This window comes from Clostridium sp. SY8519 (assembly GCF_000270305.1).
Classification (GTDB): Bacteria; Bacillota; Clostridia; order Lachnospirales; family Lachnospiraceae; genus SY8519.
In genome coordinates, this window is sequence record NC_015737.1 from 908,187 (window position 1) to 965,857 (window position 57,671).

General features: G+C 52.1%; 50 protein-coding genes (2 of these 50 cut by a window edge). 13 read left to right on the forward strand and 37 right to left on the reverse strand.

The window, feature by feature from the left end:
* From CXIVA_RS13295 to CXIVA_RS04295, 6 genes are all read right to left on the reverse strand, one after another.
* Window positions 1-1,272 carry the start of an ATPase gene (locus tag CXIVA_RS13295; protein WP_013976794.1) on the reverse strand. The gene continues 1,881 nt to the left of window position 1, outside the view, so only the first 1,272 of its 3,153 coding nucleotides appear in the window; the start codon lies at window positions 1,270-1,272; its stop codon lies beyond the left edge, outside the window.
* Between the two features lie 59 nt (window positions 1,273-1,331).
* Window positions 1,332-2,780, reverse strand: a complete 1,449-nt coding sequence (locus CXIVA_RS04275; RefSeq protein WP_013976795.1) for an AI-2E family transporter — start codon at window positions 2,778-2,780, stop codon at window positions 1,332-1,334.
* A gap of 343 nt (window positions 2,781-3,123) precedes the next feature.
* The gene (locus CXIVA_RS04280; RefSeq protein WP_013976796.1) at window positions 3,124-5,406 is read right to left on the reverse strand and encodes a hydratase; all 2,283 of its coding nucleotides are present in this window, start codon (window positions 5,404-5,406) and stop codon (window positions 3,124-3,126) included.
* An 85-nt stretch (window positions 5,407-5,491) separates the two neighbouring features.
* Window positions 5,492-7,222, reverse strand: a complete 1,731-nt coding sequence (locus tag CXIVA_RS14195; RefSeq protein ID WP_013976797.1) for a hypothetical protein — start codon at window positions 7,220-7,222, stop codon at window positions 5,492-5,494.
* 18 nt (window positions 7,223-7,240) lie between these two features.
* Window positions 7,241-7,486 (reverse strand): TM1266 family iron-only hydrogenase system putative regulator, encoded by a 246-nt coding sequence (locus tag CXIVA_RS04290; protein WP_013976798.1) that lies wholly within the window; start codon window positions 7,484-7,486, stop codon window positions 7,241-7,243.
* A 151-nt stretch (window positions 7,487-7,637) separates the two neighbouring features.
* Window positions 7,638-8,822: a MalY/PatB family protein gene (locus tag CXIVA_RS04295; RefSeq protein WP_013976799.1), complete on the reverse strand. Its 1,185-nt coding sequence runs from the start codon at window positions 8,820-8,822 to the stop codon at window positions 7,638-7,640.
* Window positions 8,823-8,966: 144 nt separating this feature from the next.
* Here CXIVA_RS04295 and CXIVA_RS04300 point away from each other — a divergent pair, with 144 nt between their 5' ends.
* Window positions 8,967-10,256, forward strand: a complete 1,290-nt coding sequence (locus CXIVA_RS04300; protein WP_013976800.1) for a 2-hydroxyacyl-CoA dehydratase family protein — start codon at window positions 8,967-8,969, stop codon at window positions 10,254-10,256.
* The gene (locus tag CXIVA_RS04305; RefSeq protein ID WP_013976801.1) at window positions 10,253-11,938 is read left to right on the forward strand and encodes an acyl-CoA dehydratase activase; all 1,686 of its coding nucleotides are present in this window, start codon (window positions 10,253-10,255) and stop codon (window positions 11,936-11,938) included. The genes CXIVA_RS04300 and CXIVA_RS04305 overlap by 4 nt, the downstream gene beginning before the upstream one ends.
* A 52-nt stretch (window positions 11,939-11,990) precedes the next feature.
* Here the strand turns inward: CXIVA_RS04305 and CXIVA_RS04310 are convergent, their stop codons facing one another.
* The 5 genes from CXIVA_RS04310 to CXIVA_RS04330 all read right to left on the reverse strand — a co-directional run bounded on the left by CXIVA_RS04310 (window position 11,991) and on the right by CXIVA_RS04330 (window position 16,296).
* Complete coding sequence (locus tag CXIVA_RS04310) at window positions 11,991-12,479, reverse strand: dCMP deaminase family protein (protein WP_013976802.1); 489 nt, start codon at window positions 12,477-12,479, stop codon at window positions 11,991-11,993.
* Window positions 12,472-12,987, reverse strand: coding sequence for a phosphotyrosine protein phosphatase (locus CXIVA_RS04315; RefSeq protein WP_013976803.1), 516 nt, complete (start codon window positions 12,985-12,987; stop codon window positions 12,472-12,474). Before CXIVA_RS04315 ends, CXIVA_RS04310 begins: the two co-directional genes overlap by 8 nt.
* Window positions 12,988-13,059: 72 nt before the next feature.
* The gene (locus tag CXIVA_RS04320) at window positions 13,060-14,118 is read right to left on the reverse strand and encodes an L-threonylcarbamoyladenylate synthase (protein ID WP_013976804.1); all 1,059 of its coding nucleotides are present in this window, start codon (window positions 14,116-14,118) and stop codon (window positions 13,060-13,062) included.
* Window positions 14,119-14,165: 47 nt separating this feature from the next.
* The gene (locus tag CXIVA_RS04325; protein ID WP_013976805.1) at window positions 14,166-15,890 is read right to left on the reverse strand and encodes a glycosyl hydrolase family 18 protein; all 1,725 of its coding nucleotides are present in this window, start codon (window positions 15,888-15,890) and stop codon (window positions 14,166-14,168) included.
* A gap of 187 nt (window positions 15,891-16,077) precedes the next feature.
* Entirely contained in the window at window positions 16,078-16,296 is a 219-nt protein-coding gene (locus tag CXIVA_RS04330; RefSeq protein ID WP_013976806.1) for a hypothetical protein, read from the reverse strand.
* A 1,001-nt stretch (window positions 16,297-17,297) separates the two neighbouring features.
* Here CXIVA_RS04330 and CXIVA_RS04335 point away from each other — a divergent pair.
* A complete protein-coding gene (locus CXIVA_RS04335) occupies window positions 17,298-18,068 on the forward strand; it encodes an adaptor protein MecA (protein ID WP_013976807.1) in 771 nt (256 codons plus the stop codon).
* Between the two features lie 425 nt (window positions 18,069-18,493).
* A complete protein-coding gene (locus tag CXIVA_RS04340; protein ID WP_347475624.1) occupies window positions 18,494-20,251 on the forward strand; it encodes an IS1182 family transposase in 1,758 nt (585 codons plus the stop codon).
* 214 nt (window positions 20,252-20,465) lie between these two features.
* On the opposite strand, the gene CXIVA_RS04345 is transcribed toward CXIVA_RS04340, so the two are convergent.
* From CXIVA_RS04345 to CXIVA_RS04355, 3 genes are all read right to left on the reverse strand, one after another.
* The gene (locus CXIVA_RS04345; protein ID WP_013976809.1) at window positions 20,466-20,687 is read right to left on the reverse strand and encodes a DUF1858 domain-containing protein; all 222 of its coding nucleotides are present in this window, start codon (window positions 20,685-20,687) and stop codon (window positions 20,466-20,468) included.
* Between the two features lie 229 nt (window positions 20,688-20,916).
* Complete coding sequence (locus tag CXIVA_RS04350; protein WP_013976810.1) at window positions 20,917-21,381, reverse strand: acyl-CoA thioesterase; 465 nt, start codon at window positions 21,379-21,381, stop codon at window positions 20,917-20,919.
* Between the two features lie 63 nt (window positions 21,382-21,444).
* Complete coding sequence (locus CXIVA_RS04355) at window positions 21,445-22,866, reverse strand: hypothetical protein (RefSeq protein WP_013976811.1); 1,422 nt, start codon at window positions 22,864-22,866, stop codon at window positions 21,445-21,447.
* 416 nt (window positions 22,867-23,282) lie between these two features.
* Between CXIVA_RS04355 and CXIVA_RS04360 the strand changes: the two genes are divergently transcribed.
* Window positions 23,283-23,453, forward strand: coding sequence for a 4Fe-4S binding protein (locus CXIVA_RS04360; RefSeq protein WP_013976813.1), 171 nt, complete (start codon window positions 23,283-23,285; stop codon window positions 23,451-23,453).
* Window positions 23,454-23,610: 157 nt separating this feature from the next.
* On the opposite strand, the gene CXIVA_RS04365 is transcribed toward CXIVA_RS04360, so the two are convergent.
* The 8 genes from CXIVA_RS04365 to CXIVA_RS04405 form a co-directional block, all read right to left on the reverse strand.
* Complete coding sequence (locus CXIVA_RS04365; RefSeq protein WP_013976814.1) at window positions 23,611-24,432, reverse strand: hypothetical protein; 822 nt, start codon at window positions 24,430-24,432, stop codon at window positions 23,611-23,613.
* Window positions 24,426-25,127 carry an ABC transporter ATP-binding protein gene (locus CXIVA_RS04370; RefSeq protein WP_013976815.1) on the reverse strand — a complete coding sequence of 234 codons (702 nt, stop codon included), beginning with the start codon at window positions 25,125-25,127 and terminating at the stop codon, window positions 24,426-24,428. Before CXIVA_RS04370 ends, CXIVA_RS04365 begins: the two co-directional genes overlap by 7 nt.
* Before the next feature lies 1 nt (window position 25,128).
* Window positions 25,129-25,512, reverse strand: coding sequence for a GntR family transcriptional regulator (locus tag CXIVA_RS04375; protein ID WP_013976816.1), 384 nt, complete (start codon window positions 25,510-25,512; stop codon window positions 25,129-25,131).
* Window positions 25,513-25,738: 226 nt separating this feature from the next.
* Window positions 25,739-27,079 (reverse strand): sodium:proton antiporter, encoded by a 1,341-nt coding sequence (locus CXIVA_RS04380; RefSeq protein WP_013976817.1) that lies wholly within the window; start codon window positions 27,077-27,079, stop codon window positions 25,739-25,741.
* Between the two features lie 44 nt (window positions 27,080-27,123).
* Complete coding sequence (locus tag CXIVA_RS04385) at window positions 27,124-27,732, reverse strand: cytidylate kinase-like family protein (RefSeq protein WP_013976818.1); 609 nt, start codon at window positions 27,730-27,732, stop codon at window positions 27,124-27,126.
* A 299-nt stretch (window positions 27,733-28,031) separates the two neighbouring features.
* A complete protein-coding gene (locus tag CXIVA_RS04395; protein WP_013976819.1) occupies window positions 28,032-29,576 on the reverse strand; it encodes an alanine/glycine:cation symporter family protein in 1,545 nt (514 codons plus the stop codon).
* A 130-nt stretch (window positions 29,577-29,706) separates the two neighbouring features.
* Window positions 29,707-30,621, reverse strand: coding sequence for an Ig-like domain-containing protein (locus CXIVA_RS13305; protein WP_013976820.1), 915 nt, complete (start codon window positions 30,619-30,621; stop codon window positions 29,707-29,709).
* A gap of 220 nt (window positions 30,622-30,841) precedes the next feature.
* On the reverse strand, window positions 30,842-31,450 hold the full coding sequence (locus CXIVA_RS04405) for a 50S ribosomal protein L25 (RefSeq protein WP_013976821.1): 609 nt from the start codon (window positions 31,448-31,450) through the stop codon (window positions 30,842-30,844).
* Between the two features lie 411 nt (window positions 31,451-31,861).
* Here CXIVA_RS04405 and CXIVA_RS04410 point away from each other — a divergent pair, with 411 nt between their 5' ends.
* Window positions 31,862-32,350 carry a hypothetical protein gene (locus CXIVA_RS04410; RefSeq protein WP_013976822.1) on the forward strand — a complete coding sequence of 163 codons (489 nt, stop codon included), beginning with the start codon at window positions 31,862-31,864 and terminating at the stop codon, window positions 32,348-32,350.
* 162 nt (window positions 32,351-32,512) lie between these two features.
* Here the strand turns inward: CXIVA_RS04410 and CXIVA_RS04415 are convergent, their stop codons facing one another.
* A complete protein-coding gene (locus tag CXIVA_RS04415; RefSeq protein ID WP_013976823.1) occupies window positions 32,513-33,199 on the reverse strand; it encodes an NAD(P)H-dependent oxidoreductase in 687 nt (228 codons plus the stop codon).
* A gap of 130 nt (window positions 33,200-33,329) precedes the next feature.
* Here CXIVA_RS04415 and CXIVA_RS13310 point away from each other — a divergent pair, with 130 nt between their 5' ends.
* From CXIVA_RS13310 to CXIVA_RS04435, 4 genes are all read left to right on the forward strand, one after another.
* Window positions 33,330-33,914, forward strand: coding sequence for a TetR/AcrR family transcriptional regulator (locus CXIVA_RS13310; protein ID WP_013976824.1), 585 nt, complete (start codon window positions 33,330-33,332; stop codon window positions 33,912-33,914).
* A gap of 78 nt (window positions 33,915-33,992) precedes the next feature.
* The gene (locus CXIVA_RS04425) at window positions 33,993-35,672 is read left to right on the forward strand and encodes a helix-turn-helix domain-containing protein (protein ID WP_013976825.1); all 1,680 of its coding nucleotides are present in this window, start codon (window positions 33,993-33,995) and stop codon (window positions 35,670-35,672) included.
* Between the two features lie 88 nt (window positions 35,673-35,760).
* Window positions 35,761-37,326: an FAD-dependent oxidoreductase gene (locus CXIVA_RS04430; protein WP_013976826.1), complete on the forward strand. Its 1,566-nt coding sequence runs from the start codon at window positions 35,761-35,763 to the stop codon at window positions 37,324-37,326.
* The gene (locus CXIVA_RS04435) at window positions 37,323-37,514 is read left to right on the forward strand and encodes a ferredoxin (RefSeq protein ID WP_013976827.1); all 192 of its coding nucleotides are present in this window, start codon (window positions 37,323-37,325) and stop codon (window positions 37,512-37,514) included. The genes CXIVA_RS04430 and CXIVA_RS04435 overlap by 4 nt, the downstream gene beginning before the upstream one ends.
* A 146-nt stretch (window positions 37,515-37,660) precedes the next feature.
* Here the strand turns inward: CXIVA_RS04435 and glmS are convergent, their stop codons facing one another.
* From glmS to CXIVA_RS04495, 11 genes are all read right to left on the reverse strand, one after another.
* Complete coding sequence (glmS, locus tag CXIVA_RS04440) at window positions 37,661-39,577, reverse strand: glutamine--fructose-6-phosphate transaminase (isomerizing) (RefSeq protein WP_013976828.1); 1,917 nt, start codon at window positions 39,575-39,577, stop codon at window positions 37,661-37,663.
* 344 nt (window positions 39,578-39,921) lie between these two features.
* Window positions 39,922-40,530 carry a biotin transporter BioY gene (locus tag CXIVA_RS04445; protein WP_013976829.1) on the reverse strand — a complete coding sequence of 203 codons (609 nt, stop codon included), beginning with the start codon at window positions 40,528-40,530 and terminating at the stop codon, window positions 39,922-39,924.
* A gap of 146 nt (window positions 40,531-40,676) precedes the next feature.
* Window positions 40,677-41,252, reverse strand: coding sequence for a DUF6465 family protein (locus CXIVA_RS04450; RefSeq protein ID WP_013976830.1), 576 nt, complete (start codon window positions 41,250-41,252; stop codon window positions 40,677-40,679).
* Between the two features lie 202 nt (window positions 41,253-41,454).
* A complete protein-coding gene (locus CXIVA_RS13315; RefSeq protein ID WP_013976831.1) occupies window positions 41,455-42,963 on the reverse strand; it encodes a 3-phosphoshikimate 1-carboxyvinyltransferase in 1,509 nt (502 codons plus the stop codon).
* 59 nt (window positions 42,964-43,022) lie between these two features.
* Window positions 43,023-45,521, reverse strand: coding sequence for a transglycosylase domain-containing protein (locus tag CXIVA_RS04460; protein ID WP_013976832.1), 2,499 nt, complete (start codon window positions 45,519-45,521; stop codon window positions 43,023-43,025).
* A gap of 253 nt (window positions 45,522-45,774) precedes the next feature.
* Window positions 45,775-46,269 carry a CarD family transcriptional regulator gene (locus CXIVA_RS04465; RefSeq protein ID WP_013976833.1) on the reverse strand — a complete coding sequence of 165 codons (495 nt, stop codon included), beginning with the start codon at window positions 46,267-46,269 and terminating at the stop codon, window positions 45,775-45,777.
* Between the two features lie 263 nt (window positions 46,270-46,532).
* On the reverse strand, window positions 46,533-47,252 hold the full coding sequence (locus CXIVA_RS04470) for a septum site-determining protein MinC (RefSeq protein WP_013976834.1): 720 nt from the start codon (window positions 47,250-47,252) through the stop codon (window positions 46,533-46,535).
* A 14-nt stretch (window positions 47,253-47,266) separates the two neighbouring features.
* Complete coding sequence (locus CXIVA_RS13320) at window positions 47,267-47,938, reverse strand: 4'-phosphopantetheinyl transferase superfamily protein (RefSeq protein ID WP_013976835.1); 672 nt, start codon at window positions 47,936-47,938, stop codon at window positions 47,267-47,269.
* 55 nt (window positions 47,939-47,993) lie between these two features.
* Window positions 47,994-49,178, reverse strand: a complete 1,185-nt coding sequence (locus tag CXIVA_RS04480) for a pyridoxal phosphate-dependent aminotransferase (protein WP_013976836.1) — start codon at window positions 49,176-49,178, stop codon at window positions 47,994-47,996.
* 336 nt (window positions 49,179-49,514) lie between these two features.
* The gene (locus CXIVA_RS04490; RefSeq protein ID WP_013976837.1) at window positions 49,515-49,709 is read right to left on the reverse strand and encodes a hypothetical protein; all 195 of its coding nucleotides are present in this window, start codon (window positions 49,707-49,709) and stop codon (window positions 49,515-49,517) included.
* A 184-nt stretch (window positions 49,710-49,893) separates the two neighbouring features.
* Entirely contained in the window at window positions 49,894-51,156 is a 1,263-nt protein-coding gene (locus tag CXIVA_RS04495; RefSeq protein WP_013976838.1) for a C40 family peptidase, read from the reverse strand.
* 444 nt (window positions 51,157-51,600) lie between these two features.
* On the opposite strand from CXIVA_RS04495, the gene CXIVA_RS04500 reads away from it, so the two are divergent.
* Window positions 51,601-52,332 carry a lysophospholipid acyltransferase family protein gene (locus tag CXIVA_RS04500; protein ID WP_013976839.1) on the forward strand — a complete coding sequence of 244 codons (732 nt, stop codon included), beginning with the start codon at window positions 51,601-51,603 and terminating at the stop codon, window positions 52,330-52,332.
* A gap of 122 nt (window positions 52,333-52,454) precedes the next feature.
* Here the strand turns inward: CXIVA_RS04500 and murF are convergent, their stop codons facing one another.
* The 3 genes from murF to CXIVA_RS04515 form a co-directional block, all read right to left on the reverse strand.
* On the reverse strand, window positions 52,455-54,125 hold the full coding sequence (gene murF, locus CXIVA_RS04505) for a UDP-N-acetylmuramoyl-tripeptide--D-alanyl-D-alanine ligase (RefSeq protein ID WP_041728410.1): 1,671 nt from the start codon (window positions 54,123-54,125) through the stop codon (window positions 52,455-52,457).
* An 84-nt stretch (window positions 54,126-54,209) separates the two neighbouring features.
* Complete coding sequence (locus CXIVA_RS04510; RefSeq protein WP_013976841.1) at window positions 54,210-55,256, reverse strand: D-alanine--D-alanine ligase; 1,047 nt, start codon at window positions 55,254-55,256, stop codon at window positions 54,210-54,212.
* 38 nt (window positions 55,257-55,294) lie between these two features.
* Entirely contained in the window at window positions 55,295-56,251 is a 957-nt protein-coding gene (locus CXIVA_RS04515) for a helix-turn-helix domain-containing protein (protein WP_013976842.1), read from the reverse strand.
* 327 nt (window positions 56,252-56,578) lie between these two features.
* Between CXIVA_RS04515 and CXIVA_RS04520 the strand changes: the two genes are divergently transcribed.
* The gene (locus CXIVA_RS04520) at window positions 56,579-56,986 is read left to right on the forward strand and encodes a CidA/LrgA family protein (RefSeq protein ID WP_013976843.1); all 408 of its coding nucleotides are present in this window, start codon (window positions 56,579-56,581) and stop codon (window positions 56,984-56,986) included.
* 1 nt (window position 56,987) lies between these two features.
* A protein-coding gene (locus tag CXIVA_RS04525) for an LrgB family protein (RefSeq protein ID WP_013976844.1) crosses the window boundary here: on the forward strand, window positions 56,988-57,671 show its 5' portion. 9 nt of this gene lie beyond the right edge of the window; 684 of the gene's 693 nt are visible here — the first part of the coding sequence; it begins with the start codon at window positions 56,988-56,990; the stop codon falls past the right edge of the window.

The following is a 57,671-nucleotide window of genomic DNA, read 5'->3' on the forward strand; positions in this document are numbered from 1 at the left end:
CGCTTCTTTCGCGGCTCTGCGCTCTGCCTCTTCTGCTTCCCGCTGTTTTGCCAGGGCGGCGGCTCTCTCCTCTTCCAGCGCAGCCTCACGGGCATCCTGTTCCCCGATTACATCCGCTTTTTCCGGTACGATATCCGCCTGCAGATGGGGGATAATCTCCTTCAGACGGTCCATGATTTCTCCGGCTTCCTTCAGCGCCTGCGTCTTGGACTGGTCAAATTCTGCTTTTCTTGCTGCCGCGATGGCCTCCTCCGCTTTGGCCCTTGTGGTCTCCCACGCCGCCATCACATCGTCGACATTTTTGGCTTCTGCGGCCTGTTCCGCTCCTTTTTCCCGGATCTGCGAGTCATTTTTCTTAAGCGTTTCACTGACCGACGCAGTGATCTCCCCGGCAACGCCGGGTGCCGCGCCTTTCAGGTTTTCGTCCATTCCCGGAACATCTGACACCATACGGCGGATGGCCTCCATGGTGCTGTCCAGCACGCCTTTCTCCCGGGCGGACTGCAGCTGGCTGATGCTCTCCTGCAGTTCGTTCCGCAGCGTATTGGCGTCAAATTTACCGGCATAGGGATCCTCTGCCGGCGCCGGTGCTTCCTCCGCTGCCGGCTGCTCTGCCTGTTCCGGTTCTGCCTGTTCCCCTTCCTTCTTTTCTTTTTCTTCTTTCAGAATCTGCTGATATCTGGCCTCCTGCTCTTCACTCAGGGGACGGAAGCAGCGTTTTAACTCCAGTGCCTTTCTGACATATTCGCCGTCACCGAACCACAGGATCAGCTCATCACAGGCCTCCACGCAGTTCTCCGCCTGTCCCGCCTGATAATACAGATACGCCAGCTCATAGCCCCATTCTTCGGTATATTCCTTTTTCTTCAGGTCTTCCAGGATGGCGATGCGCATCTCAATCGGCTCACCCTTCATGCAGCTGATCTGATAAGCCAGCGCATAGCGCATCCGGTCCCGGGGCGCGTTTTCACAGAATGCGTGGAAATAGTCCTCTGCTTCCTCCACATTGCCGGAGGCAATTGCGATTCTGGTCAGACGGTACAGCGCATTTCTGCCGGCCGGCGCGCGGTCATAAGCCAGCTGGTAAATCTCCTTGGCATCTTCCAGGCGATCCAGCTTTTCATACATATGCCCGATCATCCCCAGGGTATTGATATTGCGGACTTTGTGCCAGTTGATGCCGTCCGCGATGGCCGCCGCCGACACGTAGTCCATCTGATCAATCAGTTCCTTTACCTGGTCGAGTTTTAAATTGTATTCATACTTATCCACTGTCTTCACCTCATACTGTCTCTGTCTGCCAAAATCTGCTGTATCTGCTGCCTGCCGGTCTAGGGCCGGTCCTTCTTCTCTTCCTGTTTCAGCTGTTCTTCCTGCTCCGGCTGCTGCTCTTCCTGCTCCGGACACTGCACCTGCTTCTGCTGCCGTTTTTCGGCTTTTTTCCCCCAGCGCATGCTGGACATCCCCGCCGCCAGATGGAAGGCGGTTTCATCCACATCATCCCCGTGCGGTACCACCTGCCTGCTTTTCGGATTGATATGGTCCAGCGTCTGGTAGCTCCGGGTATCTTCCGGCAGATGCTGGGACCGCAGCAGGCGCTCCACGATCCGTTTGATCACATAATAAATCACCGCGAACATCGGGACTCCAAGGAAAAATCCAGGGATGCCCCACAGGCCGCCGAACAGCACAATGGAAAAAATGATCCAGAAAGGATTCAGCCCCAGCGTATCTCCCAGTACTTTCGGTTTCAGGATATTCCCGTCAAACTGCTGGAGCACTACAATAAAGGCCAGGAAAATCAACGCCTTCCAGGGATCTACCATAACAATCAGGATAGCGCTGGGAATCGCGCCGAAATACGGCCCGAATACCGGGATCAGATTGGTCACTCCTACAAAAAGGGCGATCATCGCCGCATACGGCATCTGAAGGATCAGCATGCCGAGGAAGCACAGGATCCCGATGATTAAAGAGTCCAGGATGTCCCCGATAAAGAATCCGCCGAACACATCGTCTGTCTTGCGCAGCACTTCCATGACATAATTGCCGATCCGCGGGCGGCAGACCGCGTAGATAAGCTTCTTGGTCTCTGCCTTGAAGGTCTCCTTTTTCATCAGGATATAAATCGCCACGATCAGCCCCATCAGCGTATTGAAAGCAGTCCGCACGATTGTGTAAATGCTGCTGGTGATCTTTTCGATCAGGTTGCTGTTGGACAGCACTTTCTCCTGCAGCCATTTGCGCAGGTAACCGGTGGCCTGGTCATAGATATTCTGAATCTGCAATGCCAGCTCCGGCCTGCTCTTTTCCAGCTGTTCCATCCATTTGGTGGCGGAGGATACATTTGCATTGAAATTTCCTACAAAATCAGCGATTCCGCTGACAATCTGCGGGACAAGAATGATCACCAGGGCCGCGATGATCCCCAGGAAAATCAGCATCGCCATGGCCACCGCACCGGCGCGGATGCGCTTCCTTGTCCTGGCGTTGATCTCTTTGCCCCTGCTCTGTGCCCGGGCCAGAAATCTGCGGTCAAAAAACATCATAATCGGATTGATCAGATAGGCAATCACAAAACCGATAATCACGGACTGCAGCGCGGTTATGACGCTTTTCAGCCCCGATCCTGTGCCCTTGTATCGAAAAATCAGGAAAAAAACGATGATACTGACAATGATAACCAGCAGAACCACAAGGGCTGCCGGCAGATAGGCCCGCAGGCTGCTCTTTCTGTTCGATTTTTCTCTGTTGTTGCCGTGGTTCTTCTCTGGGTTCATAACTCACCGTCTGCTCCCGTCCGGCACTGCTGCGCCGGCGCGAACGGGATTCTTTCTGTTCACTTCAGCGGTTCCGAACAGGCGGTTCCGTCCGGTATCCCACTATTGGTATACTCTGCATAAGTATACCATACTTCCCGGTGGAGAAAAACCACCCGGATCTCCATAATCCATGAACTTTATGTTAAAAATCCCGCGGCTGTTTTTCTATACAGTCCGCCCCTTAATAATAAAAACTGCCGCATTCCGTCGGCGTTCCCGCCGGTTTCTCTAGGGAACCGACGGTTCTTGCCTGTCAGAATACAGCAGTTTTTCTGTTCAGACCGGATGGTCTCCGGATGGCTTATCCTCTGTAGTAGTTGATCAGGCACCCTTTCAGAATGATGGTGCGTTCATCATCCGTCAGGCTGCCCATATGCAGGGTAAACGGCGAAAGCCGGCCGTCCTTCACCACATATGCCGGAATATCCGATGCCTTATCCTGGATTGCCTGGCGGATGCCCGGCACAAACAGATAATCTCCGTTGGCAAAGGGCAGATCCCCTTCGTCAATCAGGAACGGAAGCATGCCCCAGTTGATCAGGTTGGAGCGGTAGCGCTTGGTGGCATATTCGTTGGCGATGTTGGCCCATCCGCCAAGCACCTTCTGGCAGGAGGCTGCCTGCTCCCGGGCAGAGCCGTCTCCCGGTTTTACCGCAAAAATCGTGCTGCCGATTCCTGTGTTTTCCTCCCGGATTTCCGGATATTCTTTCTGAATGCATTCCACCACTGCCTTCAGTTCCGGCAGTGCCTGATAAGGCTCTGCGCCTTCTTCCCGGGCTTTCTCTGCCTTCTGCACTTCTTTCGCCCTGCCTACGTAAGCCGGATCTTTTCTGGAGAGGGTAAACTCTGCCAGTCCCAGCGGGTTGGAGCGATAGGAAGACGTCTCGCCGGAGGGAATCAGTTCGTCGGTGGTGGTCACCGGATCGTGAATTTCGGATACTACCTTCAGGATCAGGTTGTCCGTCAGCGCCACCATCTCCGGCCAGTCTTTGATATTCGGGCCGAATTTCACCTCTACGCTCTTGTCTGCCACGCCCTTGCTGTCAAAGACACGGTTCGCGTAAATGGTGCTGTCAAAATGATACTTCGGGCCGGTGTACTGCACATCCAGTTCATCCGCGCCGGTCAGGAAGCCCTTGTTGGCCGCGGTGGCCGCGATGGAACGGGCATCCATCAGGGCTACGGAAGCGATCTGACCGCTCTGCAGCTTAGAGCCTTCCCGGTTCGGGAAGTTTCTGGTGGAGTGACGGATGGAGAATCCGTTGTTGCTCGGTGTATCTCCCGCACCGAAGCAGGGGCCGCAGAAGGCGGTTTTCAGCACGGCGCCGGTATCCATGAGTTTTGCGGCTGCGCCGTTGCGGATCAGTTCCATGTAAATCGGCATACTTGCCGGGTATACACTCAGTGTAAACTCGTCAAAGCCGATGCTTCTGCCTTCCAGGATATCCGCCGCTGCGCAGATGTTTTCAAATCCGCCGCCGGCACATCCCGCGATAATTCCCTGATCGACATATAATCTGCCGTCTCTGACTTTATCTTTTAAGGTGTAGTCCACAGCGCCGTCCAGGCTGACCTGGGCGCGTTTTTCCACATCCTCCAGGATATCCATGAGGTTGTCCTTCACTTCCGCGATGGTATACGCATTGCTGGGATGGAAGGGCATCGCGATCATCGGACGGATCTCTGACAGATCCACTTCCACACAGCCGTCGTAATATGCGGTTTCGCCCGGATTCAGTTCTTTGTAGTCTTCTGTCCGGCCGTGAGTCTCATAGAATTCCCGGATTGTGTCATCGGTGCGCCAGATGGAGGACAGGCAGGTGGTTTCTGTGGTCATAACATCCACACCGATCCGGAAGTCCGCGCTCAGCGCGCTTACGCCCGGGCCGACAAATTCCATGACTTTGTTGTTTACGTAGCCGTTTTTAAATACTGCCTTGATAATGGCCAGCGCCACATCCTGCGGGCCTACGCCGGCAATCGGGGCGCCCTTCAGATAGATGGCGACCACTTCCGGACGCTTGATGTCATAGGTCTTGTTCAGCAGCTGCTTTACCAGCTCCGGACCGCCCTCGCCCATGGCCATTGTGCCCAGCGCGCCGTAACGGGTATGGGAATCGGATCCCAGAATCATCCGGCCGCCGCCTGCCAGCATCTCGCGGGCAAACTGATGGATGACTGCCTGATGAGGCGGTACATAGACGCCGCCGTACCGCTTTGCGCAGGAAAGGCCGAACATATGGTCATCTTCGTTGATGGTTCCGCCTACCGCGCAGAGACTGTTGTGGCAGTTGGTAAGAATATAGGGAATCGGGAATTTCTCCAGACCTGACGCCCGGGCCGTCTGAATGATTCCGACAAATGTGATATCGTGGGAGGTCAGCTTGTCAAATTTGATCTTCAGCTGATCCATATTTCCGGAAGTATTGTGGGCTTTCAGAATTCCGTAAGCCATGGTCGCTTCCGCTGCACTGGCTTTATCCGCTTTTCTTCCTGCCGCGGCAAGCTGCGCCTGGGCATCCGGCCCATCCTCTACCAGTCTGGTTCCATCCAGCAGGTATACGCCGTTGTCATAGAGTTTCATAGATCTTATCCTCCTTCGTCCGCCCTGTACGGGCTTTTACAGTTCTATCTGTTCCTCTGTACTGGAAATTTCTCCGCTCTGCGTGTCAGATGTCCTCGTCATCTTCATCGTCCAGCAGATCCTTGCCCAGAAGAAAATCTTTGAATTTCCCGCCAAAGCCGCCTCTGGCCGGTTTTTCTTTTTCCTTTTCCCCGTCATCAAAATCGTAAAATTCATCGTAGACATCGTTCTGGTGTCTGCGGCCGGATCTGTGTGCATATTCACGGGGTTTCGGATCTTCGTCGATCAGTTCCTCCCGTTCCACGCCGGCTGTATGCAGCGGTTCCTGTGTTTCCGCGGCTGCGCCGCTTTCCGCTGTATTGTAATGTTTCATCTCATCCCGCAGCACCGCCTGCAGCAGTTCTTCCTCATTCGGAAGCTCCTGCCCGTTGTCGATGACATCTTCCAGGGGCCGTCCGGAGTTATCGATTCCTCCCACCGGCTTGATGACTTTCATTTCCCGGGTTTCTCCCTGGTCTCTCCGGGATCCGTCTGCCGTTCTCCGGTAATCCGCCAGATTAATTTCTCTGGTTCCGCCTTTTTTCTCCTCTGCGCGGGCTTTTGCCTCAGCTTCTGCCTTTGCTTTGGCTTCCGCCGCCTGACGGGCTTCCTCTGCGCGGGCTTTTGCCTCGGCTTCCGCCTTTGCTTTCGCTTCCGCCGCCTGACGGGCTTCCTCTTCCGCGCGGGCTTTTGCCTCAGCTTCCGCCTTTGCTTTCGCTTCCGCCGCCTGACGGGCTTCCTCTTCCGCGCGGGCTTTTGCCTCAGCTTCCGCCTTTGCTTTCGCTTCCGCCGCCTGACGGGCTTCTTCCTCCGCGCGGGCTTTTGCCTCAGCTTCTGCCTTTGCTTTCGCTTTCGCCGCCTGACGGGCTTCTTCCTCCGCGCGGGCCTTCGCCTCAGCGTCCGCTTCTTTCTCCTGTTTCTCTTTCCATTTGAAATATGCCGCGTCCGTATTTACCCGGATATCCGGCTTCGCAGGCGGAGACAGGAATCCGCCTTCGGAAGATTCCAGCCCTTCCGGCCGAACGCGCTCGTTTCTTCTTTTCGGTGCCGCAAACACGCCGGACAGTCCGATGGGTCTGTGTTCAGATGCGCCGGCCGGCTCATCCAGATTCAGCAGGCCTTCCAGTCCCGGCGCACTTCGATCTGTCTTTTCCAGATCTTCTGCCTCAAATCTTCCGCGGGCATCCGTAATCGGGACTTTTGCCTCCCGGTTCTGGGCGCCGGTCAGTCCGCGGTAAAACGCGCGGCCCACTTCCTTTTCCTCTTCCAGATCCCGTTTTTTCATTTCATGCTCATGATTAATATCTTCCAGCACCTGCAGATATTTTCTGGTATCCGCCAGGTCCGTCAGCTGGGATCTCAGCTCGGTCTCATTATTCTGCAGCTGCTGCCGCTGGCTGAACAGATCCTTTTTGAACTGACGCATCAGATCATTCATGGAATCGTGCATATCATCCATAATATCCCGGATTCCGTTGATGGACTCACTGGTGAACAGAAGAGATGCCGCATACACATCTTCGGCCCGTTTCTCCGCATTGCTGACAATCTGTTCTCCCTGCCGGCGGGCTGCCCGTTCGGTTTCCCCGGCGGTCTGCTGGGTCTGCTCATAGTAATCCAGCACCTCATACAGGCCGTAATTCAGCCGTTCCAGAAGCTCCATAAACTGCTTCTGATCCACTTTCACCATGCCGGGCTCGTTTTCAATTTTCTGACATTTAGTAAAAAAGATATGGATATCTTTCAGGACTCGTTCTACCTGATCCTTTGGGCTCATATCGAAATTCTCCTCTTCTCAGACTTTTGCATACAAGGTCTTGGCAGAAACCCCCGGAAGCATCCCCAGCTTTCCGGCCAGAGCGCTGACTACTTTCTGCGGCGCGTCCACCATAATACTGATCAGGGATACCTGCTTTTTCTGATACGGAACACCCATGCGGCCGATGATATATTCCGCGTAATCATGCAGCAGCTGATTCAATGCTTCCGTACTGTCCGGATCTTCCACGACTACGGCGATGATTGCTACTCTTGTATCCAAACTCATTCCTCCTGTATATTCACACTGCCGGAGCCGTCTCCGTCCGCGTCTTCCGCCGTGTGTTCACGGCACGCCCTGCACCCGGGCATGCCATCACGCGTTACAGTATACCATATCCGCCGGATTTTTGATTGTCTTTTTTGTGAATGATTTATCTTCCAAATACCCCGGACAGCCGGCGCATGGCCTCTTCCACTGTTTTTCGCGGGCAGGCCAGATTCAGCCGCACACATCCGGATCCGCCCCGGCCGAACCACTGACCCAGATCGCCTGCTACTTTCGCCTTTTCCACCACGCTGCGGCAGATCTCTTCTTCTGATAATCCGGTTCCGCTGAAATCCAGCCAGAGGAAATACGTGCCTTCGGTCACGGATGCCTGCACACCCGGAAGATTCTCTCTGACGTATGTCTCCGCATACTTCAGGTTGGCGCTGATGTATGCCGTCAGCTGGTCCACATAAGCATCCCCCCGGCGAAAGGCCGCTTCCATAGCAGCCGGTCCGAACACGTTCGGTCCGAAGAAACCGCCGGCAGACAGCCGCTGCTGGAATTTCCGGCGGATCTCCGCGTCCGGGATAATAATTGCGGAAGTCTTAAGCCCCGCCAGATTAAAGGTCTTGCTGGCCGAAATGCAGCAGATTATCCCCTCTTCCGTCACGGTACCGGCAGACGTGTGCTTCCGGCCATCCATAATCAGATCCGAATGGATCTCATCCGACACCAGAATCACCTGATTGCGGCGGCAGATTTCTGCCATGCGTTCCAGCTCTTCCCTGGTCCAGACCCGGCCCACCGGATTGTGGGGACTGCAGAGGATAAACAGCTTTGTGTCCGCTTCGGCAGCCTTCTCTTCCAGATCATCAAAATCAATTTCATAGCGGCCCTGCGCCGTGCGGATCAGCGGATTTTCCACCACTTTCCTCTGATTGCGGAGAATGCAGTTCTCCCGGAACGGATAATAGACCGGCGGCTGGATCAAAACGCCGTCCCCTTCCCGGGTCAGTGCCTGTACCGCAGTGCAGATCGCGTCCACCACGCCGGGCGTCAGTACAATCCACTCCCTGCGGATCTTCCATCCGTGGCGCCGTTCCATCCATTCCCGCACCGCGTCCAGCACATGGGTTCCCGGCGCTGCCGGATAACCGAATACGGATGCTTCTGCTTTTGCGCGGATGACGGCTGTTATTTCCTCCGGAACCGGAAAATCCATATCTGCCACCCACATCGGCAGGGCTCCTTCTGCGTCCAGGCCCGGGAAAAACCGTTCAAACCCGTCCCACTTCAGGGATTCTGTATGTTTTCTTGGGATCACGGTGTCAAAATCATAGGTTTTCATGGCATCTCCTTTTTCTTTCCTTCCTGATCTTCCTAATAATATAACACAATCTTGCATTCCCGCCAGTTCTCCCGTTATAATTACAGCAATGTCCGCACTACCAGGACCAGGAGCCGCCGCCCGCGGCAAGAAAGGAAATACAGCATGGACGCCATTCAGACCTATGGAAACCTTATAAAAAAAGCGGCACCCAATCATCCGGCCGCGGCCTTCCGCATGATCAAGACCGGACTCGCCCTGGAGCACTTCCGCACCAGAAAGCTGGCAGACCGGCGCCTCCCGGAAGCCTTTCGGTTTCTCAACTCCTATGCGGTGGCCGATATTCTCGACGCTTTAAGGCATCCCGAGCGTACCGTATGGGCCAATATTTTCTCTCCGGTGGAAATCCTGCAGTGTTTCGGTGTACACGCCCTGTCCATTGAAGCCCTGTCCTCATTTCTCTCCGGATTTACCATTGAAGACTATTTTATGAATTACGCGGAGGAAGAGGGGATCGCCGGCACACTCTGCTCTTACCACAAAAATTTCATCGGTGCGGTGGATTCCGGAGTGATTCCGCCCGCCTCCTTCGCGGTCACCACTTCCACCATCTGCGACGGCAACATCAATACGTTCCGGCACCTGGCGCAGAAACACCAGATCCCTTCTTTTCTCATTGATGTCCCCATGACCGACTCGTCGGAGGCCCACGCCTATGTGACCGCCCAGCTCAAAGAGCTGATCGCCCGGCTGGAAGCCCATTTTCATAAACCTTTTCGCTTCGAAGCGCTGCAGGCCGTTCTGGACCGGGAAAACCGTTCCCGCAGATACTACGAAGAATTTCTTCGATACGCGGCGCACAAGTCCTACCCGTCGACCCTCACCCTGCAGATGTATATGCTGTTTGCCACACATACAAATATCGGAGAAAAGGCCATTCTCCGCTTTTTCCATATGATGCGGAACGAAATCCGGGAAGCCCCGGAATTTCACGGGACAAAAATCCTCTGGGTTCACCTGCTCCCTTATTATCAGGAAACCCTGAAACAGTACTTCAACCTGTCGGAGGATTATCAGATCCAGACCATGGAAATGAACTTTGACTACCGCAAACAGCTGGATATTGAGCACCCGCTGGACGCCTTGGCGGATAAGATGATCAACAATGTCTATACCCGCTCTTATGAACGCAAGGCACAGCTGGTCTGCGACCTGGCCCGCACCCTGCATTCCGACGGCGTCATCAATTTCTGCCACTGGGGCTGCAAGCAGTCCTCCGGCGGCGTCATGCTGCTGAAGGAAAAAATGCGGGAAATGGACCTTCCCTTCCTGATTCTGGACGGCGACGGAATGGCCAGAATCAACAGCCACGACGGTCAGATCCGCACACGGCTGGAAGCGTTTCTGGAACTTCTGGATACCCATAAAAAAGAAGAAAGGATACAGACCTCATGATCGGATATTTGTGTAAATACGCTCCGGTGGAAATCCTGGAGGCTTTCGGCGAAACCGTACAGCTGTTAGAACCCCATGTCACCGATTTTTCCCAGGCAGACAGCATTATGCATGCCAATATCTGTTCCTTCACCAAAGCCGCCCTGGAAGAATTCAGCAAAGGGGCCTATGACGGCCTGCTGCTGACCTCCTGCTGTGACAGCGGGCGCCGTCTCTATGATGTTCTGAAGGAACAGCATCCGGACCGTTTTATTTACTGTCTGGATCTGCCGCACAAAATCAACGAATTCACGGTTTCCCTGTATGAAGAGGAATTCCGGAAGCTGATCCGCGCCTACGAAGCATATTCCGGCAGACACTTTTCCACAGACCGTCTGCGTGCTATCTGCAGCCGCAAACGGGAAGCCGCCTTGCTGCGGACTGCGCCCCAGGCAGCCCCGGATCTGAAAGTGGCTCTGGTGGGCGCGCGGCCCGGCTCCGATATCAAGAACCTCCTCGCCAATCACAACGTGGAGCTGGTCGCGGACCTGACCTGCACCGGAACCATCCGCTCCTATAAAACCGGCGAAGCCAATCCCCTGAATGACTACAGCTTTCAGCTGTTAAACCAGCTGCCCTGCATGCGCATGGCCCATGGCACCAACCGGGAGCGTTTTCTGGAGACTCTGGCCGACCGGATCGACGGCATGATTTACCATACCATCCAGTTCTGTGATATCTACGCCTACGAATATTCCCGTTTGAAGGAACTGGGGGATCTCCCGATCCTGAAACTGGAAACCGATGCCACCACACAGAGCAGCGGGCAGATTCTGACCCGTCTGGAAGCATTTTTAGAAGCGCTTCGCGCGCAGAAAGGCTCCCGCAGACCGGCGGGACGCATTCACACCATCAGAAAGGGACAGCCTATGTATGTAATGGGAATTGACAGCGGGTCTACTTCTACCAACGCTGTCATAATCAATGAACAAAAACAGATCCTCGCCTCCGCGGTACGCCGTACCGGGGCCAAAAGCGGGGAAAGCGCCGACATGATTCTGGAAGAAGTCCTGAAGCAGGCCGGAATTTCCAGCGATCAGCTTGCCTCCGTCGTATCCACCGGATACGGACGCGTCAGCATCCCCTTTGCGGACCGCAGCGTCACCGAAATCAGCTGCCACGGCAGGGGAGCCCGTTTTCTGAATCCTTCCGTTCATACCATACTGGATATCGGCGGCCAGGACTCCAAGGCCATCCGCCTGAATGAGCAGGGCGATGTGGCGGATTTTGTAATGAATGATAAATGCGCCGCCGGCACCGGACGGTTTCTGGAGATGATGGCCCGTACGCTGGAACTGGATATCAATGACCTGGGGCCGGTTTCCCTGAACTGGAAGGAAGAAATACAGATCAGCAGCATGTGTTCTGTGTTTGCGGAATCCGAGGTGATTTCCCTGATCGCCCAAAACAAGGATACGGCGGATATCGCCCACGGCATTCATGAAGCCATCGTCGGACGGGCGCTGTCCCTGATGAAGCGTGTCGGCCTGGAACCGGGCTTCATGATGACCGGCGGTGTAGCCAGAAATCCCGGCGTCGTCAAAGTGCTGGAACAGCAGCTTGGCGCCCCTGTTTTCCTGTGTGCTGAGCCGGAAATTGTAGGTGCCCTGGGCGCCGCGCTCTACGCCCTGGAAAAAGACTGAAAATCCGGCTGCCCGGGCATCTGTATAAGCCCGGGCAGCCGGATCTGCTGTTCTAAAGATGAATTTCGATTTTTCGGCCGGTATGCTCATAGCGGTAGAAGGACACGCCTGCCGCTTTCAGCATCCGTTTGGAAGCAATGACGGACGCGGTCTGCTCATACTTGTCTTCTGCGTAAATCACCGTCTTGATTCCGCACTGGATGATGGCCTTTGCGCACTCGTTGCAGGGAAACAGGGAAACATAGAGCTTCGCCCCCTCCAGGCTTCCGCCTCTGTAGTTTAAAATGGCGTTCAGCTCGCTGTGGGTGGAATAGAGATATTTGATATCCAGCGGTTCGTCCGCTTCTCTGGCCCAGGGAAACACATCATCGGAACACCCCAGGGGAAAACCGTTGTATCCCATGGACAGGATCTTGTTGTCCTGGCTCACAATGCAGGCGCCTACCTGTGTGTTGGGATCCTTGGACCGCATGGCCGACAGCTTCGCCACTCCCATGAAATACTCATCCCAGGTAATATAATCGGTTCGTTTGTCACTCATCCTCTGCTCCGTTCTGCTCCGCTGCCTCCTGCGGCACTGCTTCCACTTCCCGGAAGAAATCCCCTTCATTCAGGACTTCTGCCAGCTTGGTCACTGTCTTCTCAATGGCTTCATAGCAAAGCCCGTAGGTCACAATTTCCTGTCCGCAGGGGTCAAAAATCTCCAGTTCATCACCGGTGATGTCCGTCAGGACATAAAGATTTTTCGCTTTTGGAAATTTCGTTTCGATTGTCTCCCGGATCGCTGTTTCAAAGGTAATCACCAGCGTATCATCACCGAAATCCTCTTCTGTCAGCGCCTTGGAGGTAAAATTCCCCATCTGGATGCCGTTGCTGATCAGCACGGCTTCTGCCTTCTGATTCATCGGCTCCGGGAAGAGCACCGATACGCCACGGGACAATATCTCCGGCCGATGCCATAAGGGCTTCTGTTTCAGCAGCTCGGCCGCCATCACTTCCCGGCAGTTGCCTGCCCGCCCTACAAATACGATTCTGTCAAATTCCCTCATAATAATCTGTAAAAACCTTTCTCCTCTGTAGCCGTCAGCACAAGCAGCAGTCCCAGCCTGCCCGGTGCCGGCTTATACATGGATCACCTGATGGCCGGCAGCCTTCAGCATCCGGTTCATAATCGCCGCGCCGATTCCATCTTCAGGAAAACTCTCCGAGTAGATACAGTCCACGTCTGCCTGATCAAATTCCCGCAGAATCCCATAAAGATTATGGGCAATCGTCTCTTCTTTCTGCCGCTGGCCAATGCTTTTGATCACTGCCTGGTCCAGCGTTCCGTACCGTTCTCTGGTTTCATCCGTGCAGAGAATGCCGCAGCGTTCTCCCTTTCGGAGGCTTTCCTCCGCCAGACCGCGGATCTTTTCGGCCGCGCGGTCCACCGGACCGCTGACCAGAACCATTCGGGCCTTCGGGGCGTAATGCCGGTATTTCATGCCCGGCGCCTTTGGCCGTACGCTGCTGTCCGGACTGATAAATCCCGGGTCATTCCACACCGTTCCGATCACCTGCTCCAGCATCTCTTTGGTAATGTAGCCCGGGCGCAGGATCATGGGCACTTCTTCACTCAGATCCACAATAGTGGATTCCAGGCCGATGCCTACTGCTCCGCCATCCAGGATCAGCGGGATCCTGCCCTGCAGATCTTCATACACATGTCTGGCCAGTGTCGGGCTGGGCCGCCCGGACGTGTTGGCGCTGGGAGCCGCGATATAACCGCCGCTCTCCCGGATTAACGCCGCCGCCACCGGATGGGAGGGCATCCGCACCGCCACCGTATCCATGCCGCCGGTCGTCTCACGGGGTACACATTCGCTTTTGCGGAAAATCATTGTCAACGGCCCCGGCCAGAAGGCTTCCGCCAGCAAAGCGGCCTCTCGCGGCAGATCCGCTGTAATCTTTTTCAGCGCGTCATACGCGCAGATATGAACGATCAGCGGATTGTCTGAGGGTCTTCCCTTGGCGGCATAGATCCTGCGGGCGCCTTCCGGCAGAAGCGCATCTGCCCCCAGTCCGTATACCGTCTCTGTGGGAAATGCCACCAGTTCCCCCCGGCGGATCAGAGCCGCCGCTTCTTTTATAATTTCCGGATCCGGATGATCCCGATCAACTGTTCTGATTACTGTTTCCATGTTCTTACTTCCTGTTTCTCTGCAGACGGACGCTATCCGGCAGCCAGTCAGGATGCTGTATACTTGCTGATGACACTCCACACATCACTGGTCTCGTAGCCGGATTTCCAGAAGGCCGCTCCGGCCAGTTTTTTCGTCTGCATGACTTTCAGCTTTGTCTGCAGGGACCGGGCATCTTCCAGCCAGATCTGATAAGTGCTTCCGTCTTTTTGATAAGTTGCATAATTCTGGGAAGTCCTGTCATCCCATTCCGCGCTGACTCCCACAGATTTTAACAGCTTCCGGGCGCCTTCCATCCCATAGGTCGTACAGGAAGGTGTACCGGATCCCTTCGTCTCCCAGAGTCTGGTATAAAACGGCAGTCCCAGAACCAGCTGATCCGCCGGCACATCTTTTAACATTGCGGTCACGCTGTCTTCCACATAACTCAGGGAAGATACACTGCCGGCCTCTGATCCTTTGAAATGCTCATCATAAGCCATGAGTATCACAAAATCGGCAAATTTCGCCTCTTCACTCCGATAGTACACACCGGTATATGCAGAGGGCGGATAATTGTCCACCGACAGCACCAGTCCGTTGTTGGAGCATTTTACGGATAATTCCCGGATAAATTCAATAAAGCCGTAGCCTACGGAGTTTTTCAGCGCTTCAAAATCCACGTTGATTCCGTCGATATTGGCGGCAATTGCCTGGGCCACCAGATTGTTGATCAGCTGATCCCTGCTGCTGGTGGTGTTCAGCACCTTTGCCGTGTCTACGCTGCTGTTTTCCAGATTGCTGACCAGGGCCCACACCTGCACATTTTGCTTATGGCAGGCCGCAGCATACGAAGCGCTGGCGTAAGACTGGATGCCGCCTTTGCTGTCATTCAGATAAAACCAGGTCGGCGAAACCACATTGATTCCCGGAGATTTCTTCAGTACGTCGTCGATTCTGCTGTTTGCGGATGTGTTCGTCACCTGATGCCATACCAGATTCACCGGATCGGTTCTGGTGATATGCGCGTGCTCCGCTGCTTTGAATTTACTGGTAAAGGTCTCGGTGGTCTCGCTGCCCAGCATACGGTTCTGGATATATCCCACGGCACCGTCTTCTGTGCAGACCGCGGACCAGTTCTCATAGGTCTCCTGTACGGTAACTTTCGTACCGCGCTCCACCTCCGCGACAACCCCGCTCTTGTATCCGCCCTTGGCCCGGATCTGGGTTTTCCGCTTGACGGTCCGGTACTTCACCTTGCCCCACTGGTCGGACAGGACCACGCGGTTGGGCTTTTTAAAGTAGCTGATACGGATATTCGTATATTTCTTTACAAATGACAGAGAAAGGTACGCGGTATCATCCCGGATTTCCACGATCTTGTATTTCGCGTTCTTCTGCGCTTTGTTGACCGTATAGGTCTTCGTATCCGCCGCCGCGCTGATGATATCGTTTCCATCGACATAGCGGAGCACCTTCTCAGTCGGGTCCCAGAAAAACCGGGCGTTGATCCCGCTCTGCACCTCACTGATCGGCACATATCCTTCGTCGCCTTCCAGGTATCCGTTTGTTCCGGCCTGTGTTCCGTTCTTTACAATGTACATTTCATCAGAAGTCTGCAGGCCGTAATAATCGTTCAGATTGACTTTTTCTTTGGATGGTGAATATCTCCTGGCATAGATGAATATGCCGGCCGCCACCAGGATCACAGCCAGGATCACAACCGGCAGGAGGATCCGCATCGGATTTCTTCTATGTGTGCGGGCGCCCCGATATCTTGGTCTTTTGCTCATAGTACATTTCTCCCTGTTATGCATACATAGTAATTCCTGTATAGTATACCCTATCCCTGCGGTCAACGCAAATTTCCGGAAAAATCTGCTGGTATCCTTTCAGTAAAAGTTCTGAAATAAAACGAATAAAACTGCCCCGGGCACATCACCCGGGGCAGAACACTAAGGGACCTTTTTGTTTCATGGCTTAGAGGCAGTCTCCGGCAATCCGGTTGATCCGGATCGCTTTCAGACTCCCACGGTTGTTGAAAATGTAATCGCGCATAAAGGAATCATCTTCATGCACGTGGATCGCATCACAGACTGCCAGGAAATCCGCCGGTTTCCCATCCAGGAAAATCCCGATCCCCTGCCGGTCGTAATACTGAAGTTCTGCAAAGACCAGTTCCTTCTTATTTGTATTCATGGCACCAGCCCCTGTCTGTCTTTTCCTTTCCCATATGCTTTCATTCTCCTCATTTTCCTCTGATCACCCGGGGCCGTACCCGGCCCGCGGGTCCCTTCCACGTTACACGATTCTTCCGGTTGCTCCCCCAGCATTCAGCAGACAGCGCGCCGCTGATACCGGTAAGTTGTGTGAAAATACGTCAATTAAGTCCGTTTCCGGGGATCCGCCCTGTACAGAGGGATCCTGTGATATATTTCAAATGCAGAAATTGCCGGTTTCTGCTGTTCTGCGCGGAATGTAACCTGCATCTTTCTTCCCTTCTGTTATCCCTTTTCCTTTCTTAAAAATATAGTTTTCAGTTTCCTATCATTATGAAAATGATAAATAAAAATCCCGCAGCAAAACGCTGATTCACCTGCCTCTCTTTCCCCGCCTGCATCGGCAGAACCGGAAGTACAAAACGCGCTGCAGCCGGCAAGGGTTTCTCAGAGCCTCATGCACATACAAATACTTCCAAAAATCATACAAATCCAATACCGGGAAAATAAGAGATTCGGCCATCGGCTGTATCAGCCGGGAACTTCAGATTGTTCCGCCGTATGCTGCGCCCAGAAAGCGCGGAACCGCGCAGGGCAGGAACTCTGCAGCATTGCTCTTTCGATCCATCTGCATGACTGCTCTTATTTTGTTTTAACACATGTACAAACACAGCGCAATTGTCGCAATTTACAAAAATAATTCCTCTGTTTTAGATACCTATACCTAAAGTTTTAGCAGGAAACACTGTTTTCCGCTCTCTTTTCCCTCTAAATCCGGGATTTATCCACTTGGGAACCCCTCCGGAAAATCTGGTCATTTTCCACAGTCTCCGGTTTTATGATCCGGCGCATCCCCACGCTTCCCGCTCTGCTTTCCGTAATAAAAATTTCATAATTCCAACGCCCTCCGGAAAAGCCGAAACCCTTGACGAACAGGCGGATTGCGGATATACTTGTTAACCTATAAAGGAGAAAAATACTATGAAAATTGAACGATTAAATGATCGTCAGATCCGCTGCACCCTGACGAAGCAGGATCTGGATTCCCGCTCCATCAAGCTCAGCGAACTGGCCTACGGCTCCAAAAAAACAAAACAGCTCTTTCGCGATATGATGCAGATGGCGGCCGATGACCTTAATTTTCACGTTGACGATATTCCACTGATGATCGAGGCTATCCCCCTTCCCAAGGAATCCATCGCGCTGATCATCTCCAAAGTGGACTCCCCCGATGAGCTTGACACCCGTTTTTCCAGCTTCACACAGAACATGAACCTGGACGAAGATGATCCTGACTTTGCCAGCGGTGAAGACGCCGATCTGGAGGATGATACAGACAGCTTCATGGATCTGATCAATCAGATCCGCGAAAAACATGCCAAGAATCAGACGCAGGAGGACGGCAGCGCCGACAACAAGCCATCCGCCGGCCAAAACGGCCGCGGCTCCCAGCCTTCCCGTAAGGTCCGGATCTATTCCTTTTCCGATCTTGACCTGGCGATCCGGCTGGCCCATTCCCTGCAGCATTTCTATACCGGCGAAAACACCCTGTACAAAGATCCCACCGGCGGCACCTACCGCCTGGCTCTCCATCAGGGCAGCCACAGCGATTCGGACTTTGACCGGATCTGCCATGCCGCGGCGGAATACCTCCACCCGGAGAAAAATGCCGCCGGACTGGAATCCTATTTCCGGGAGCATTTCCGCATGATTCTGCCGGAAAACGCGCTGCAGCTCCTTGCGGAGGTCTGAACCTGGAGTATGTCGGAATCGATCGGACGACTAAGCCGGAGAGAAGTCCGGACCGGAAGTCCTCCTTCCGGCGCCTGAGAACGCGTACACAAAACAAATATTTCTAAAAAAGGGGCTGTCGGGAAATAGACGGCTAAAAACGGGATCCGTCCAGACTCGAAATGAGTTTGGTCGGATCCTTTTCTGTTCATATGATCTGGCTCATAAACCTTGCGTGCCGAATGTATGACATCACCAGAGGATGGATCCCGCAAGGCTGATATCCCAAGTTCTCCCCGAACTGATCATATTGACTCTGGCAAACAGCCACCGCGAAAGCGACTGTCAGGGCTGGCGTCCGCAGATAGGACTGACATCTTTGAAATAAAAGAAAAAAGATGGCCGTTTCTGACCACCTTTCTCCCGTTACATTGTATAATGTAACTATGCTAAAAAAACATCATTATTATAACGATTTTTTCGAAAAAGGGCAACTGAAGATTAACTTCAGCTTATATCAGATCGGCATACCCGCCGACGACCCCGTCTATACCCTTAAAAAAGTGATGGAGGATCTTGATTATTCCGGTCTGCTCGGCCGTTATTCTGCCAAGGGAAGAACCGGGTATAATCCGATCATGATGTTTGCTGTCGTCACCTACGCGAACATGCGGGGCATACGTTCCGTGGACCGGATCGTTGAACTCTGTGAACGGGATGTCGCTTTCATCTGGCTGACAAAAGGCGAGAAGCCGAAACGTGATGCCTTTTACGACTTCATCGGAAAGAAGCTGACGGGTGATATCCTGGATGATCTGCATTATCAGTTCATCCTGCGCCTGCATAAGGAAGGCCTGATCAGCCTGGATACCCTGTTCCTGGACGGGACAAAGCTGGAGGCGAATGCCAACCGGTATACGTTCGTCTGGAGGGGGAGTATCAATTACCATCTGGCCGGCCTGCTCGATACGATTGATATGCTCTATGCAAGGTACAATACGCTGCTGGATCAGGAAGGATATAAGGAAAAGTACGGATTAGACAATGTAAAGATGTTTGCCATCGAAGGGATGGGCAAAGTCCGTGAAGTCATTGAAAAGAACAGGAAGAGAAAGCTCACAAAACACAAAAAGCTTCCCAACAATACACGGATCCGGATCAGCAACTGCTCCCCGCTGGAGATGCTGACGCTCCAGAAGAACTTAAAGCAGATCGCAGACGGTGAGGACATCATCTTCGCCAATGGAAAAGGGAAACGCAGGACGGAGCTCCAGAAGCTATACGAGGAACTGGAAAACTGCGGAAGGCGTTTGATGAAATACAAGGAATGCTTTGAGATCATGGGTGATGACAGGAACAGCTATTCCAAGACAGACCTGGAAGCAACATTCATGCGGATGAAAGAAGACCACATGCTCAACGGCCAGTTAAAGCCGGCATATAATGTACAGATCGCAGTGGAAAACTACTTCATTATCCACAGTTATGTCAGTAACGACCGGACAGACTATGATACTTTGATCCCGGTGGCGGAAAAACACAAAGCAGCCTTTGGGAGATATCCAGAAGAGTTCACTGCGGACAGCGGATACTGCAGCGAAAAGAACCTCCTGTATCTGAAAGAAAACGGGATCACCAGCTACATCAAGCTGCAGGAACACGAGAAGATGAAAACACGCGCATATAAAAACGACATCGGCAGGCATTACAACATGGAGAAATGCGCAGATGATGAGGGGGGTTACTACCGCTGCCATGACGGCCGCAGCCTCCGGCATATCCGGACAGAGAGACATAAACGGGACGGTTATACACAAACCATGGAAGTGTACGGATGTGCGGACTGCAGCGGATGCGCGCATAAAGGAAGATGCCTGTATAAATATGATGCCGGTCGGGATGCTGACAAAAACAAGATGATGAAGATCAATGAGTCCTGGGAGGAGCTGAAAGCAGAGAGCCACAGGAACATCCAGAGTGAGCACGGCATCTATAACCGTCAGGTCCGATCGATCCAGACGGAAGGCCATTTTGGCGACATCAAGGAAAACGAGGGGTTCCGCCGGTTCAACTACCGATCATCCAAAAAAGTGTATAAGGAATTCATGCTGTTTGTGATCGGACGGAACATCAATAAATACCATAGGTTCCAGACAGGGCAGCTGAAGGAATTCGAGCCAAAAACAGAGAGTTCTGCAGCGTAAAAGAAAAGCCCCCGCAAAAAGAAGGATTATGGGGATAGTCTGCGCCAAAATCCGGATGATATCAAAGAAAGAGGATCCCTGCTATAATGCAGCTTCTTAAGAAGTGCTGAATATATCAGGGATCCTGTCTGTTTCAGTGATAAGGGGCTGAAATCGGTATTATCCGATAACCCCTTTTTCCGGTGTCCCGGTATGTATGCAATTCCGTTACAATTTAAGCCTCTTTTGCAGCATCCTGTGCAATCACTTCATTAATACGTGCTACCAGCTCATCCGGATTGATTCCGTGAACTGCTGCTGCTTCCTCGATGGTCTCCATCTGGGATGCCGGACATCCCAGGCAGTGCATACCGATCTCCATCAGTACCGGTGCTACGCCTGCATCAATTCTTAACAGATCGCCGATCATGGTTTCCTTTGTAATCTGCTGTGCCATGTGAGTTCTCCTTTCGTTTTCAAATCGGCCAGGTACCCTGGCATGTATTTCTCGTTCCGGTCAGCCAAATGACCCGTCCCGAAACTATTCTTCGTGAGTCAGCGTTAAGTATAATACCTGTTTCAGAAAAAAGCAAGCATTTATTTCCCTGTATTTTTCTATGATATCCGGGGTATGCAAACGCCTGCCACAGGCGGCTTTGCATATTCTGTATAAATTTTCTATGATTTTACCGGTCTAATCTGTCTGCTCTCGCCGCGGCTCCCCGCAGTTCCTCTGCGTGTTCCGTAAACCGCCTGTATATTTCCGGATACTTCCGTTTCACCCGAATGGGACGAAGCTCCCGGTTCAGAAAACAGTGGCTGGTAGATCCCGTCGCGTGAACCACCGCCCCGTCTTCACTGGTAATCACATACCGGACCCCGAACTTCAGTCCGTCAAACCACTCGACACTCATCTCGATTTTTACGGTTACTCCATAGGGTACAGCAGCTTTATAACTGCACTGCACATCAAGCACCGGAAACATAATTCCCAGCTCTTCCAGTCTGTCATACGGCATTCCCGCCTGATTCAGATAATCCACCCGGGCTTCTTCAAACCAGCGGATATAGTTTGAGTGATGCACAATACGCATCCCGTCTGTCTCATAATACTGAACTACATGAAAATAAGGTTTCATTCCCTTGCGCATAGCTGTTTCTCTTTTCTGCTCTGTAACTTTCTTCGTAATCTTCTTTGTAACACGCGCTTACCTTCACTGTCTGATCTGCACGGCCAGCCGGTCCGCATTTTTGTACAGGGACGGATTGGCATTTCCCTTGTCGCAGTATATCCGGAACGGCGTCATTCCCTGCACCGGACAGAAATGGCACTCCGGGTCATCCCAGTCAGAGGTATCTTTTTTTATTCTGCCGGTATCGGTCCGCTGATCCATCTCATAGGCCAGCAGGAACCGTTTGCTGATCAGCAGATCCCCGTCTTCCGCCTGTTTCTGCTTAAACAGATCCGCCGTGCGGATATTCACTGACACAAAACCGTTTTCCAGGGGAGCCAGACTGCCGATTTCCGGCAGAAGCCGAAGCAGATCCTGCAGAAGCCAGCCCCGGGCGATAATCCGCTGGTTGCCTGCATTGTGATTGAAAAACAGGTACTGTTCTTCCCGTTCCAGATCCCCGTAGCGCTGTTTTAATTCTGCCAGTGTGTATCCGTAGACTTTTTCCGGCGCTTCCGGATCTCCGATGACAATGGAAAAGTCATAGGGTTCCCGGCTTACGGGCACCCGTATCTCCCGGGAATCCTCCGAAACACGTGCTTCCCCAAACAGGAAGCCCGCCAGCTCTTCCAGCAATACTCCGTTTTGGTAAAATCCCAGTGTTTTCCCTGTTTCGTCCGCAAAAAACAGCCAGGCCGGCTCCTGTTCCCGCAGCCGGATTCTGCTTCCGTCTCTGCTGATAGCCTGAATCCCGGCGCTGCCCTTCCGCCGGCTCAGCTTTCGGTCCCAGTAGCCCTCCGTCAGCGGAACCGCAAAGGTGGGGATCTTTTTTCCGTCTTCCGCCGACAGTTCCGCGGGAAATACTTCAAATCCGCGCCCATCTTCGGCAGGTGCGAAAATCTCTTCCATTCCCAGATACTGATCATGCTCCAGACCGGTGCCCTTTGCGTAAAACGCCCGGTCTCTGCTGCCTGCCACTGCTGCCCAGGTGCCTTTTGCAAAGAAGTCTTTGTTTTTATCCGTAATTCCCCGCTGTCCAAACATCAGGGTCGGCCAGGGATACTGCCCGGCATGGCTGCTGTTCTTATAAAAAGACAGCATGCCTTCCACTTCCCGGGCGCCGTCGGCACTCCCCTCCGGCATCTGCGGAAAATAATAGCGCGTCTCATACATTTCCGACACCAGTGTCTCATAGCCGTCCACTGACAGAAAACGCACGTCCTCCGGCTTCTCCACTCCCGCCCTGGCAAACAGGCGGTTCAGGAAAATTCCGTGTCCTTCTTCAAATCCTTGGCTGGTGCTGCGTTCGTGTTCATCCAGTATAGAATACCGCGCGCTGCCCTGCCCGTCAAACGCAAGAAACTGCTGTACCGAAAACAGCACATTCTTCTCCGCCGCGCTGCCGCACAGAAAAAGTCCGATTTTCTCAGCCTGTTCTGCGATTTCTATAGATTTTATCTTCATACCGTCCTCCGTTTCCGCTGCTCCCTTTGCCGCAGCGCCGTCGCCCATATGCTCTGTGTCTCCCACAGCCCCGTGCTGTATTTCCCGGCTGCTCCGGAAGTCTTGTTCCGCATGTTTTTCGGCTGTCCCGGAAGCCCTGACCCGCGTGCCTCCCGAACATACTCCAATCTGTGTACGTTATTATAGTACCACAGATCGGCCACCGAACGTTATCCAAAAGCCTCGGCGACTTATCCTGTTTTTCTATTCCGATCTGTCTGTATAAATTTTCCTCAGAAACAGGAAAAAATTTGTCCGAAAAAAGTACAGTTAGTCAAATCTCACTTTCTTGCAATTACCTTTCGTTTGTATTATTATCATGATAAAGCTTTTTTGGAGAGCTTATATAGCTGATATTATTAAGGAGGTACACAACCATGGCAAGAGTTATTTCTGATGCTTGCATCAGCTGCGGCGCATGCGCAGGCACATGTCCGGTAGACGCAATTTCCGAAGGCGACAGCCAGTACGTAATTGACGCGGACGCTTGTATCGATTGCGGTGCTTGCGAGGACGGATGTCCGGTAGGCGCAATTGCAGCTGAGTAATACACTCATCTCGAGCAATGTACACATAAGAGAGCACGGCAGTTCTGCCGTGCTCTTTTTGTCTGCCTTTTTTTCTGTATGCAGAAAGCCGGCCCTGCGCCCGCTTTTTCTGCCGCGCAGAACCGGCAATCCGCCGCATCCGCCTAATTGTCCGTCCTCAGGCCAGATTCAGGCGGTTATTCATAATCCAGTTGGTTCCAACAAAACATCCGACGGCGCATGCTGCGTCCAGGATAATCTGCTTGATCAGCAGAGCCTGGAATACCGACATTCCGGAATCGGGATAGCCAGCCACAAAAAACATCGTTGCGAAGGAATTGATATTCAGGAGCCCGCTGATGATATTGACAGCAATCGTAATCCCGATAAATGCTGCCACCGCAACCAGAATCTTGTGCTTGTTGTTCAGGTTGCCAATGGCGAGGCTGACATAAAACAAAAGAATCGTATACACCATAGATACCAGAAGGGTGATAAGCAGCAGGACAATGATTGTTTTATACTCGCCAAGGTCCGAAATATGCACCCCTATGGCCTGCATAATCTCTTTGGCGCTTCCGCTGCTCAGCATCATCAGCCCCAGGGAAAGAATCGATACTCCCAGGGCGATCAGCTCAAAAATAAATCCCACAAGCAGCTTGCTGACAATCAGCATCCAGGAAGGAACCGGCAGCGTATGCATCAGGTATCCTTCCCCGCCCAGCATATTCCGGTAAAACCGGATAATAATCATTACAACGGTAATAATAAACATCGCAAGCAGCAGAAGTGTATACACTGCCAGCAGAATTCCCATACCAACGCTGCTGGATACCAGATCCCCGCTGGCGCCCATGTAAGACGGACTGTTGGAGACGGCGGAGGCCGCCCCGTGGATACTCAGTCCGAGTATCACCGCAACCGCCAGGACCGCCAGATAAATGAACCAGAGGAAACGTCCCATAGACCTCATATCATAACGAATTAATTTTCTTAACATCTGAATACCTCCCTGAAATACTCATCCACAGACTTTCCTTCTGTCTCACGGATCTCATCCACTCCTCTGTGGCAGACACACCGGCCCCGGTTTAAAAACACGGCTTCATCCAGCACACGCTCCACATCCGCGATCAGGTGCGTGGATATCACCACCAGGGCATTCTCGGAATAATTTTTCAAAATTGTCTCCAGAATATAGTCTCTGGCCGCCGGATCCACACCGCCGATGGGTTCATCCAGCAGATAGATCTTCGCCTTGCGGCTCATGGCCAGCACCAGCTGGACTTTCTCTTTATTGCCCTTTGACAGGGTTTTCAGTCTGGCCGTGCCTTCAATCCCCAGCTGGCTCAGCATATCTGCCGCCTTATCCCGGTCAAAATCCTGAAAAAAGTCCTCATACATGTCCAGGAGCCCCCGCACATTCATCCAGTCCGGCAGATATTCCGCGTCCGGCAGATAGGATACAAATTCCTTGGTCTCTGCTCCCGGTACCAGTCCATCCAGCAGAATTTCCCCGCCGGTGGGCCGGATCAGTCCGTTGGCCATCTTCAGCATGGTGGTCTTGCCGCTGCCGTTCGGTCCCAGAAGGCCCACGATCCGTCCTTCTTCCAGCGCCAGATTCACCTGATCCAGCGCATGATTCGGCTGACCGTAATTCTTGGTCAGGTTTTTACATTCAAACAATGTACTCATATCATTTTCCTCCCTGGCCCTGCGCTTCCGGCTGATTATCCCGGATCAGCGCCAGTACCTCTTCTTTTTCCAGTCCCAGTTCATACATCTGTCGCATAAAGTGCTCTACTGCTTCTCTTGCGGTCATGATCTTCCGACTCCTTATCTGCTCCTCATCATCTGTCACAAAACGCCCGCTGGTCCGCATGGAATATACCAGCCCGGTACGCTCCAGTTCTGTCAGCGCCCGCTGCATCGTATTTGGATTCACTCCGGCTTCATTTGCCAGGTCCCGCACAGATCCCAGGCGGCTGCCCGGCGCATATACGCCAGTTATGATCCTTCGTTCGATCTCATCAATCAGCTGCCTGTAGATGGAGCGCTGATCATCGAGTTTCCATGTCATCTCGCTGCCTCCTTTACTTCCTGCCTGCGATACGGTCTTCTGCTTTACAGCGTATCACAGCACGCCGCATGTTCTGCTTCTGTATCACTGTATTATTGTATTACCTACTTAATACACTGGTACATTAACACAAAGGCAGCGGTTTGACAAGCCTTTCCCGAAAAAAAATACAGGTGAACGCGTTTCAAGCATTTCACCTGTATGTTTATTCTCTTATTTCTGTGCGTTAAATCAGGAAAATCAGGGTATCGATCACAAATACCGGGATCAGATAGCGCAGAGACCAGAGCATGTATCCGAAAAAAGACGGCATCCGGATCCCTTCATCCTCCGCAATCGCCTTGACCATAAAGTTCGGCGCGTTGCCGATATAAGTATTTGCCCCCATAAATACTGCGCCGGCGGATATGGCAAACAGCATTTTCTGTGACACGATCCCGACCGAAGTCGCCACGCCGGACGTGGCGCCCAGTGTTCCTGCTGTGGTAAGGAATACCAGATAGGTGGGCGTGTTGTCCAGGAAAGAGGACATGGCTCCCGTGGTCCAGAAAATCTGCCAGGCATGCCGGATCGGAAGAGAGCTTCCCTTGGCTTCCAGAATCAGCAGCGCCGGCACCATAGTGATAAAGATACCGATAAAAAGAACTGCCACTTCCTGGATCGGCCCCCAGCTGAAGTTATTTTCTCTGCGGATTTCCGGACGGGTTGTCCGGAAGGACAGCAGCGCCGCAAACAGGATAATCACCACTTCCACCAGATCCGCGTATGCCAGCTCCACCTCCCCGAAAATCGGGATTCCGCCGCTGAATGCCGGAATATTCGGCAGCATTCCGCTCAGAATCACGGCCAGGACAATGATGCCCATAAAAATAAAATTGTGGGCGCCCAACAGGCGGACACTGACATTTTCATCAATTTCTTCCGGATGCAGACCCTCTTTCAGATCTTTGGAATAGGCGCGGACATCCAGAATATAATAAATCGTAAGAAGAATCGCCACATTCAGAAGCAGAATCACAATCATATGAAAGCTCCAGAAAAAGGGCACTTTCCGCATAAATCCCATGAGCATCGGGGGGTCTCCCACCGGTGTCAGTACGCCTCCCATATTGGAAACCAGGAAGATAAAAAATACGATGGTATGTACTTTTCTTTTTCTCCACTGATTCGCCTTAATCACCGGACGAATCATCAGCATGCTGGCGCCGGTGGTTCCCACCCAGCCTGCCAGCACAGTGCCGATCAGCAGGAAGATCAGGTTCACCCGGGGAGAACCCGCAAGGTTGCTCTTCAGGGTAATATTGCTGCTGACACAGAACAATCCGAACAGCAGGACAATAAAGGTCAGATAATCCCCTGCCACTACTTCCGCGAGCCGCTCCATCATCGTATGGAATCCGAATCTGACCGCAAAAGGGATCAGAAATAACGCGGACCACAGGATGACCATATATTTTTTATTTTTTTCCCACCATACGGGCTTTACCAGCGGAAAAACCGCTATACTCAGCAGCATCCCGAGAAACGGGATGCAGAATAACAAAGATATTTGATTTCCAAGTTCCATAACTGTTATTTCTTTCTGTACGTCACTTTAGTTGTCGGTATCAGTTATCGGTCCCCATACTCCCATTCATACATATGGCAGATGATTTCAATGCAGGCCTCCTCGGTCAGGCTGCTAGAGTCCAGACAGATATCATAATTTTCCTTCTGTCCCCACTTCACGCCGGTATGGTACAGATAGCTGGCCGCTCTGCGCTGATCTTTTTCAGAGACCCGCTTGTCAATCGGCACTTTGGTTTCTCCGTATTTCCTCAGGATCCGGGCCTTGCGCCACTCCAGATCCGCGAATACAAAGACCTTCAGCACATCGTCCCGGTCTTTCAGTATCTGGTCCCCGCATCTGCCCACCAGCAGAAACGGCCCTTCCTGTGTCAGTTCGTGCACCGCTTCACACTGCGCGCGGTAAATATAGTCATTGATGGTATTGCCACTCTGGTCTCTGCCGCTGAGCAGAAAGGACAGCTTTGTCCGCCCCGGTGCCTCCGCCTTATCCATCATGCGGATAAATTCCTCGTCATAGCGGGAATGCCGGGCAATCCGTTCAATAATCTCTTCGTCATAAAATGGAATATTCAGACGTTTTGCCGCTTCCATGCCTATGGTGTGTCCCCCGCTTCCGAATTCACGCCCCAGCGTAATAATTCTTTTTTTCATTCTGTTTACCCCTTCCCCTACTGTCAAAACATATGTAATACAATTCATTATATACTATAATCCGCTTTTTGTGGGTGTTTTTCCGTAAAGAGAAGGATTCTGTCTTTTATTTTCCGCCAATTCCAGGCGGTTCCGTTCCCTGTGACTGAAAAAACGGTCCGGAGCAGTTTCCGCTCCGGACCGTCTGTTGCCATCTGTGGTTCTCTGGTTCTGCCGCATCCGCCGAAACGGCAGTCATTCTGCGCAGATCTGCATCCGCGGACCTGCCGGTTTTCTTTTGTCATTTCTATGCGGGAAGCCTAGAGATTCGTCTCCTCACCGGCAGCCTCTGTCTCTGCAGGAAGCACCGGGTTTTCTTCTCTGCGGGAAAATCTGCTTCTGGCTTCCTCGCGCCGCCGGCGGCGCAGATCGGCCGGACTCTCCAGGGGATCATCCACCACTTTTCCGCCGCCGCTCAGGGCACCGCGGCTGGAATTCTGTACCGTAGGTGTGGGGTCTTGTGACAGATCGTTGATATGGCTGCCTTTATATTTTTTCGTTTCGTAAGCTACTATACCGCTTAAGCCCAGTACAGCAATAATGTTCGGAATTGCCATCAGGCCGTTCAGCAGATCGGCGATATTCCAGATCAGATCCAGTCCCACCAGAGATCCAATAAACACGCCGGCAATCCACAGGATTTTGTATACTTTAATAACTTTTTCCCCGAACAGGAATACTGCGCTCCGCTCCCCGTAATAGTACCAGCCGAGAATCGTGGAAAAAGCGAACGTAATCAGTCCCACCAGAAGAATCGGCAGTCCCACATACGGAATCATGGAAAACGCCTTGCTGGTCAGCGCGCTGCCGTTGCCGCTCAGGGCATCGATGGAGGGATATTTAATGATGCAGGATACCAGCACCAGCCCGGTAATCAGGCAGATCACCACCGTGTCCCAGAAGGTACCCGTCATAGACACCATGGCCTGGCGTTTCGGGTTTCTGGTCTGGGCTGCGGAGGCTACCAGCGGGGCGGAACCCATACCGGATTCATTGGAAAACAGTCCACGGGCAAATCCGTACCTGCAGGTCACGGTAATGGCACTGCCCACAAACCCGGCGCCTGCTGACCGCGGCTGAAAGGCGGCGCGGACGATCGTTGCCACGGCCTGTCCCAGCACGTCATAGTTCATCACAAGAATAATGATGCAGCCTGCCACATATAAAAATGCCATCAATGGCACCAGTTTCTCCGCCACTTTGGTGATGGATTTGATTCCGCCCAGAATCACCAGGGTCACAATAACGCTTAAAACCACTGCCACGGCCAGCGGCGGTACGTTGAAATTCTCCTTAAAATTCGATGCCACCGCATTCGCCTGAACCGTACAGCCGATTCCAAAGGCACAGACTGACGCCAGAAAGGCGAATATGATTCCGAGCCAGCGCATCTTAAGCCCACGGTCCAGCGCGTACATGGCACCGCCGATCATGGTTCCGTCTTCACTTTTCACCCGGTATTTCACTGCGATCAGTGTTTCCGCGTATTTCGTGGCGATTCCGAACAGACCGGTCAGCCACATCCACAGTACCGCGCCGGGACCGCCCATGGCAATCGCGGTGCCGACCCCGATAATATTGCCGGTGCCTATGGTAGAGGACAGGGCGGTGGTCAGCGCGCCAAACTGTGAAACATCTCCCTCGGAATCTTCATCCCGGGTCACAGACATCTTAATCGCCTGAAAAATATTCTTCTGGATGCAGCCGGTGCGGATGGTCATAAAGATATGCGTGCCAAACAGCATCACGATCATGGGCCATCCCCACAGCAGATTATTTACAGTACTGATTGCAGTATTCAGCATAAACGGCTCCTTTGTTTTCTTTTCAATACACAGAGGCTATTATAGCACCCGAAAAGAATTTCGCAAGGTTTCCCATGCATGTATGCAATCTGATACCATGTATTTTCCACTCTGTCCCCTGTCTGTTCCCTTATCGGTATTTGGACAGCAGTTTTATGTTTGCCCGCTCGATTGCGTTGAAATCGCTGTCGGAACAGGTACGGTACGGTGTGTACCAGGAGTATCTCCTGAAATAATTGGTCCAGCCGCCGTTTTTGAACTTATGGCCTTCTCTGGCGTAAATCTCATTAATTGCCTTCTGTGCCTGGCTGCTGGTCAGTCCTGCTACGTCCGCTTCACTCAGATAGCTTTCTGAGGAATAGGGGAATACGAAATCAGATGGATAACGGTCCGCGATCTCTGAAGGCGACAGATAGATCACTGTGGTCTTGGATGCCTGGCTGGAAGAACTGCCGGATGCGGATGATTTGCTGGCAGATCCTTTGACCGTAACGGTGCAGGACGCGGATTTGCCATTGGGGGAAGATGCTGTGATATTGGCTGTTCCCTTTCCCTTGGCGGTAATCAGTCCGCTGGAATTCACCAGCGCCACTTCCTCGTCGGAAGAGGTCCAGGTCAGGTCTTTTGCGCCGGCATTTTCCGGATACACCGAAGCTTTCAACTGTTCGGTCTTTCCTTTTTTCAGTGTGACGCTGGCTTTGTTCATCGTCACATTTTCCACTTCCACCGCTTCTACCTTGATCTCACAGGTGGCAGTTGTCCCGTTGGCCGCAGTCGCAGTAACCGTAGCGTCTCCGGCTTTTATAGCTGTCACTTTTCCGTCTTTTACCTGTGCGACTCCGTCATTGCTGGAGCTCCATTCAATCTGCATATCGTTGGGATTGCCATCGGTTACCACACTCAGTTTCGTGTCACTGCCAGCCTCCATGGTATATTCGGTCTTGTTTAACGTAAACTTATCGGTCTTGCCGCATCCGCCCAGACATATGCCTGCGGTAAGAACCGCTGCTGCCGCAATGGTGACTGTAAGATATTTTCTCTTCATTTTCCTGTCCCCTCTGTATCCAAGTTGATAAAACAATACTGAAATATTATTATAGTTAGAATTATACCCCAGATTTCTGTTTTTGGATACTAAAAATGAAACAAACCCCGCGCATCTGTCACCCCTTCTGCCGCGGGATCCCAAGAAAAATCCGCACGGCTCCTTCTCCCGGGAAGGATGCCGTGCGGCGTCTGTCTCTTTTTATGGTATTGTACGGTCTTTACGCTTCGTCTGTGCCTGCTGCGGCAGCTTCCGCTGCTTCAATCATAGCCTCATCCTCTGCGCTCATATGCTGATGATCCAGCACATGGAGCACGCTGGAATCCAGCGGTGTCACAATATCTACCTTGTCATTCTTGGCAATGTCCAGATCTGCTACAGCCAGATGGGTGCCAATCGGATATTTGGATACATCGATCTCGATTTTGTCCACCAGATCTGCCGGATATGCCTTGTAGTCAATCTTGCTCAGGGCATGGGTCAGGAAGCCTTTTGCCTTATCTTCATTAATGAAGAAGATCTCTGCGGTTGCGTGAATCTTCTCATCTGCAATCAGCTGCTGGAAGGTCATATCGATGTAGCGATGATTCAGGGCGTCATAATCCACGCCTTTGATAATGGTCTTATATTCTGTGCCGTCCACATTGATGATGGCTCTGCTGCCGATGCTGTGCTTTTTCATAAACTGTGCCGCTTTGTTCTGTGGAATGGCGATCGAAATCGACTCCGGAATCTCTCTGCCGCTGATGGATCCGGTCAGGTAACCTTCCCGTCTCAGCTTTTTCGCCTTGATGTTCATGTCTCTTGTCTTTGCCTGTAATGTTTCCATGCTATACCTCTTTCTGCGGGAATTTCCCGGCTTGAATATCGTACGTCCTTATGCCTGGGGCGCTGGAAGGAAACATCGTATGCATCCTCGGCAATCATCCCGCTAAAGATGAATTGTTCTGAGGGATGCTGTGGAAAACCAAGGAGCCTGCGGTGCCGGCAGATTTATTCTGTCTAAATTGTTGAATTGTTCACAGTCCTTACGGACTACCCTTACATTTTAACGCGGGGCACAGTTTATGATTCAACAATTTTTCCTGCATTTTCTTTTTTCTTTTTGGTTATTTTGCACTTTTATGTCTGAAAATATTCATTGTAATAAAATCTTATCAGTTTTTTAACTTTATTTTCTTATTTTTCCTGTGATTTTCTATTATAATAGATACAGATAGTAAGAAGGGTGGTGAATCATATGTCAGGAAACAATCTTTCCCATGTTCAGAATCACAGCCGCAAGGCGAAAGGCAAAGGTATTTTCTTCTGGAATCCGGATTGCCAGACCATCGACCAGAGAACCATGATTGACGCAGCTGTCCTCGTACTCATCGCTGTATTATTCTGGTTCGTTACCGAGAGTCTTCTCGTGACATCCCTGATCACTGCAGCTGTAGCCGCTGTCTGGATCATCCATTTCGCAGTTAACTACCGCAGATGGAACCGCCGCGCACAGCTCCTGGCAGACGGAGCGCCGACCATCGGCCGCCTGTCCAGATTCCTGGCTTCCGGTCTCCTGATCGGTTATATTCCGGGCTATCTGGCCGGCCAGTATCTGCTGCGTACGGCTTCCGGTTCCTTTGCCCTGGTAGTTATCATCACGGCAGCATCCGCAGCCACCGGTCTGTTAATCGGCAGCGGCATCTATTATTTCCGCAAACGCAGGCTGGAATCCGCCGATTCCTGATCCTGATCTGTGCAGATATCTGCATTGTTCCGGCAGAAGAATCGGATCCGGCCATTTCATCCTTTGCAATTTTCTGGCAGGTTGTCCCCCCTTCCTGCCGGTCAGACCCTCGGGTCTGTTCTGCAGAGAGTCCGTCAGTGGATGGCGGACTCTCTTTTTGTTTTATTTCCAGGGTTTTCCCCCATCCAGCCAGCCCTGCTCCTTCCAGTAACTGTCGTCTGCCGGCGTAAATCCACGGCGGTGCAGGCTGCGCATGACCCGGAACATGATCCTCTGGCGGATTCCCGGACGCCCGGGCTTGCAGCGGGCCACCCTGCGGGCCAGGCGGTCGGTTTTCCTTTCAATCGTCTCCCACTGTTCTGCCGTCAGGTGTTCCGGCTTCAGTACCCGTACACGCAGTCCCAGCCGGTGAATCACCGGTATCCCCCAAAAACGCAGACTGTCTGCCATATCTCTGTTGGCCGACCGGCAGCCGGCTCCTGCCGCTGTGCTGATACAGATGCCCTGCTTATGGAACATCTCCGGCCTGGGGCGGTGAACCATCCACTGATAGCCGTAGTGATCCAGGAACACCTTCATCGGCCCGGATGCGTGATATACGTATACCGGACTGGCCAGAATAATCAGATCCGCCTCCTCCATGGCCCGGGTGATTGGGCGCAGTTCCCCGTAATGCGGGCATTTCTGCTCACTTTCCATAAAACACCGGCCGCACCCCACACAAAACCGGTTAAAATCTCCAGGAAGGAAAAATTCAGTCACTGGTCCGCCGATTTTTTCTGCTGTTTTCCTGGCAATCTGTGCCGTAGTGCCCCTGTGATTCTGCCCATGTATGATCATAATCTTCATTCCGGCTGTCTCCTCTTCCCATTTCCTGTGTCCATCATAGCGGAAATACATCCAATATACAACTTGACTCCGGTTCTGCTATAATAGGATTGTTCAGAAAACATCCATCACTGCTGCCGGGAGGATAGTTATGGATCTGCGTGTCATAAAAACAAAAGAACTGATCCGCCGCGTCTTTGTCCAGCTTCTGCGGGAACGGGAATTCCCTCAGATCACCGTCAAGGAGCTCTGCAGCAGAGCCCGGATCAACCGTTCCACCTTTTACCATCACTATGAAGATATTTATGCCCTCAGAGACGAGCTGATTGACTCTGTCATTGACGAATATACCGCGCATATGGAGACGGACTTTCTCGATATCCATACGTTTCTGTCCGAGGACTATCCCCGTCTGCTGACCGCCAACCTGGTATACATGTACAACCACAGAGAACTGTATGAACTTCTGTGGCATCAGAAGCTTCTGGGACGCAATGTTTTCGAGGAAATGCTGGCTGCCGGCGCCTCCTTTCTGACAGACTGCATCTTAGAAAGCGACCAGGTCACTCCGGCAAAAAAGAAGCGCGCCGGATGGTATGCCAATCTGCTGGTCAATAACCTGATGACCAGTACTCGTTGGTGGCTCCATCAGAATCCGCCGATTCCCGCGGAACAGATGGCGGAGATGATCACTTCCAATATGCACAGCGGCACGGTAACCCAGTTATTTATCTGACTGTTTCTACCAAAATCTCTTACTTTCTGATGCTCCGCATATGTTCTGTTTCATTACATTTTTCTGGAGGAAACCGCCATGGAACTCACATTGAATCTGATCCTTTATCTTCTGCGCAGCTTTCAGCCGGCTGTCATTCAGCGCGCGCCCTTCACTCCCTGTATTACCGGAATCAAATGTTTGATACCCGATGATCAGAATCTGTCTCCCCGCGTACTCTACCTTGCGAATCTGTCAGACCTGTATACGCCCCCGCAGTCTGCCGATTCACCGGCCTGCTCCGCGCCTTCCGCAAAAGCGCTGATTATTCTGTTGGTTCCGCCCGCAGCTCCCGCTTCCGGTTTCAGCGATAACCTGACAGACGCCCTGGATCCTTCCTATCGTTCCTGCACCCTTCTTACCGTCCGGAAACCAGCCTCTGCAGCGCTTCTGCTCAACACACTGCTGGAATCCTTTCACCGGATTACCGCCTGGGACAAACAAATGCATGTCGGCGCCTTGGAAGGAGAACCTCCACAGTCCCTGCTGAACATGAGTGAAGATCTCTTGCGCTGCCCCGTCATGTTATTTGATCCCGGGTTCCGTGTGCTGGCTTACAGCCGGAAATATTCCACCAACAATCCCGGCTTTCAGGCTGCGGTTAAGTCCGGATACACCTCCCCGGACACCATGGCCCTGACCAGAGAGCTCCATATCCTGTCACGCCTGGAAAAGGTGGAACAGGGAAAATCTCTGATTGCGCCGGCCGTAGAGGACCCGAACACCAATAATATCTATCACTGTCTCTTTGACGGCAGCCGGCTGCTGTGCTATATCTGCATTTTCTGCGGTTCTCAGGTTCCGTCTTCCGGCTACCAGGATCTTCTGCAGATTTTTTTCACCAACATGACCTACTGCCTGCAGCGAAATTACAGCAGCGAACGCTATGGCCAGATGCTGTACGAAACCATCCTGCTCCGCCTGATGCATCCGGAAACAGTCACCGGGGAATGGCTGACGGACCGCATCGCTTCCGTTCCCGGCCTGGAGGAAAACGGCAATTACGTTCTGGAAGTGCTGCAGTTTGACGATGCGGCTAATCTGTCACCGGACTATCTGATCCGCCACATTCAGATCACCGTTCCCGAACTGAAGCCGTTTCTCTATGAAAATCATATCTGTCTCCTGCTTTCTTTTCCGAAATCCACGCAGATCACAGATGAACAGATGCAGAAACGCTGTCTGCATCTTCAGCAGATTCTGACCCGTTATCACTATCGGATCGGCTGCAGCATTCCCTTCCAGGCAATCCGGGATATCCGATATGCCTACCGCCAGGCTATTTCCGTCCTTTCCTTCACACCCTCAACTGACAGCCGTGATCCTGCAGACGCCGAAAGGATATGTTTTTTCAGCGGCCACATCTACGACTACCTGTGCGCAGCCGCCGAACAATACGCAGCAGCGCCCTTTCGGATTCCGGTACGTCTTCTCCAGTGCAGCCTCTACCGGTCGCTGAAGGAACAGGATGCCGCCAATCACACCCATGACCTGCTGACTGTCATGACTTACCTGTACTGTGACTGCAACGCCACCAGCGCCGCCAGACAACTGTATGTACACCGCAATACCGTCCGCAATATCATCACCCGCACAGAGAAGCGCTGGCAGACAGATCTTTCTGATCCTAATATCCGGCAGCAGCTCATCTTGTCAGATCAGATGGAACACTATCTGCTTGTGCAGAGTGCACAAGCAGACACAGAAAAGCAGCAATAATTCCGCTTCTGCGCTACAGCCGTGCCTCCCGTCTTCTGCTATAATTTCTGTAAAAGATGCTGAAATATATTTTAAAGGAGGGAACCCTATGAGCAAAACCGTAGATGTAGACGTGGCTGTCATGGGCAGCGGTGTGGCAGGCATGGGAGCCGCGTACAAACTCAGCCAGGCAGGCGGTCTGAAGGTGGCCGTCTTCGAAAAATACCCGGCCCAGGGTGGAGCAGTATCCAATTGTCCGATGTGTTTCTGTTCTACTCCGGACACGCCGGAAGCCCAGAAGATGGCGTATGAAGTATGGGCAAGATTTTCCAATTATACCGCCAATCTGGCTCTGATCAGCAAAGTGCTGAAATACTCTTCTGAATTTCCGGATCTGTTTCTGAACAAACTGGGCATTAAGACATCGATGATCATCCGCCGCAAGCCGGAAGAATACGGCACAAAACGTGGATATACCATGGGACATGCTAACGGACTGGATGTGGGAGACTATTATTTCATTCAGGGACGGGGCAAAGGACACGGTATGGCGCTGGCGCTGCTGCGCCTGCGTTTTCTCCTGGAAAAAGAAGGTGTTCAGTTCTACTTCTCCACCCCCATCAAAAAAATTCTCCGTGAGCCGAACGGAGGCAAAGTCACCGGGGCTGTCGCCTATGACAAAGCCGGCGAAGAAATCCGCATCAACTGCAAAGCCCTGATCGTGGCTTCCGGAGGGATCACCGGCAATATCCCTCTGATGAAAGAGTTGGGCGTACTGCCTTCGGATAAATACGAAGAATATTACAAAGACGGCTACCTGGTCAATATCACCTTCCCGGACAGCTGCCAGGACGGCGACGGGCAGAAGGCTGTGTGGGCCGTCGGCGGCAAACAGACGGACATTGTAATCAGCGCCGACCCGCAAGTGCCGAACCCGGGCGTCCGTATCGGTCCGAACACCCCATGGCTTCCGGCCAACCAGACAAAAATCATCACTGAACAGCCTTATCTGCGGGTCAATGAGCTGGGCCGCCGGTTTATCAATGAGGAAATGGCCAACAATCACACCGCCATGTCCTCATCTATGATCCAACAGAATCCCAACATGGCTTCCTATATGATTTTTGACGAGGATACTGCCAGACATCTGTCTGAAGCCGTAGAAGACGACTATGTATACTTTATTTTCAAGGGTACACGCTGCGAAAACATCCGTGGTCAGATGGACGAAGCGATTGCCAGAGGAAACCGGCATATGTGCCACTTTGCCACCATCCATGAAGTCTGTGAATACATGGGAATTGACGAAGATGGTCTGAAAGCCACCCTGAAAAAGTACAATCATGCCGCTGAAACCGGCGATGATCCGGATTTTCACACCAATCCGAAATACATCCGTCCAGTACAGGAATCTTCCGGACAGATTTACTGCTACCGTATTCTTCCGGGCGGCTATGACACCATGGGCGGTCTGGCCATTGACGAAAACGCCAATGTCCTGGACACTTCCAATCTGCCGATCGAGGGACTCTACGCCGGCGGTGACATGGTAACGGGAAGCGTCTACGGCAACCCGCCGTCCAACGCGGGAGGAAATGTACACGGTTCCATGCCTACCGGAATGCTGGCCGGTGATTCCGCCGCCGCTTATGTGAAAGGAGCAATGCACGCATGAAATTACAATTAGCTGATTACTGTATTCGCTGCGGTATCTGTGAAGACCTCTATCCGGACCTGTTCCGCCGTAATTACGAAACCCACAGCATGGATATCCTCTATGAGGAAATCCCGCCGGAGCTGGAAGAACGGGCCCGCCAGGCTGCGGATGACTGCGCGGTAGCCGCCATTAAAATCCTGCCGTAGACTGCCTATTTTTCCGCCGCGGATAATACCGGCAGATCATTCGGATCTTCGGAATATTACAAAAACCTGTTCTGTTATTTCAAATGAAACAACAGAACAGGTTTTTTTATTTTTCAATCAACTTCTGCGGCAGATTGCCGGTGTTTTTATTCTACCGTAACGCTCTTTGCAAGGTTCCGCGGTTTATCCACATCCAGCCCACGGGTCACGCTGGTATAATACCCCAGAAGCTGCAGCGGAATAATCGCCAGACTGCCCACAAAATGGTGGTCCACATTCGGAATATAGACATTGAAGTCCACACTGTCTTCGATTTCGTAGTTGCCGTTTGTGGTCAGGCCCATCAGATAGGCTCCCCGGCTCTTGCATTCCACCATATTGCTCAGGGTCTTCTCATAGAGATCCGGCTGGGTCAGGATACCGATCACCAGCGTACCGTCCTCGATCAGGCTGATGGTTCCGTGCTTCAGTTCGCCTGCGGCATAGGCTTCTGAATGAATGTAGGAAATTTCCTTCATTTTCAGGCTGCCTTCCAGGCCGATGGCATAGTCAATTCCACGCCCGATGAAAAACGCGTCCCGGATGCTGATCTGTTTGGAGGCAAACCACTGAATCCGTTCCTTGTCTTCCAGAAGTTTTTTCACTTTTTCCGGAATAGTCTGCAGTTCCCGGATAAAATAGGCGTATTTATCTGCGTCATCTTTTACCGTGCCTGTATCCGCGCCGCCTGCCATATCCACTTCTGCCAGTGTTCCCCGCAGACGCGCGAATTCAAGGGAAAGCAGATAGCCGCAGATCAGCTGCGTGCTGTAAGCCTTTGTCGTCGCTACCGCGATTTCCGGGCCGGCCAGAGTATACATGACATGATCTGCCTCCCGGGCAATCGAAGATCCTACCACGTTCACAATCGCCATGGTGGCAAGTCCCCGTTCCTTCGCTGCCCGCAGCGCCGCCAGGGAATCCGCCGTCTCACCGGACTGACTGATCACAATCACCAGACCATTGGGATCCAGCCGCATTTTGCGGTACCGGAATTCTGACGCCAGCTCCACACGGACCGGAAGATCGGTAAATTCTTCCATTACATACTGCGTCACCACGCCCACGTGCCATGCGGAGCCGCAGGCTACGATATAGACCTGTGTCAGGCCGCGGATCTCCTCTTCTGTCAGGCCGGTGACAGACAGATCGATTCTGCCGTCTTTCAGATAATGGTTCAGTGTCTTTTCGATCACTTCCGGCTGCTCGTGGATCTCTTTCATCATGAAATGCTCAAAGCCGCCCTTTTCCGCTGCTTCCGCGTCCCACTCGATTTCCACCAGTTCCTTCTGGATCTCATCCCCGTCCAGATTGTAAAAAACCACGTCTCCGGCAGTAATTCTGGCCAGTTCCATATTGCCGATATAATATACCTGACGGGTTCTGTTGAGGATCGCCGGCACATCCGAAGCGATGAATGTCTCTCCGTCCGCCACACCGATAATCATCGGGGAATCCTTCCGGGCTGCATAAATTTCACCGGGATAGTCCGAAAACATCAGTTCCAGAGCATAAGAGCCGCGCACACGCACCATGGCTTTCGCGATGGCATCAATCGGTCCGTTCTGGTATTTCTGGTAATAGTAATCAATCAGCTTGATCACTACTTCTGTATCTGTCTGGCTGTAAAACGTGTAGCCGTTTTTCAGCAGTTTTTCCTTGAGTTCCTGATAGTTTTCAATAATTCCGTTGTGTACTCCCACGACTTCGGATTCCACCGGTCCGGAAGCAGATCCGGTGCAGTTGCCGCTGACATGCGGATGGGCATTGGTCTGGGTGGGCATTCCGTGGGTCGCCCAGCGGGTGTGTCCGATGCCGCAGGTTCCCGCCACTGCTTTGCCGTCATTTGTCTTTTTGGAAAGGTTGACCAGTTTGCCGGTCGCTTTTACCACCTGTGCTTCCTCACTGCCATTCCGTACGGCAATCCCGGCTGAATCATATCCCCGGTATTCAAGTTTTGATAATCCGTCCAACAGGATCGGTGCGGCCTGCTGCGGCCCGATATATCCTACAATTCCACACATATGCTGATTCCTCTTTATTCGTTTTATTTTCTGTTTTGCTGTATGTTTCTTTCTGTCAGTTCAAAACCGCTTGTCCTATTTTATCACAGAGACCGTTCCGCGCAAAGTAAAATGGCCAACTTACCCGAAACTTCTGTCTCCGGCGCCTTTCATCCGAAAAAATCCGGAAAAGAGGAAGGCCAGCGCAAAAAGGGGGAATGCGCTGGCTCTTAGAAAATGAAAAAGAAAATTAAATTAGTTATGCATCAAAAGGTAATATTGGGGGAGTTATCTTTTGATGTTTTTTATCATACACGAAAAATGTGTCTAAGATGTGTATGACAAATAAAGGAATTATTAAAAGTCTATATCATATTTCGGTTCACAACGCGAAACAGCGCCCGGGCCAGATAAGCCGCCAGGATACATTTGACAAGATCCCCCGGAATAAACGGAAGCACGCCTGCTGCCAGCGCTGCCTTCGCATCCAGATGCGCCACATGAGCCATCCACGGCGTTCCCAGCAGATAGATGACAGGGATCCCGACCATGATGGCTGCCACAAGATTGCGCCATACCTTATTCTTCTGGCCGCAGGCCAGAGAAACCAGAAAGGCTGCCGCCATATACCCGATAATATAACCACCGGTAGGACCGGCCAGCACACCGAAGCCTGCTGTTCCTCCCGAGAAAACCGGTACGCCCACGATTCCCAGAAGCACCCAGATCACAACCGTCAGCAATGCTTTCCTGGGTTTCAGCAGCAGGGCTGCCAGATTGATAATTACCGTCTGTGCCGTAATCGGCACGGCGGAAAACGGCAGACGGATGCTGATATAGGATGATACGCACAACAGCGCTGCCAACAGGGCCATCGTTGTCAGTTCTGCCGAAGTCATCGCTTTTCCCCGTGTTTCCGTTTTGCAGCCGGAAGATTGCCGTTTTCTGTCTGCAGATGTTACTGTTGATTCCATTGTAAATCTTCTCCCTTTTCGTTGATAACCATTATCATAGCCTTATTGTTAACCTTTGTCAATATATTAGTTAACTTTATACTCATAGAAAAACCGGAGGTCTCCCCAGCGGAAACCTCCGGACAGCATCACGAAAAATCCTTTTATCAGAAGTCTACACGGCCGGCATGCTCATCATTAATCACGTAATATGCCGCACGGTCTTCCGGTTTTAAGTATAACGCAATCTTATGGACAGTCTCATTGCCGGCAGCCGCGTTAAACTGCGCAATCGCCCGCTCCTTCAGGTCCTGGACATTCACGTCGGTGCCATAATACTGCAGAATCACGGTTTCTTCCGCTTTTTTCTTACGGGCCGTCCGTTTGGCCGGGCTCTTCGCTTTGGTTGTCTTTGCCTTGGAAGCTGCTGTTTTTCTGGTTCTGGCTGCAGTCTTCTTCTCTGCTGCCTTTTCTTTTACTTCTTCTGCCTTCTCTTTCGTGGCAGCCTTTACTTCCTCAGCTTTTTCTTTGGTGGCAGCCTTCACTTCTTCTGCTTTCTCTTTTGTAGCCGTCTTTACTTCCTCTGCCTTCTCTTTCGTGGCAGCCTTCACTTCTTCTGCCTTTTCTTTCGTAACCGTCTTTACTTCTTCCGTCTTTTCCCTGGTCACGGCTTTTAATTTTTCCGCTGCATCTTTTACCGGAGTTTTCTTTGTTGTGTCTGTTGTTTTGTTCGTTGCATCCATACTCAATATCCTCCTAATAAATGTCTCGCTCCGGGTGACTTCCACCCTTGGTTACCAGATGCCTCTCTATAAAAATAATTTTAAACGAATCTTACTTTCTGTCAAGACACCTGCAGGGGTATCACCCGCTAAAACCCGCGGAAAACAGGGCTTTTTCCAGCTTTTTATGCCGGAATTCTTGTGCTTTTTTTCATGCAAAACTTCAGCTGTCTTTTTCGCCGAACACACGGGCAAAAACTTCGAAGTATTCCGGAAATGTCTTCCCGCAGCATTCCGGATTGAGAATCCGGATTCCTTCCGCCCGGAGTCCCAGCAGGGAAAAGGCCATGGCCACCCGATGGTCCTCATAGGTCTCAATCTCACAGGGATGCGGCTGCCCCGGGTCAATCAGAATTCCGTCCGGGCGCTCCTGGCAGCGAATCCCCGCTGCCTCCAGATTGCTGTGCATTGCATGGATCCGGTCGCTTTCCTGCCGGCGGATATGACCGATTCCACTGATTTCCACCGGACTGTCCGCATAAGGCGCAATTGCCGCCAGTGTCAGCGCCTGATCCGAAAAGTCATTCATATTCAGCCGGATTCCCTTCAGACAGGGCAGCTGCGGTCCGGCGCCGGTAAGACGCACACCGGCGTCTGTGTCTTCGTATCTGCAGCCCATCTGCTGCAGTACATCCAGAAACCGGACATCTCCCTGCATCATGTCCGGATGGATATGCTTCACCAGAATACTGCTTCCGGTAATGGCCGCCCCTGCATAAAAATAGCAGGCCGCGGATACATCCGGTTCGATCCGGTATTCAGCCGGGCCGCTGCAGTTCTGTCCTTCCGGCGTATAATAACAGCCGTCGATATACATACTGCGCATGCCGAACTGCTCCATCATCTGCCGGGTGACCGCCACATAGGATCCCGCCTTTTTTTCACTGGTAATACGGATCATCAAACCTTCCGCTATCAGCGGCGACGTCAGAAGCAGCGCGCTGAGATACTGTGTGCTGGTACTGATATCCAGCTGTATTTCCAGCGGACCGGACCAGATTTGCGCCGGCGCTGCCTTCTGTTCGGCCGTTTCCCGGGCCCGTCCAGCCTGACAGGTCTCCCGATTGGGGCAAACGGCGCAGTTTTCTGCCTGGTCATGGATCTCCGGCTGATAATCCTCCGAAACCAGCTCACCGATGGGAGACTCCGCCGCAGCCTTCTGCGTATCCAGGGCGGCAAATGCCCTGGCTTCTGCGCGTCTGCCTGTTACCCTGACCGGAAGATGGCAGGGGGTCTCCAGATAATCAAATGTTGCTCCCAGCTGTTCCAGGGCAGCAAACAGATCTTCCATCGGCCGTTTTTTCATCTGTTCCGAAGCCTGTATGGTATAGACGCCATCCGACAGCCCCAGCATCGCAGTGAGAAAACGGGCGGCGGTTCCTGCGCTCCCCACGTATATTTCCCCGGATTTCAACGGAATGCTGCCGCCGGTTCCCTCTACCGTCACTTCCCGGTCCGTTTCGCTGACCCGGATCTGATAGCCCAGCCTTTTGAGGCTGTCCAGAAAACAGCGGGCATCCTCGCTGAACAAAGCCCCTTTCAGGACGGTCTTTCCGGTCGATAACGCAGACAGCAGAAGTGCCCGGTTCGTAATGCTTTTCGAACCCGGCACTTCCACTTCGCATGCGATCGGCCGGCTTACTGTGGTTACATCAAAGTAAGTCTGCTTCATTGGATCTTCTCCTGTCCTATCGTTCATGCAATCCTTTCGTATCTCTTTTGTATCTCTTGTTATTCTGTCGTAGACGGTCCCCCTGTCCGGGAGCTTGACTCTTTGCCTCCTGCAGGGTTTTCAGAGGTGTTTCCGCTTTTATGTTCGGATGACTCCCCTTTCTTTCCCCCTTGTTCGGAAGAACCGCTTTCTTTTTGGGAATCTTTCTCCTGTTCGGAACCGCCTGCTGTGTTTCCGTTTTCCGTCTCGGATTTCTGGTTATCTGTTATACTGCTGTCTGTTTTATTTTGTGTGGATTCTTCCGAACCGTCATCCATGGAAGCGCCTGTTTCGCTCTGGGTACTGCCCTGACTTCTGCTTCCGGAAGAAGACGACGACCTGGAGCTGTAATGGGACGTTGTCTTTTCGATATCGAAGGACTTGGTTTCCTTTCCCTTAACCAGCGCATACATCGCTTTGCGCCAGATAGAAGCCGGATAGGTACCGCCGTACAGATTGGACAGGGTTTTCGGCTGATCATAGCCCACCCATACCGATATCGTGTAGTATGGCGTATAACCGCAGAACCATCCGTCTTTGCTTCCGTTTGTGGTACCGGTCTTGCCGGCGGCGTCCGTACCGGAATATTCATACCAGTCCATGGATGCAGCAGTACCGTTGGTGATGACATTCATCATCACATCTGTCATGGTATCCGCTGCGGTCTTGGTATATACCTGCTTGCTGGACGGAGCGGAATAAATGTCTTTTCCGCTGCTGTCCAGGAAGGTTTTGATGCAGTCTGTTTCAGTATATTCGCCGTGGTTTTCCAGCGTATGATACGCATTGGCCATCTCCACCGTAGTTACGCCATGGGTCAGACCGCCCAGGGCAGCGCTCATGGTATAGTCCTGGGGCACGATTTTTGTGAACTTCATATCTGTCACATACCCGAGTCCCGTGGAAGGCCTGATTTCATTAAACAGCCAGTACGCGCATCCGTTAATACTCTTTGTGACTGCGTTCCGCAGGGTCATCGTGGGGCCGGACATGGAGCTGATGGTTCCGGCGGTGGCTTTTTTCGCCGCGGACACATCAATATTTTTCAGGCTGGAATACTGGGAGTATCCGTTTTCCAGCGCTGGTGTGTACACAACCAGCGGCTTAAAGGTGGAACCCGGCTGCCGGTAGCTCTGAAATGCGCGGTTCAGCGAGTAGGAATTCACTTCGTCCTGATCGCGGCCGCCGATAATCGCTGTCACCTTTCCGGTATCATTGTCAATAACGGTCATGGCACCCTGCAGGGCATAAATTCCGTTGGAATTTTTGGCTGTGCTGAAGGACAGGGTCTCATCCAGCGCTTTCTGCATCTGCGCCTGGGTATCCAGGTCAATGGTGGTAGTGATCTTGTATCCGCCGGTATACAGTTCGTGCTCTGCCTGGGAATAGGCTTCCTCATATTTTGTGAGGTATGCATTGTACTCCTTGGCACTGTCAAACTTATAAGTAAAGTCAAAGCCTTCCTGTTTCATCAGGTATTTTACCGCGCAGTTCACCGCATAAGTGGTTTCGTAGTTGTACTTTTTGGCAGACGTCTTCTTTTTTTTGATTTTTATCTTTTCGCTGGCTGCCTTGTCATGCTGCGCCTGGTTAATATAGCCCTGCTCCAACATATCCGCGAGGATCTTGTTGCGGCGGGACAGCGCATGTTTCGGATATTTGTAGGGATTGTAGTATTCCGGACGGTTCGGGATGGCACACAGATACGCGATCTGGGAAAGATCCAGTTCATCGGCGGATTTGCCGAAATATGCCTGTGCCGCGTCCTCGATGCCGTAGATTCCGTTGGCAAAGCACACATTATTGCAGTAATACTCCATGATCTGCTTTTTGGTGTATTTTTTTGCCAGTCCTTTGGAAAGGAAGATTTCTTCGATCTTGCGGCTGATCTTCTTCTCCTGTGTCAGATAAACCGTACGCGCCAGCTGCTGCGTAATCGTGCTGGCACCTTCTGCCACGCTGCCGCCGGTCCGCACATAGTTCACCAGTACGCGGGCGATTCCCTTGGTGTCGATGCCGCTGTTTTCCCAGAAAGTCTGGTCTTCCACCGCCACAAACGCATTGACCACATTGGCTGGAATATCCTCATAATCCAGATATGTGGCATCGGCATCGCTGGACAGCTCCGCCATCTGTGTTCCGTCCGCGCTGTACAGGAAAGAGGGCTGCGCCAGTCTGAAATCCGACGCTTTGCTCTTGTCCAGAATTTTTTCCGCGGCATTTCGGTACCCGAGGATTCCCTTGCCGGTCTGCTTGTACAGATATGCGCTGCCTGCGCCCAGCCCGGCGGCTGCCACAAGGACGATTACCAGAATCACCAGGAAAAACCGGCGGAAGAAATCCGCCCGTCTGGCCCGGGCCAGACGGCGTCTGTATTCGGCCTTGCCCACCGGGTTCTGAATCTGTGCCAGTTTGACACGTTTGACATAGGAACGGATCTTTTTATGCTTCCGCTTCTGATTCCCTCCGGATCCGGAACGGGAAGTCTCACGCTCAGGTCTTCTCTTACTATTACTCATAATTCGTCTCCGTCACTCATCTGCCCATTATCCGGGCAGTCTGTGTGCTCTTTCACAAACCTATGGTTCCACTCAGCCATTGTCCGTTAATCTTATCAGAAATGTCCTATTTTGTCTATTCTGCCAGAAAAACAGGGGTTTTGCCACTCCGCAGGCGACTGAAAGAACTGTTTTCTCTAAAAAAAAGAGGCTCCTCTGTACTGACGCAGGGAAACCTCCAATAAGGGAACAGGAATATGCCCGTTCCGGGCTGTCAAATATTTTCTTCCATATAAGCCCGCATCTCTTCATGAGATACATCCAGGGCGATGGACAGCTCGTCAAAGAGCTCATGCTCTGCTGCCCGCAGATACTTTTCATCCAGGGCTGTGACTTTCTTGCCCATTTCGATGCGAACCTTCCGTCTGGTATACAAGGTCTTGATAATGCTGACCCAGACCCTGCAGTCGCAGGTTTTCATCGCTTCTTTGTAATGGACTTCCCGTTTCTTCTCATCCGGGATCTGCAGCTCCTTGATATTCGGGATATCATCCATGAGCTGCTTTGCCTCATCTCTGGTAATCACCCGGCGAATCACTGCTTTCTGGCTGTTTACCGGAAGGTAAACCGTCGCGCCCTGATCCTCAACAGGCTGCAGGATATAGTATTCCTTCGCTTCTGCCGCACCCGGAAGATCTACCGTCGTGATATCCTTTACCGTGCAGACACCTTTATTGCCATATACAACATATTCACCAATTTTAAACATATACGCAGACTCCTTCTGCATAATATTTTAACACAAATTCGGAAGTTTTTGGAGTCTGATTTGTAAATGTCTGAATATTCATCATATTGTCTGTCTTGTCCTGGAGAGCGTCTTATTTTTTTGGCATCAATCGCCAAAAATCATGCGCAAAACGCATAAATTTTGTTAAAAATTTATTTTCCAGGCAAAAACAGCATGAGCATTCTGCCGGATCCGTCCGGTTTCCGTCCCCCTTCTCTGTGCCGTCAGTTCCGTCACGGGGCTCACAGTTTCTGATAGAGATCCTCCAGCGCCTGTTTGGTAATGCTCCGGTATACGACCTGGTCCCCGGAACGCACCGCCATCTGCGGACGGAAACTGCCTTCCGGCGGTTTTCTGCGAAACAGTCCCCGTTTTTCCGGTGCCGGTCCGCCTTCCACCGATGCGTCCCCGATGGTGACGCGTTCCGGCATCATCTCCATGGCCGCCGCGAAACACCGGTCATTTCCTCCGATTCCTGCGCAGGCAGTGCCGGCTAGGACGCCAAGCACCACAACATTTCCCATGGACAGCACCTGCGCGCCCGGCTCCACGTTCCCGCAGATCAGAACGCTTTCCCTGCTTTCCAGAATGTCGCCTGCCTGAAGGGTTCCCTGAAAATATCCCTTTGCGCGGATCAGGTGGTCTCCGGCGGTCTCCTCCGGGCCCGCCTGGCGAAATGCTTCTATACGGCTTCCGATCAGTGCTTCGTGGAATTCATCCTGCTCCAGCAGGAACAGGATACGGGCCCCGGAAGCCTCGGTAATCGTTCGGATCAGAATCTGTTCCTCTTCTTCGGACAGCTCCCTGCCTGCAAAGGACAGAACCAGCTCCGCGTTCTGAAAGAATCTGGCAGATTCTGTAAATTTATCCCGGACTGCCTGTTCCAGCACATCAAAGGAAACTGCCGGATCCAGGATCAGATTGATTCCGTTTCGATTGCTTTTTATTGTTACGGTCTGCACTTATGAATACCTCCTTACTGCCGCCAGTCGCCATGCTCCAGGGCAATCAGCCGGATTTCTGAATGTTCCCCCGCGGTCAGCACCATAGAACCCATGTCTCCCCAGGCAATCTCCTGCTGTACCGCCTGCGGACAGCCGGCAATCCGGTGCTGCTCCGGCTCCGGTTCCATACCGGTCTCTTCTGTCTCTGCCTGCCCGACCACGCAGAACCCGTCCATTCCGCTGCTGAGTCCCTTCCCCGTATACTTCAGATAACTTTCTTTATAGGCCCACATCCGGCAGAACTGATCCATTCCGTGGCGTCTGAGCCATGCGGCCTCCGCGGGATGGAAAAAACGTTCCGCCAGCCGCTCCGCATGCACGCTGCGTTCCTCCTGGATATCCAGTCCCACTTCCCGGTCGGATATCGCGCAGGCCCACCAGCCGCCGCTGTGGGAAATGGAAAAACGTATCTCCGGCGCATCCGGAATCCAGGGCTTGCCCTCCGGCCCGGTGTGTATCCAGCTTTCCTTTCGCGGCGGATCGCTCTTTGTCTCCCTGCCGTCCCGGTCCTGTCCGGATGCATCCAAAAAACCGGGGCAGGACATGCCCCGGTTCTTATATTCTTCTGTAACTGCCTGTTTCAGCAATTTGTGGGAGCCATGTCTGCCGTCCCACCTGGTATAATAGATCCGTGTCAGCATCATAGCCCTATTCTAGCAGACCGGACTCCGGAATACCAGTGTTTCCGCTGATTCGCTCCTACTGCTGGTATTTTTCATACAGGCGGCGGAATCCATCCAGGCTGCGGCGGGCCACATCATCCGGCACACAGTAAGAGATTCTCACCCATCCCGGTCCGTAGAACGCGTCCCCCGGCGCCATCAGAATCCGTTCTTCCTTGGCTTTTTCACAGAAAGCCGGCGCATCCGGTTCCAGCGCCTTCATAAACAGATAAAAGGCTCCGTCCGGATGAATGCAGGTATAACCGATCTCTGTCAGACCTTCATACAGAATATCCCTGGTCTTCCGGTAGATATCGATATCCACCGTCGCATCGATGCATTTTAACAGCATCCGCTGCTGCAGCGAAGGCGCGTTTACATAGCCCAGATACCGCATGGAAGCGGTAACGCCAGCGAACAGGTCCTCATAATCCGTGACATCCGGCTGCATTGCCAGATAGCCGATCCGTTCACCGGGAATCGACAGGGTCTTGCTGAAGGAGTATACCACGATTGTATCGCGGTAATAGTCCGTCAGATACGGCACTTCGATTCCGTAGGCCAGCTTACGGTAAGGCTCATCGGAAATCAGATAAATGGGATGTCCGTATTCCTCTTCTTTTTTCTTTAAAATATCGCAGACTGCCTGCAGAGATTCCCTGGTATAGACTGCTCCGGTGGGGTTGTTCGGCGTATTGATCAGCACCGCCCTGGTCCGCTCTGAAAAGGCGGCTTCAAAGGTCTTCGGATCCGGCTGAAGGGTCTCCATATTGCACAGGGCCGGCACCAGCTTGCCGTATACCGTCTCCACATAACTCTTATATTCCCAGAAATACGGTGCGAATGTAATCACTTCATCCCCATAGTCCAGCAGGGTATTACATAAAATTGTAATCGCCGCGGCGGCTCCGGAAGTAATGGCAATTCCGCCTGTTTCGTAAGAGGTACCATACTTCTGATTCAGATAATCCGCCACATGCTGCCGCACATCCGGATGTCCGACATTGGCCGGATATCCGTGCAGTGTCAGCGCGTCCTCTGTATCCAGAATCTCCTTCATGGTCTCATTGACAATGGCCGGCGGCGCTACGCTGGGATTGCCGATGGTAAAATTGAAAATATTTTCTTTTCCATATACTGCAGCCATCCGCTTGCCTTCTTCAAAAATATCACGGATGCTGATTCCCTCATCCAGGGATTTGCGTAATCTCTTTGCTATCATGTCTGCTCCTATATTTACCAATCAACGTGTTAAAGCAATAAACACGTGAATCTATCTTACCACACATTTCCGCATATGAAAATGTTTCCCGGTAAAAGCCCGCAGAATTTTTCAGGCCCAGTCCGGCGGGTGATGCTGCCTTTCCGCCGGCTGCGGACGCCGGTCTGGTATTTCGCCGGAGCAGTTTGGACAGGTGGCGACTTTCCACGGGCTGCGGCGCCGGCAAAACAGCGTGCAGGCATCCGGAGCTCCCCCTATCTTTCCGCGCAAAGAAGCCGTGAAAACGAAGGCTCATTTTCACGGCTTCTTTGCTGCTTTCCGTTCGCAGATAATTGTCTAAAATGGCAGAACGCTGCGGATTCCGGCCTTTACTTTGCTGAAGCAGGAAGCGCTTCCCCGGTCCTCATCACAGCCGAAATCATCCTCGAATTCGTCAAATTCGTCATCTTTTGTAAAATAAATATACGCTACATAAATGATACCTATCAAAATACATACGATAAGAAAAATCTTAAACAGCTTCTTCAGCATGATCACGTCTCCCTTCTTTTCAGCAAATGCCCTGTCTATTCTGAGATTATTTTACCACAATCACAGAACTGTCACAAGGAAGAAACCGACCGATCCAGCCGGAAATCAGAGGATTCCGCAGCAATCTGCCATGACACGAACAGAGGCATCCGGGTTTCCCGGATGCCTCTGTCTTTCGTATGGTTTAGAAAATTCTTCTCACTGCAAGAATCGTTCTGTAATGTACGTTTGTATATTTGATGCCGCCTCTCGGATACGGAGCGGAGTTGCTTGCGTTCAGCAGCTGACCGCCGCCGGCGTAAATTCCCACATGACCGGCATAGCATACAATATCGCCCGGCTGCATATCGGACTGGGATACTCCGCGGCCCACGCCACGCAGCGCGCTGGAGGAATGGGGAAGGGATACGCCAAAGTGTGCGTATACTGCCATGACGAAACCGGAACAATCCGCGCCGTTGGTCAGGCTGCTGCCGCCCCATACGTATCTGTTGCCCACAAACTGTGCGCCGTAGCTTACAACCGCGCTTCCGCTCCTGCTGGATGAGCTGGAGGAGCCGCCGGAGGAAATGTTCTCGCTGTCAGAACTGGATCCGGAAGATCCGCCGGAAGAAACATTTTCACGGTCGGAACTGGAGCTGGAAGATCTCGAAGAGCTGGAGCCGGAGGAACCGGAGTTCGAAGAACTCGAGGAACTGGATCTGGAAGCGGATGCCTTTGCGGCTTTCTGCGCTGCAGCCTTCCGTGCTGCGGCTTTCTGTGCTGCTGCCCGCTCTGCGGCCTCTTCCTCCTGAACTGCTTCCGCATACTTCGCTGCGAGTGTCTTTGCTTTCGCAAGCTGGGAATTAAATCCGGATAACTGGGACTTTTTCTTTTTAATCGTAGTTTTTAAAGTGGCCTTCTCATGATTGTAAGAATCCTGGGTTTCTTCCAGTTCGGCCTCTTCTTCTTCCACTTTCTTCAGAAGTGTATTTACCTTCTTTACCGCAGCCTGGTACTCGGTAAGCATCTCCCGGTCACTGCTGTATACCTGGGACGCATAGGATACTTTATTTAATGCGTCACCGAAATTCTTTGCCTCCAGGAAAGTGGTCAGATAAGAAGTCTGTCCGTTCTCATACAGATAGCGGATTCTCTTTTTCATTGCGTTATACTGATCCTGCTCGTCCTTCTGCGCCTTGGCAAGATCTGCCTTCGTCTGGGCAATCTCTGCTTTCTTGGCAGCAAGATCCTTCTCAATAATGCTGATATTGACCAGCACATCGGAAAGGTCCTTGTCCAGTCCGTTCAGCTGTGACTGAATCGAGGATGTCTTGGACTTCAGGCTGGATACCTGTTCATTCGCTGCCTTGAGCTTTGCGCTGCTCGGCGCCGCAAATACTGCCTGGGATCCTGTAATCACCATGGCTGCTGCAAGTGCGAAAGCAAGAATTCTTTTCTTCTTCATCTCTGACTTTTACTCCTTTTTCTGCCGTTCTGCTGCCGCCGCGGCACAGCCGCTGCAGCGCTGTATCATACCGCGCGTCCATACGGACTGCGCATTTCTTCAATCGTCATCAGCGAAATTATATCACCTGCCTGCAACAATTGCAACCAAAATGACAACTTTATAGAAATTTTATGAATCTTTTGTAACATTTCCGTAATATTTCAGTTCCCCGTTCTCTCTCGCTGTAACCCCTGATTTTTCTGCGCTTTCATCACTTTTTTCCGCTGTTACATTTGTCATATTTCGGATATTATTTTCTCCTCTGCCCCTGATTTGTTACAGATTTCCGCCGTCTGTTTCCCTGCCGGCCATTTCCGAAATCTTCCCTATTCTGATATATACGACGTCTGCAACTTCTGCTATAATCACAGAGGATATTCTTGCGTCGGGGAGGACACAATTATGTTACGTACGATTTGCGGCGTTGCCGCTGCGCTGATCTTTCTGATTTTCTGGATACCCGTACTGGGCATCGAATATCTGATCAGCAGAAAGAACAAAGAAAAGGCAGACCTGCAGTGTCTGCACATGGTTCAGTGGATTCTGCGGGTGATTTACAGAATCTGCGGCGTGAAGCTGACGGTCAAAGGCAGGGAGCACATTCCCCAGGACCAGGCAGTACTTTATGTCTGCAATCACCAGAGCTATTTTGACATTATCATCGGCTATACCCTGGTTCCCTCACGGACCGGCTATATCGCCAAAGATGACCTGGCGCGGGTACCCATTCTCCGCACCTGGATGAAACGGCTCTACTGTCTGTTTCTGAACCGGGATAACCCCCGGGAAAGCCTGAAAACCATCAAAACCGCCACGGAGCAGATCCGGCAGGGCATCTCCATGTGTATCTTTCCGGAAGGGACCCGTGGGGACGGAATCACGCTGCAGCCTTTTAAAGAAGGCAGTCTGAAGATGGCCGAACGCACCGGCTGTCCGGTCATTCCCATGGCCATCAGCAACACCTCCGCCATTCTCAAAGATCACATGCCTTTCGTAAAGCCGGTACACGTGATCGTGGAATACGGCGAACCCATTGATCCGACCCTGCTGTCCCGGGAGGAAAAACATCATATGGGACACATGGCCCAGGAACGGATCCAGGCCATGCTTGACCGCAACCGTTCCGAACTGTAATTCCCGGCCTGCCGCCGGGTGTGCGCAGAGCAAAAATCTTGAAAAAAAGATCTCCGGCGCCGGATAACCGGCCTGCCGGAGATCTTTTTGATGTCTGCGGATTCGCACAGGGAGCCAACCGCCTATGCGTTCGGCTCTGTAACAGCAAATTTTTCCTCTAATGCTTCCACAATCTTCGGGTAATCCATAAAATGGGATGCTTTCACCAGAATGGAGTCATTTCTGCGTACCAGCTGCAGCAGATCCTGAATCAGCTCTTCTTTGCTGTCAAAGTGCCGGACGGATCCGCAGCTGCCTTTTGCCCGTTTTCTGCCGGCAAGGATATCCGCCAGGTTTTCCACATGGCCGTCGGAATCCTGCGGAATCCCGCTGGCTTCTTTGGCTGCCCGGGCCATTTCCCGGCTCAGCTCGCCGGCGCAGTAAAGAATATCAATCTCCTTGCTGGCGGCATAGGCGCCCACCTGCGCATGCAGCTCCTTTTCCCCGGTTCCCAGCTCGCCCATATCGCCCAGAACCGCAATCGTACGTCCTTTGGCATAAGACAGCACATCCAGCGCCGCCTCCATGGAAACCGGATTCGCGTTATAACAGTCATCCACCACCAGGATGTTCCGGTCCAGATGAATCATATGGGACCGTCCCGCGATCGTCCGGGCCTGTCCGATTCCATCCACGATCTCATCCAGTGTCAGCCCAAGCTTTAATCCGACGCAGGCCGCGGCACAGGCATTATAGATATTGTGTATGCCGGGCAGGGGTTCGGAAATATGGCGCACAATAATATCAATACTGCCGGAATCCGACGCAGTCTTCCGGTCCGGGACCGGTGTTCCGTTTTCTTCCGCTTTCCGCCGGGCTGCCCGCGCCAGCACGCCTTCCGTGGCTGCCGTACCTGCCGGGTCGACGCAGATCAGATCAGCTTCCATGCCTTCCAGACCGTTGCTGGTCACCGATGTGGCCGTCACTGTATAGCGCTCCGGCTCCATGACGCGCTCCGCGCTGCCGTCTTCCACAAAATAGCGCATGGGCTGCACACCGGCCGGCGTTCCGATGGTATTTAATTTGTCATCGTTCCCATTGAGCACCACCGCGCCGTCTTTCCGCAGAAAATCAAAGATTTCTGACTTGGCCCGCAGCACGCCGTCCCTGTCTCCCAGAAATTCCAGATGACACTGCCCGATATTGGTCATCACACAGATATTCGGACGGGCCACTTTGGCCAGGCGGTGCATCTCCCCAAAGTCCGAAATGCCCAATTCGATTACCGCGGCTTCGTGTTCCGGCCGGATTTTCAGCAGGGTCAGGGGCATTCCCACTTCGTTGTTAAAGTTTCCTTCTGTTTTCAGGACATTGTATTTCTGTGACAGTACAGAAGCAATCATTTCTTTTGTACTGGTCTTGCCTACGCTGCCGGCAATGCCGATCACCGGGATATCCAGCTGGCTGCGGTAATATTCCGCAATATCCTTCAGTGCCTGCAGGCTGGATTTTACCAGAATGTACGGCCGGTCTTTCCTGCCCGCATCCGTCACGGTACTGTCTCCTGTGCCGTACAGCTCCTCCTCGCGGAGCTTACGCTCCGACAGCACAGCTGCCGCGCCCTGCGCAAACACATCCGGAATAAAGCGATGTCCGTCTGCCCGTTTTCCAACCACCGGAATAAACAGTCCGCCTTTCTGCACGGCGCGGCTGTCCGTAACCGCTCCCGTGATTTCTGTATCCAGCGCTTCCTCCGGACCGATGTACTGCCCCTGTACGGCAGCCGCAATATTTCGCAACGTAAGATTTTTCATAGTTTCTCCCATACTACACCTTCATCTTTGCTGTGTCCCGGAACTCCCGGCAGTCTGTATCTCCAGCTGCCCGGTTTTCCTGTTTCAGCGCTGATATGAGATTTCGATCAGTTTTTCACACAGTTCATTGAAATTCATGCCTTCGGCCGCTGCTTCCTGCGGCAGCAGGGAGGTGGGCGTCATTCCCGGAAGGGTATTTGCCTCCAGGCAGTACATTCTCCCGTCGTCATCCAGCAGAAAATCCATTCGGGAATAGGTATGCAGTCCCAGGGATGCCGCCGCGTTCACCGCTACCGCCTGCATATGCGCTGCCACATAATCCGGCAGATCAGCCGGGCAGGTTTCCACTGTGCTGCCTGCTTTGTACTTATTCTTATAATCATAGAAGCCGGCTACCGGGGCAATCTCAATCACCGGCAGGGCATGATCCGCAATCACGCCTACCGCGAATTCCCGTCCTTTGATGTATTCTTCCACAATCACACCGGTATCATATAAAAACGCGTCTTTCAGCGCCTGCCGATATTCCTCCGGGTTATGGGCAATGGACGTGCCGATGCTGGAACCGCCGCTGCAGGGTTTTACCACACAGGGATAGCCGAGTCCGGTTTCCGCAATGTCTTCCGGCGCCTCGGATTCCTCCAGATAAACCCCATTCGGGGTAGGTATGCCGTCTGCCATAAACAGCCGCTTGGTATACGCCTTGTTCATAGCCAGGGCGCTGGATATATAGTCGCTGCCGGTATACCGGATGCCAAACAGATCAAATGCTGCCTGAACCTTGCCGTTTTCCCCGTTTTCCCCATGCAGTGCCAGGAATACAATATCTGCCTGCTGGCAGATCGCAATTACATTCGGACCGAAGAAAGCATCGGACTGATCGCTGCGCATCGCCTTGACAGCTGCCAGGTCCGGAGCATCGGCTGTTACCGCCCCTGACGCCGCGGAAATCTGTTCCGCCCGGTCAAAAATGCCCATTACGTCCTGTTCTTTCTCTCCATATCCCATAAACACATCCAGCATGATCACCCGGTGTCCGTTTTCCCGCAATGCCCTGGTCACCTGACCGCCGGATACGAAAGATACATCCCGCTCTGTGCTGAGTCCGCCTGCTAATACAACGATATCCATCTGTTTTTCTCCTTTATGAGCTCTGTGTAAACTGTTCTTTATGATACTCCATTTCCCCCGGTTTGTGAATGCTGATTCCGATATTTCCCGGGTGTGACGCCGCGCCTTTTCTTAAATTCCGCAATAAAATGGCTGCTGTCGTTAAATCCCACCTCACTGGCCACCTGCGTCACATTCAGATTGGTCTCCCGCAGAAGCACACAGGCTTTTTCCATCCGGTAATGCAGCAGATATTCATAGGGGCTTGTGTTCAGAATACTCTGAAACAGACGGTTGCATTCCGCCTGACTGATATGGGCCAGTTCGCAGATTTCCGCCAGGTCGATCTTCCGGGCATAATTCCGGTGCAGATAGGTAAGGATTTTCTGTACCGCGTCCTGTTTGCGGATAAACGCGGAGGACACCTTCTTATCCCCGCTCTCCACGTTTGCGATAAAGGTAGCCCACATGCGCTGCAGATACCCGACAATCTCATATTCTCTGCCGTAGCACTCCGGCTGATCCAGGTACCGGCTCAATCCATAGAATTCATCGATCAGACGGTTCTGCCATTCTTCCCCCCTGGTCAGCAGAATCGCCTGCAGGCTGCGGTTGTCTGTGATCCGCTTCACATATTCCTGCTCCATACTGCTTCCTTCGATAATCGCCAGGAGCTTCGGGGAAAAATTCATGCTGATGAACCGTCCGTCACCGATTACCTTTTTGGTCATGTGGATGGCATCGGAATTGATAAACAGCATTTCCCCTTCCTTCAGCTCGTACTCCACGCCGTTGACATATTCCAGGACGGTGCCTTTATCCGCGATTGTAAACTGCAGATCATCGTGCCAGTGCGGATAATGAAACCCGGCGCCATAAGGCTCACAGGTATCCTGGGTCACGATAAACCGCACAAAGGGAAAATCCCGGTTTCGATACAGTTCCTCCGGTCTTCGCTGAATCTTTTTTCTGTTTTCCTGACTGGCATACTTTTCGTTTCCCGTATATTCCTTCATCAATGCAACTCTCCATTTTTCTCACGGTCCGCTGTTTTTTCTTCTTTTTATCATAGTCAATGTCCACAAGTATTATCAAGCATATTTATGCACTTTGACTTATAAAATTTTTGTTAAATATGACGAAACTATATGGGTAATTTCTCGATTTCTATTTGTCTTTTTCTTGTTTTTCTGTTTTAAATTTAACATTTTGACTGGATTATCATATATTTTGACTATATATCTATATTATTTTTGTATACACGGTGATATAATCACATCCTGAAAACGATATACAACTTTAACAAAAATCTTCTGCAAAAAGTTTAAAGAAGGCATGTGAAAATGAAGTACATTCGACAATTTTTTATTATTGCGGCGATCTCCCTGGCTGCCGAGATTTTACATCATTTTATCCCCCTGATGATCCCGTCCAGCATCTATGGCATGGTTCTGATGTTTGTATTGCTGATGACCGGTGCGGTCAAGCTGGAGCAGGTCGATCAGGCCGGTCATTTTCTCATTGATGTTATGCCGCTGATGTTCATCCCTGCCGGTGTCGGTCTCATCGACTCCTGGACAAATGTCAGCAGTATTCTGATCCCGGCACTGATCCTGATCGTGATATCCACCTTCCTGGTCATCGGCGCGGCCGGAAAGACCGCTCAGGCCATCATGACCTTTGAGACCGGTGAGGAAGCCGAGGAAGAAGCAGAAGAAGCAGACAAAGAATCTCCCTGGGAGGTACAGTAGTATGAACCACCTGTTCAGTTCTTCCGCGTTCTTTGGAATTGCGCTGAGCCTGGCCGCCTACTTCGGTGCCGAGCAGCTGAAAAAAAAGTTCAACAAGGCGTTTTTGAATCCCCTGCTGATTTCCATCGCAGTGATCATTACCGTCCTTGCTTTTACACATATAAGCTACAAAACTTACTACAGCAGCGCCAAGTTTCTCGGGTATCTGCTGACACCCGCCACTGTATGCCTGGCCATTCCTCTGTATGAGCAGATCACACTGCTCAAAAAAAACTGGAAGGCCGTATTCATCGGCATTGTAGCCGGTACGCTGACCAGCATGATCAGCATCTTTGTCATGGCAAAGATTTTTCACTTTACCCATGATCAGTATGTCACCTTCCTGCCGAAATCCATCACCACCGCAATCGGTATGGGTGTTTCCCAGGAACTGGGCGGCTATGTGCAGATCACCGTTGCCGCGATTATCATTACCGGCATTCTGGGCAATGTCATTGCCGACTTTGCCTGCAGGATTTTCCGGATTACCAATCCGGTGGCAAAGGGACTGGCCATCGGTACCGCATCCCATGCCATCGGCACTTCCCGCGCAGTGGAAATGGGCGAAGTCGAAGGCGCTATGAGCGGTCTTTCCATTGCGGTATCCGGATTGCTGACGGTGATCTTTGCCAGCACATTTGCTAAT

Bases quoted from the DNA above. Each gene is read 5' to 3' on its own strand.
- CXIVA_RS13320 (WP_013976835.1), bottom strand. From the start codon at position 47,938: ATGATGCTGACACGGATCTATTATACCAGGTGGGACGGCAGACATGGC.
- CXIVA_RS04515 (WP_013976842.1), bottom strand. From the start codon at position 56,251: ATGAAGGAATATACGGGAAACGAAAAGTATGCCAGTCAGGAAAACAGA.
- CXIVA_RS04315 (WP_013976803.1), bottom strand. From the start codon at position 12,987: ATGAGGGAATTTGACAGAATCGTATTTGTAGGGCGGGCAGGCAACTGC.
- CXIVA_RS04305 (WP_013976801.1), top strand. From the start codon at position 10,253: ATGATCGGATATTTGTGTAAATACGCTCCGGTGGAAATCCTGGAGGCT.
- CXIVA_RS04320 (WP_013976804.1), bottom strand. From the start codon at position 14,118: ATGGAAACAGTAATCAGAACAGTTGATCGGGATCATCCGGATCCGGAA.
- murF (WP_041728410.1), bottom strand. From the start codon at position 54,125: ATGAAAAATCTTACGTTGCGAAATATTGCGGCTGCCGTACAGGGGCAG.
- CXIVA_RS04465 (WP_013976833.1), bottom strand. From the start codon at position 46,269: ATGTTTAAAATTGGTGAATATGTTGTATATGGCAATAAAGGTGTCTGC.
- CXIVA_RS04365 (WP_013976814.1), bottom strand. From the start codon at position 24,432: ATGTTAAGAAAATTAATTCGTTATGATATGAGGTCTATGGGACGTTTC.
- CXIVA_RS04310 (WP_013976802.1), bottom strand. From the start codon at position 12,479: ATGAGTGACAAACGAACCGATTATATTACCTGGGATGAGTATTTCATG.
- CXIVA_RS04345 (WP_013976809.1), bottom strand. From the start codon at position 20,687: ATGGCACAGCAGATTACAAAGGAAACCATGATCGGCGATCTGTTAAGA.
- CXIVA_RS04375 (WP_013976816.1), bottom strand. From the start codon at position 25,512: ATGACATGGAAACTCGATGATCAGCGCTCCATCTACAGGCAGCTGATT.
- CXIVA_RS04490 (WP_013976837.1), bottom strand. From the start codon at position 49,709: ATGCTGAAGAAGCTGTTTAAGATTTTTCTTATCGTATGTATTTTGATA.
- CXIVA_RS04520 (WP_013976843.1), top strand. From the start codon at position 56,579: ATGAAGTACATTCGACAATTTTTTATTATTGCGGCGATCTCCCTGGCT.
- CXIVA_RS04280 (WP_013976796.1), bottom strand. From the start codon at position 5,406: ATGAAACTCTATGACAACGGCGTATACCTGCTGGATGGAACCAGACTG.
- CXIVA_RS04360 (WP_013976813.1), top strand. From the start codon at position 23,283: ATGGCAAGAGTTATTTCTGATGCTTGCATCAGCTGCGGCGCATGCGCA.
- CXIVA_RS04435 (WP_013976827.1), top strand. From the start codon at position 37,323: ATGAAATTACAATTAGCTGATTACTGTATTCGCTGCGGTATCTGTGAA.
- CXIVA_RS04330 (WP_013976806.1), bottom strand. From the start codon at position 16,296: ATGAATACAAATAAGAAGGAACTGGTCTTTGCAGAACTTCAGTATTAC.
- CXIVA_RS04405 (WP_013976821.1), bottom strand. From the start codon at position 31,450: ATGGAAACATTACAGGCAAAGACAAGAGACATGAACATCAAGGCGAAA.
- CXIVA_RS04430 (WP_013976826.1), top strand. From the start codon at position 35,761: ATGAGCAAAACCGTAGATGTAGACGTGGCTGTCATGGGCAGCGGTGTG.
- CXIVA_RS14195 (WP_013976797.1), bottom strand. From the start codon at position 7,222: ATGAGCCCAAAGGATCAGGTAGAACGAGTCCTGAAAGATATCCATATC.
- CXIVA_RS04460 (WP_013976832.1), bottom strand. From the start codon at position 45,521: ATGAGTAATAGTAAGAGAAGACCTGAGCGTGAGACTTCCCGTTCCGGA.
- CXIVA_RS04500 (WP_013976839.1), top strand. From the start codon at position 51,601: ATGTTACGTACGATTTGCGGCGTTGCCGCTGCGCTGATCTTTCTGATT.
- CXIVA_RS13310 (WP_013976824.1), top strand. From the start codon at position 33,330: ATGGATCTGCGTGTCATAAAAACAAAAGAACTGATCCGCCGCGTCTTT.
- CXIVA_RS04275 (WP_013976795.1), bottom strand. From the start codon at position 2,780: ATGAACCCAGAGAAGAACCACGGCAACAACAGAGAAAAATCGAACAGA.
- CXIVA_RS04415 (WP_013976823.1), bottom strand. From the start codon at position 33,199: ATGAAGATTATGATCATACATGGGCAGAATCACAGGGGCACTACGGCA.
- CXIVA_RS04380 (WP_013976817.1), bottom strand. From the start codon at position 27,079: ATGGAACTTGGAAATCAAATATCTTTGTTATTCTGCATCCCGTTTCTC.
- CXIVA_RS04385 (WP_013976818.1), bottom strand. From the start codon at position 27,732: ATGAAAAAAAGAATTATTACGCTGGGGCGTGAATTCGGAAGCGGGGGA.
- CXIVA_RS04340 (WP_347475624.1), top strand. From the start codon at position 18,494: ATGCTAAAAAAACATCATTATTATAACGATTTTTTCGAAAAAGGGCAA.
- CXIVA_RS04370 (WP_013976815.1), bottom strand. From the start codon at position 25,127: ATGAGTACATTGTTTGAATGTAAAAACCTGACCAAGAATTACGGTCAG.
- CXIVA_RS04355 (WP_013976811.1), bottom strand. From the start codon at position 22,866: ATGAAGATAAAATCTATAGAAATCGCAGAACAGGCTGAGAAAATCGGA.
- glmS (WP_013976828.1), bottom strand. From the start codon at position 39,577: ATGTGTGGAATTGTAGGATATATCGGGCCGCAGCAGGCCGCACCGATC.
- CXIVA_RS04300 (WP_013976800.1), top strand. From the start codon at position 8,967: ATGGACGCCATTCAGACCTATGGAAACCTTATAAAAAAAGCGGCACCC.
- CXIVA_RS04350 (WP_013976810.1), bottom strand. From the start codon at position 21,381: ATGCGCAAGGGAATGAAACCTTATTTTCATGTAGTTCAGTATTATGAG.
- CXIVA_RS04410 (WP_013976822.1), top strand. From the start codon at position 31,862: ATGTCAGGAAACAATCTTTCCCATGTTCAGAATCACAGCCGCAAGGCG.
- CXIVA_RS13305 (WP_013976820.1), bottom strand. From the start codon at position 30,621: ATGAAGAGAAAATATCTTACAGTCACCATTGCGGCAGCAGCGGTTCTT.
- CXIVA_RS04325 (WP_013976805.1), bottom strand. From the start codon at position 15,890: ATGAGCAAAAGACCAAGATATCGGGGCGCCCGCACACATAGAAGAAAT.
- CXIVA_RS04480 (WP_013976836.1), bottom strand. From the start codon at position 49,178: ATGATAGCAAAGAGATTACGCAAATCCCTGGATGAGGGAATCAGCATC.
- CXIVA_RS04395 (WP_013976819.1), bottom strand. From the start codon at position 29,576: ATGCTGAATACTGCAATCAGTACTGTAAATAATCTGCTGTGGGGATGG.
- CXIVA_RS04495 (WP_013976838.1), bottom strand. From the start codon at position 51,156: ATGAAGAAGAAAAGAATTCTTGCTTTCGCACTTGCAGCAGCCATGGTG.
- CXIVA_RS13315 (WP_013976831.1), bottom strand. From the start codon at position 42,963: ATGAAGCAGACTTACTTTGATGTAACCACAGTAAGCCGGCCGATCGCA.
- CXIVA_RS04295 (WP_013976799.1), bottom strand. From the start codon at position 8,822: ATGAAAACCTATGATTTTGACACCGTGATCCCAAGAAAACATACAGAA.
- CXIVA_RS04445 (WP_013976829.1), bottom strand. From the start codon at position 40,530: ATGGAATCAACAGTAACATCTGCAGACAGAAAACGGCAATCTTCCGGC.
- CXIVA_RS04335 (WP_013976807.1), top strand. From the start codon at position 17,298: ATGAAAATTGAACGATTAAATGATCGTCAGATCCGCTGCACCCTGACG.
- CXIVA_RS04510 (WP_013976841.1), bottom strand. From the start codon at position 55,256: ATGGATATCGTTGTATTAGCAGGCGGACTCAGCACAGAGCGGGATGTA.
- CXIVA_RS04450 (WP_013976830.1), bottom strand. From the start codon at position 41,252: ATGGATGCAACGAACAAAACAACAGACACAACAAAGAAAACTCCGGTA.
- CXIVA_RS04425 (WP_013976825.1), top strand. From the start codon at position 33,993: ATGGAACTCACATTGAATCTGATCCTTTATCTTCTGCGCAGCTTTCAG.